This window comes from Trinickia sp., assembly GCF_036503415.1.
Classification (GTDB): domain Bacteria; phylum Pseudomonadota; class Gammaproteobacteria; order Burkholderiales; family Burkholderiaceae; genus Trinickia.
Genome location: NZ_DASXWY010000031.1, coordinates 56828 through 111743, shown reverse-complemented (window position 1 = coordinate 111743; position 54916 = coordinate 56828). Strand labels below are relative to the sequence as shown.

Below are 54916 nucleotides of genomic sequence, written 5' to 3'. Positions count from 1 at the left end.
AGGTGCATTTCTCGCGCGCCTTGCGTCAGGCTGCCGCATTCCACAACAGTCAGGAATAGCCGCATATCGGTCAGGTCGAAGCGCACGATACGGGTCCTTTATCTGCTTTCGCTTTTTCCGAAGTCTAGCACTGGAAATGCCAGATTGCGGATAGAGGGTCGAGTGCCTAGCATTACGGCCATGGAATCAATTTTTCTGATTTTTCTTGCTGGATTGGTGGCTGGTGCAATGAATGCACTAGCCGGGGGCGGCTCGTTTGTCAGCCTGCCTGCGTTGATCGCGGCGGGTGTGCCACCGGTTTATGCGAATACCTCCAGTACGGTTGCGCTGTTTCCTGGTGGCCTCGCCAGCGCGTGGGCCTATCGCGACGGCCTGGGTCCGGTCGGGTCGGTGCCGTTGCGCGCGTTGCTGGTTGCGACGCTGTGCGGTGGCCTGGTGGGAGCGATCCTGCTGCTGCACACCTCGTCCGCAGCATTCGCTTTCGTGTTGCCATGGCTGCTGCTGATCGCGTGCGTTGCGCTTTCGTTCGGACGGCGGATCGGCGCCGCGCTGCGTGCTCGCTGGCGCATTCGCGCAGGCGCGGTACTGGCCATCCAGTTCGCGCTCGGCGGATATGGAGGCTACTTTGGGGGCGCGGTGGGGATCATGATGGTCGCCATATGGGGGCTGCTCGACAATCGCGATATCAAGCACCTCAATGCTGCACGTACGCTGCTGGTCAGCGCGGCGAATCTTGTTGCAGTGCTGGCGTTCATCGGCGCGCAAGCGGTGCGCTGGCCGGAGACGCTGGCCATGCTGGCCGGCGCAATCCTGGGGGGATACGGTGGTGCGCACCTTGGCCGGCGCGCCTCGCCGGCAGTCATTCGTGCCGGCACGCTGCTGGCAACTTCCTGCATCACGCTGGCGTTCTTCGTGAAGACCTATGCGCCGATGCTGCTGCATCGTTGAGCATGTTGTACGCCCTGCTGGAAACTATTGGATCGCTCCTAACGGCCGGTATGCTTCATAGGCACTGATTGATGGCAGGTGGGAATCGCACGCGCTGTCTCGATGGCAGCAAATCATATTTCCGCGGTCACAAGGGCTCTGAGCGAGCCCGCGGAGGGAACACAGATGACATGCGTTGCGCAGTGGGCCGCGGAAGACGGCGTGGGCGTCGAGCACCTGGTGTTGAACGAATGGCCGGATCGCGTGATCGGCGAGGCGGTGGTCGTCGATACCCGCTTTGGCTCGCCGTATGGCGCGCACTACCGGGTTGAGATTGCCCCCGACTGGACGGTGCGACGCGTGCTGGTCGCGCTGACCGATGGGCGCACACTGGTGGTATCGGCGGACGGCAGTGGCCATTGGTACGACATCGACGGCATGCCGCTGTCGGCACTCGATGGCTGCATCGACATCGACATTTCGGGCACGCCATTCACGAATACGCTGCCAATCCGCCGCCTCGGGCTGATGCAGGGCGAGCGGCGCGAAATCCGCGTAGCCTATCTGGCGCTGCCGGCGTTGACCATCGAGCCTGCCGATCAGGCGTACACGTGCATCGAACCGCGGCGGCGCTATCTGTACGAGGGCCCATTGCGACAATTCGAGGCAGAGTTGACGATCGATACCAATTGGCTGGTCGAAGACTATCCGACGCTGTTCAAACGGATCGCGTAGTTCGTGCAGAAGGAAGACCACGCGGCGCGGATCGGCGAAACGCTGCGCGCATGGATTGACGCGAATCTTCTCACCACCGAACGGTCCGACCTTGGTAGTCGAGATACTCCAACCCGGGACGCCCCAACTTGTTTAGCAGCACGTTCACGACCCCGGGCACGCTCTCGTCGATGGACAACCGTCCCTCGGGCCCTCCGAGGTCGGTCCGCACCCAGCCCGGCGCCATCAGCACCATGGGCCGCGGCGTACCCGCCTGGCGCGCGGCAAAGCTGCGCATGAACTGATTCAGCGCCGCCTTGCTGCCCCGATAGACCTCCCGCTGGCCTGTTTCGTTGTCGGCGATGCTGCCTTGTCCCGACGACATGATTCCAATCAGGCCGTCCGGTGCAACGAGATCGGAAAGGCGTTCGACCACGCGCATCGGGCTGAGCGCGTTGGTGATCATCAGGTTCACGAAATCCTCGGTCGATACTTCGCCAATCGTTTGAGTGGGATCGGGATTGGTTGTGCCCGCATTGACGAAGAGCATCTCGAACGTACGTCCGGCCAGGCGTTCTCGCAAGGCGGCGATTTGTTCGGGCCGCGTGATGTCGAGCGTCTCGATGTCAACCTGACCGGGACATGCATCGGCCAAGTCGTGCAGCAGCGTTCGGCGGCCGGCGCGGACAGTGCCCACCACATGCCATCGCTGCTTCACGAACTCGACCGCCATGGCGTGGCCAAGGCCGCGCGAGGCGCCGATCAGCGCAATGGTGCGGACAGGAGCGGAAGTGGAAATGTCTGGCATGGCGCGATCCTTTGTGCGGGTAACGTCATCGATTCTCCGGATAGCGGCCGGCTTGCGCCAGACGCCTGGGATGCAATCGACGGTTGCGCGTAACGCCATACCTCAGTCGTTTTCGACTATGCTGCGGGCATGTCACGCGTCGACCTCAATCTCTTGACCGCGCTCGATGCATTGCTGAGCGAACGCAGCGTTACGCGAGCCGCGCTACGCCTGAATGTGAGCGTTTCGGCAATGAGCCGCACGCTGGCGCGTCTGCGCGTAGCTACTGGCGACCGGTTGCTATTGCAAGCCGGCCGCGCGCTGGTTCTCACGCCTTACGCCGAGCAGTTGAGTCAGCGCCTTCCCGCGCTGCTCCGCCAAGCTCAGGCTGCGCTGAGTCGTGCCGACACTCGGTTGGAGATCGCGGCGCTCGAGCAGCGCTTCACTGTGCGAGCGGGGGAGGGCTTCATCGATCTGCTGGGCGCAGCATTGATCGATCGGGTGCATCGAGCGGCCCCTGGTGTTCAGCTTCGCTTCACGCCGAAGCCCGATTGGAATGCGCAACCGCTGAGGGAAGGGGGCGTCGATCTGGAGATCGGCATCGTCAAAACCGCCGCGCCGGAGGTCCGCGCGCGTGTGCTCTTGCGCGACCGCTACGTCGGCGTGTGCCGCGTCGGTCATTCGCTGTTGAGCGATGGCGATGTCAGCCTCGAGCGATGGACCGCGTACCCGCACGTGGATATATCTCGCACTGGCCAAGCCGATAGTCCGGTGGACACGGCCCTCGCGTCGCGCGATCTGCGGCGGAGCGTGCCGATCGTCGTGCCGTCATACACGAGCGCTATGCAGCTTGTTCGTCAATCGGATTTGCTGGCCGTCGTCCCACATTCGTGCTTGGGCAACGCCTTTGTGCCTGACTATGCAACGGCCAACGGCGTGCAGCGCTTCGAGCTGCCGCTGGCGGTGCCGGCATTCAACGTCTCGGCGATTTGGCATCCGCGCCTCGATCACGATCCGGCGCATCGCTGGTTTCGCGCGGAAGTGCTGGCGCTGTGCTTGGCCGCTTACCCGCGCACTGCAACTCGGGCTGGACATTCATCGACCTGAGCCTCGGGGCGGGACGCTTCGAACGCGTGCATACGATCTGTTAATGCTGCACGTTAGGCAGGCGCCATCTTCAATGTGACGATGCCCGCCACCACGAGCGCGACGCCGCCGAGTCGGATCAGCCCCGCGGGCTCTTCGAAGAGCGCAATGCCGAGCAGCACCGTTCCCGCCGCGCCAATTCCGGTCCACACCGCGTACGCCGTGCCCACGGGCAGCACTTGCAGTACGCGGCCCAACAGGAAGACGAACGCGGCGAGCAACAGCAACGAAACCACGCTCCAACCCAGCCGTGTGTAGCCCTGGGCGTATTTCATCGATACCGCCCAGGCGACATCGCAAAGCCCCGATACGATCAGCCAGCCCCATGCGGCCCCTTGGCTCATTGCGGTTATCCCGTTCATTGCATCGACGCTCCCGAGCGTTTGAGCAGATAAGCATCATGCCGAGTCAGAAACGCCCGCAGGCGCTCCTCATAGCCGGGCAAGACCGCATCCGAAACGCTGGGTCTTTCGAACAACGCACGCCGCCAGGCGTCGACCTTCGGCGTGCGCGCAAAGACGCCGGTGGGCACGAGCGCATCGAACACATCGAAATATCTGAAGATCGGCGCGAACGCCGCGTCGACGAGGCACATTCGCGAACCGCAAAACAACGGACCGTCGCCGAGTTCCGCTTCGACGCGAACGAACTTCCGTTCCAAAGCCTCGCGCTTCGTCTCGTAGGTGGTCGCGTCGGTCGCGGTCTCGAAATGCCAGATGTCCGCGAGGATGGCCGAAGCGAATTCGATCCAACTGCGATGCCGCGCCCGCTCGAGCGGATCCGACGGGTGCAGCGAGGGGCCCGCGCCGACATCTTCGAGGAATTCGCAAATGACCGCGCTCTCGAAGACGGCGGCAGGCGGCTCGGGGCCGTTCCCGCCGACGAGCAACAACGGAACTTTGCCGAGCGGCGATATCGCGCGAAACCATGCGGGTTTGTCCGCCAGATCGATGTAGCGCCGCTCGAAAGCCACGCCTTTTTCAGCGAGTGCGATCGCGGCGCGCTGCACATAGGGACACAGCGCATGGCTCACGAGCGTGTAGGCCGGCGTTATCGACGACGCAGTCATGCCGGCACCTTCAATCCTTCGGCCTTCATCGCTTCGCGTACGGCCGGCCGCCGGCCCACCCGTTCGAGATAGGCACGCAGACTCGGGAAGCCGGATAGGTCGACGTCGACGAACCGCGACCAACTGACGATGGTGAACAGATAAGCGTCGGCCACCGTGAAGGCTTCGCCCGCGAGAAAGGGGCCCCCCGCAGCCAAATGCGTTTCGACGTGTCGCAGCCGCTCGGCAATCTTGCTACGCGCGACTGCTTGCGCTTGCGCGCCGTATTCGTCGTGGAACAGCCAGGGGCTGTACATCTTGTGCAATTCGGTGGCGATGAAGTTCAGCCAAGCTTGCAGGCGGACGCGCGCCATCGTTCCCGCCGGCGGCGCCAAGCCGCTTTCCGGCTTCATGTCGGCCAGGTATTGCACGATCGCGGGGCCTTCGGTCAGGAGCGTGCCGTCGTCGAGTTCGAGCACCGGGACATAGCCGTTTGGATTGACAGTCGAGAAGTCGGTCCCGGAACCGGTGGTGTGCGGTGTTTTCGTGATGCTCACGCGTTCCAGTTCGAGCGCGATGCCGGCTTCGACGGCGACGATATGCGGCGACAGCGAGCAGGCGCCGGCGGAGTAATAGAGCTTCATAGGGGCCTCTTGAGCGATGGCGGTAGATGAACGACCGGACCAGCATACGGGCTGCGAGCATGCAACGTCTATTGCACAAATGCCATTTTGGATTGCATTCGCGCAAGCGATCGTCAGCGTTTCGCCACGCTGGACTTGCCGAAATCGACCGCAAGGTCGCCGGGCCCTGCGCCGCCTAAATCGTCATGCGCGCATCAGCCCGCGGACCGATCGGACTCGTCCTGGGCGTAGATGATCTGCGTGCCGTTGTCGGCGAGCCACTGGGCGAAATCCGCACCCAACCCCTCGTCGGTGACGAGATAGTCGATCCGGTCCATCGCGCCGAATGCCGCGAACTCACGCTTTCCGAACTTTTTCGAATCGGCGAGCAGGTAGACCGTTTTCGCGGCATCGATCATCGCCCGTTTGACGTGCAAATCGATGAAGTCGGGGTACGAGATCCCCGATTCTTTCGAGACACCGCCGGCCGCCAGGAACAGTTTGTCGACGAACATCCCCTGGAAAAACGTCGACGCCTTCTCCCCCGAAACCGCGATCGTCTCCGGCTTGAATTCGCCGCCTGTCAGCATGATCCGGTTGGTCGGCTCCGCGCCCAGGATGATGGCGATGTTCAGCGCATTCGTCACGATCCGCAGGTGCTGTCGATCGAGCAGGTTCTTCGCGAGTTCGGTCGTCGTCGCCCCGCAATCGAGAATGATGGAGTCGCCGTTTCCGATGAGCGTCGCAGCCATCCGGCCGATCAGCTCCTTCTCGGGACTCGTCGGAAGAATGTTGGTTCGATCGGCGACAGGTCGGGCCTGACCGGCCAGCGACGTCACGAGGCGGACGTTGCCGTGGACGCGTTCGACGCGGCCATGTTTCTGAAGCTCGTCGATGTCCTTTCGAATGGTTGGCATCGAAACGCCAAACTCGCTCGAAAGCTCGGAAAGCTTGATCAGCTTGGCGGCCTGCACCCTCTCGAAAATCTTTTCTGTTCTCGTCCGTTGGTCCATTGTTCTCTTCCCGCGAAGCGACCGAGCGGCTTCGCCACATCCGCCAATATTGTGCCCTAAACGACCACGATGTGGTCCGATCCGGGGTTTACCCTCTTTCCTTTTATTTCTCTTTGACTTTCGAAAGAAAGTAAAAGAAACTTAAATCAAGCAAACGGGAAGTGCGGGAGTCGGAATGCAAAACCCTTACAAGCAGTCTGGAGACGCGCTCCATCGGCGCGCGCAAGAAATCCGTAAAAAGATCTGCGTGATGAACTCCGCTGCCAAGAGCGGCCATACGGGCGGTGACATGTCGGAGGCCGACGTGCTCGCAGCGCTTTACTTCCACGTGCTCCGCTATGAGGTGCAAGCTGACCGGACGGTGAAATGGCACGATGAATTCATCCTCAGCAAGGGACACGGCGTAGGAGGGCTCTATTCCTGCTTTGCCGAACTCGGCTGGCTCACCGACGACGAACTGCTGACCTACCTGAGAGACGATTCGCGCCTGCCGGGTCATCCGGTGCGCGAGAAGCTGCCGTCACTGGTGACCGTCAACACGGGCGCTTTAGGGCACGGCTTGCCCATCGCGGCAGGGCTGGCGATGGCAAAGCAGCGTCATGCAAGCCATGTGGACGGCTCGCCCGGCCGAGTTTTCGTGCTGACGGGCGACGGCGAGCTCGAAGAGGGCTCGAACTGGGAAGCCGCGATGGCGGCGGCACATTTCGAACTGGCGAACCTGGTCGTAATTGTGGATCGCAACCGCCTGCAACTGGCGGACTTCACCCACAACATCATGGACATGGATCCGCTCGACGAGAAATTCCGGGCTTTCGGCTTCGAGGTGCATGACGTCAACGGAAACCAGGCGGATTCGATTTGGAAACTAATAGAAAGCCTGGATTTCGAGAACGGAAAGCCCAAAGTCGTCATCGCTCACACCATCAAGGGTCGCGGCGTGTCGTTCATGGAGAACGTACCCGCGTGGCACCACAAGTTTCCGGACGAAAAGCAACTTCGACAGGCACTGGAGGAACTGGACCATGCGTGAGTACGCCGATTTGCGAGACGGTGTGATCAGCGCACTCGGACGGTTGACGGCCGCGGGCCGGGACATTCTCGTGATGGTCGCGGATTCGACCTCCACGTCCAAGATCGGCCCTTTCCTCGAGACCTATCCCGAACGCGTCATCAACGTGGGAATCGCCGAACAGAACATGGTCGGCATGGCGGCGGGGCTGGCCCTGGGCGGCCATGTCGTCTTCACCGCCAATGCCGCGCCGTTCCTAGTCGCCCGCGCGAACGAGCAGGTCAAAAACGATGTCTGCTACAGCGCGACGAACGTCAAAATGCTCGGACTGAATGCCGGAGTGGCTTATGGTCCGCTAGCGTCGACCCACCACGCGATCGACGACATCTCGATCATGAGCGGATTCGGAAACGTCCAGATTCTCGCGCCTTGCGACGAGGTCGAAGTGATTCAGATGGTCGAATACGCAGCCGCCGTCGAAGGGCCCGTCTACATCCGGCTCGACAATGCGAAGTTTCCCATCGTGCACGAGGCGGACTACCGGTTCCAGCCAGGCCGTCCGGACGTGGTGATGCGGGGCAGCCGCGTCGTTGTGATCGCGTTGGGCTCCGTGGTCGGCGAAGCGCTCGATGCTTGCGAACGGGTGAAGGCACAGCACAACATCGCCCCGACGCTCGTGAATCTGTCATCGATCCGGCCGCTCGATCAAGACGCCCTCGCGAAGATAATTGCGGCTCATGACTGCGTCGTCACAGTGGAAGAACATTCGCTTCACGGCGGAATCGGCGCGATCACCGCGGTCCTGATGGCGCGACGCCAGCTTGCGAAGCCGCTCACGATGCTCGGGATCACCGAAGGCGAGTTCGCCAAGTACGGCACGCGCAAAGGAATCCGGCGTCACTACCGCATTGATGCGGCAGGCATTGCCGAAGCGATCTGCGCGCAGTGTGCGCACTGAACGTACAGCTAGATTTCAAGGAGACACTGGCATGGCCATTCAGTACGACATGTCGCTGCGTCATGGCGTCGACTTCGACTTCCGGCTCGACGGCAAGATCGCCGTCGTGACGGGCGGTCTGGGCGGTATCGCGATGGCAACGAATGCGGCACTTATCGCAAAGGGCGCGCGGGTCGCCATTTTCTATCCCAGCTTCGAAGAGCCGCGAGTGAAGGATGCAATCGAGGCGCTCGGGGCGGCAAACGCCGCCGCATTTGCCTGTGACGTTGCGAACGAGGCCGATGTCGCGAAGGCGATGAAGGCGGCGCTGGACCGCTTCGGCGATTTGCATCTTCTCGTCAATGCCGCCGGCTGCATCACGCTTACGCCTGCGGAAGACATCAGCCTCGATGAGTGGCAAAAGCAGATCGGTGTGAATCTCACGGGCCCGTTTCTGTGCTCGAAGCATTTCGCTCGACACGTTCTGGCGAGCGGCCACGGCGGCAAGATCGTCAACATCGCCTCTCAAGCCGCGACTGTGGCGATCGACAAGCATTGTGCCTATACGTCGGCGAAGGCCGGGCTGATCGGCATGACCAAGGTGCTTGCCAAAGAATGGGCCCTGCGTGGGATCACGGTCAACACCATTTCGCCCACCGTCGTGCTCACCCCGATGGGTGCGGCTGCGTGGCAGGGCGAAAAAGGCGAAGCGATGAAAAAGCAGATCCCTGTCGGACGGTTCGCTTACACGGATGAAATCGCCGCCGCAATCCTGTTTCTGCTTTCGAACGGTGCGGACATGATCACGGGCGCCGACATCATGATCGATGGGGGATACACGATCTGTTGATGGCACTTTGAGCGCAGCCGGACGAGGCTGCAACGTTGATAAAGACATTAACCTGGAGACAAAAATGCTGAGGAAATTCGCACTCGCGGCCGCCGTCGCTGCCTCGCTCGCAGCGGTCCATTCCATCGATGCGCTCGCCGCTTCGAAAGGGACCATCGCAATTCTCGTCAACGCCCTCGACAACCCCTATTACGCCGCGGAAGCGAAGGGCGCCGATGCCGAGGCCAAGAAGCTTGGTTACGATACGATCGTGTTGTCGCACGGCGAGGATGTGAACAAGCAAAACGAACTGATCAATCTGGTGATCGGCAAGGGCGTGAAGGGTATCGTTCTCGACAATGCGGATTCCAACAGCAGCGTCGCGACCGTTCGCACTGCCCAGGAAAAGAAGGTGCCTGTCGTGCTGATCAACCGCGAGATTCCGAAGGACGGCATCGCAATTGCGCAACTGAGCCACAACAATCTACAGGCTGGTACTGAAGTCGCGCAAAAGTTCGTCGAGGCGATCGGCGAGAAGGGCGAGTACGTCGAACTCACCTGCAACTTGGCCGACAAGAATTGCGTGACTCGATCGCAGGCATTCCACCAGGTGCTCGATCAGTATCCCGATCTGAAGATGGTGGCCCGCCAGGATGCCAAGGGTGCGCTGCTGCCGGGCAAGCAGGCGATGGATTCGATCCTGCAGGAACACCCGAACATCAAGGGCGTCATTTGCGGTAACGGTCCCGTTGCGCTCGGTGCGATCGCATCGCTCGAATCGGCCGGAAAGAAGAGCGTTGTCGTGATGGGTATCGACGGCAGCAACGATGAGCGCGATTCGATTCTCCAGAGCAAGCTCAAGGCCAGCGTCATGTTGCAGGCGCAAGGCATTGCGAAACACGGCGTCGACCTGCTCGACAAGTACATCGCGACTGGCAAGACAGGCGAACCGGAACGTCAGCTCACGCGGGGCATCCTGATCACGAAGGACAACGCTTCTCACGTCAAAGACTTCTATTACAACAAGTAGGCGCATGGGGCGTTGGAGCGGGTGCGGCGAGGGCGGCACCTGCGCAAATGTCGTCAAGAGAGGTAGTCATGGTTTCTTCCCCATCTGCAGCCGGGCTGGCGCTGGTAGTGCTCGGCGCCGTTTCGGTTGCCGGGTGTCACGTCGTGACGGATACCGAACTCGCCCAGATTCGCTCTCAGGGACAGCATCAGGGCCCGGATCCCGAAAAAATCCTGAGCGAACAACTGATCCCGTATGCGGACAAAACGGCCAAGCCGGCTGCTCAGGTGATCGGCGCAGTCGGCCAGAATTTCGATAGCGCCTGCAAGGAGTACGGTTTCCGTCAAAGCACGGCTTTTCCATGCAACTTCTGGATTCGTGTGCGCGGCAAGGTCACGAAGGTCGACACTTCATCGCGCGTTGGAAAGGCGTACGTGGATGTCACGCCTTCGTCCGGCGGCGATCCAGTGCATATCGCACTCGAGACAGGGCCGGTCGTCATTGGCACTGGCGTTCGTGACGGCTTTCCCGGTATCAAGTACAGCGACTTCGACGACCAGACGCGCTTCGCGGTATTTGGACAGGAGCTGAACAAACTCGTCGTCGCGCGAGCGCAAAAATCGCTGAAGCTCAAGGTGGGCGACACGGTGGATGTGGCAGCGGTCTACAGCAGCTGGAGCGAGCCCGCCGGTGAAATCCGCGCGATTCCGGTGGCCTGGAAATGAGCGAATCCCGAACCATGAATCCGGTCAACGTCATCGAGACGCGCGGGTTGTCCAAGGTCTATCCCGGGACCGCGGCACTATTGGACGTCGACTACAAGGTGCGACGCGGCAAGGTCAATGTGCTGATCGGCGAAAACGGCGCGGGTAAATCGACGTTGATGAAATTGCTCGCCGGCGCGGAAGTCCCGACGTCCGGGGAAATCCTGGTAGACGAGAAGATCGCGCAGATCTCGGACGTGCGCAGCGCGGAGAGGCATGGCATCGGCATCATCTTTCAGGAATTGAACCTGTTTCCCGAAATGACGGTTGCCGAGAATATCTTCGCCGGAAACGAACTGACCAGTTCCGGGGTGATCCGCCGCAAGGACGAGGACCATCAAGCAAGGATACTGCTCGATCGTCTGCAGATTCCGATCGACCCGCGCACACGACTGGGCGATCTCTACGTCGGACAACAGCAACTGGTGGAAATCGCCAAGGCGCTCTCCAAGCACATCAAGGTGCTGATCATGGACGAGCCGACTTCCGCTCTCTCGAAGACGGAAGTCGAGATTCTCTTCAAGATCATTGCGCAACTGAAGGAAGAGGGCGTCACGGTCATTTACATCTCCCACCGTCTGGAAGAGGTCATGGCGATCGGCGACTGCATTACGGTGCTGCGTAATGGACGCCTCGTGGCGGAAGACGATATTGCGAATATCGACATTCCGTGGATCATCGAAGCGATGGTGGGATCGTCGAAAAAGCGATTCGCCTTCGAGCAGCATGCAATCGGCCCGGAGGTTCTCAAGGTCAAGGACCTTGCGCTAAAGCGCCCCAATGGTATCTACGCGGTTGACCATGTTTCATTTTCCGTCAGGGCCGGTGAGGTTATCGGTATCTACGGTCTGATGGGCGCGGGTCGTACGGAACTGCTCGAGTCGTTGCTGGGCGCGCAGCCGCTGGCGCTCGGCGAAATCGAGTTGGCCGGCAAGGCGATCGAAGATCTGCCGATCCACAAGCGGATCGAGGCGGGCATCGCGCTGGTACCGGAGGACAGGCAGAAGCAGGGGATGGTGCAGTTGATGTCGATCCTCGAAAACATGACGCTCTCGAGTCTGTCGAAGTTCACCCGGCGTTTCTCTTTCGGTGCACTGCGACGTGACAAACAGCTCGAGGCATCGACCGATATCGTCAAGCGCCTCGCGATCAAGGCCGCTTCCGTCGACGCGCCCATTACGTCGCTCTCGGGGGGCAACATGCAGAAGGTCGTGATCGGCAAGGCGCTCTTGACATCGCCGAAGGTACTGCTGATGGACGAGCCGACTCGAGGGATCGACGTCGGTGCCAAGGAGGACGTCTACAAGACCATTAGTCTCCTCGCGCACTCGGGTATCGCAGTCGTGTACGCGACCTCGGAGCTAGATGAAGCAATGGCTGTTTCCAATCGGGTCTTCGTGATGGCCAGCGGAAAATTGACGGCAATCATGGAGCGTTCGCAGTTCGACAGCGAACGCATCGTGCGCGCGTCCACGCCCGCAACAGCCGTAGTGTGAAGCATTTTGAGGCACAAACCATGAGCACTCCGAACAGCAGCAATCCTTCGATCCAGCCGGTTCACGGCAAACACAACCGGCAGTCTGCTTACGTGGCTGCCCGCATCGCGGTGAGCGTGCTCAAGCTGCGGATCTTCATTGCACTCTTTGCGATCATCATCGTGTTCTCGCTTGCGGCGGAAAACTTCCTCTCGGCAGGCAACATGTTGATCATGGCGAAACACGTCACCATCGTCGCCATTCTCTCGATCGGAATGACGCTCGTTATTCTGACCGGGGGCATCGACCTTTCGGTCGGCTCCATCGTCGGCATCAGCGGTATGGCGGCAGGGTATCTTTTGCTCGAAGGCGTCAAGCTTGGCCACTACGTGGTGTTTTTCAACCCGTGGGGAGTGACGCTGATCGCTTGCGCGCTGGGTGCGGTCATCGGCGCGGTGAACGGCTACCTGATCACGGCGCTCAACGTGGCGCCGTTCATTGCAACGCTCGGCATGTTGTACGTCGTGCGCGGCGCAGCGCTGCTCGTCAACAATGGCGGCACCTTTGCCGATCTCGGGGGCAACGCGGCTCTGGGCAACACGGGCTTCGAGTTTCTCGGAAACGGCACGATTCTCGGGCTTTCGATGCCCGTGTGGATCATGGTGATTCTCGCCGCGATCACAATTTTCATTGCAAAGCGCACGCCGCTTGGTCGCCGCATCTATGCAATCGGAGGCAATGAGCAGGCCGCTCGCTTTTCCGGAATTCGTACCAATCGGGTGAAGCTGTTCGTCTACATGTTCTCGGGGTTTTGCGCGGCGATCGTCGGGCTCGTGATCACAGCTCAATTGCAGACCGCGCACCCATTGACGGGCCAGACGTTCGAATTGAATGCGATTGCCGCGGTCGTGTTGGGCGGTACCGCATTGATGGGTGGCCGCGGCACGGTCTTCGGTTCGGTCGTCGGTGCCTGTGTGATTAGTATTCTCGGCGATGGCATGGTGATGTGCGGCATCAGCGATTTCTGGCAGATGGTCATCAAGGGCCTCGTCATCATCTTCGCGGTAGTCATCGACCAGTTGCAACAGCGCTTGCAAACCCGCATGGTTTCGCTCACCGCGTGAGCGTCTGGACTCGAACTGCCTTCATGAAAGCGGACATGCAATACATTCTGGCGATCGATCAAGGCACGAGCGGTACGAAGGCGCTCGTTTTCGACTTCGAAGGGCAGGTGCACGCCCGTGGCTTCGTCGCTGTGCCTTGTGCGCATCCGCGTACGGGATTCGTCGAGCAGGATCCGGATCTCATCTACGAGTCGGTGCTGCAAGCTGTATCCAGTTGCCTCGGCGCGTTCGAAGGCGAGAGCAAGGACATCGCTGGTGTCGGGATATCGAACCAGCGCGAGACGGTCGTGCTGTGGGACGCGGAAGGTCGCCCCATCGTGCCGGCGGTATCGTGGCAATGTCAACGTTCGCTCGCCATATGCGACCGGTTCAAGAAGGAAGGTAGGGGACCCGCCATTGCCGAGAAGACGGGGCTGTTGATCGACCCGTACTTCTCGGGTACGAAGCTCGTCTGGTTGAATGAAAACGATGAGCAGGTGCGATCGCACATCAAAGCGGGCACAGCGCACTTCGGTACGGTGGATAGCTGGTTACTGCATCGTTTGACCGGGGGTACGGCGTACCGCACCGACTATACGAACGCGTCCCGGACGATGCTGTTCGACCTTCGCAACCTGGAATGGGATCGTGAACTGCTCGCTGATTTCGGTTTGCAGGGGTTGCAACTGCCCGAACCGCATCCGTCGTCATTCGATTTCGGTGCAAGCGATTTCGATGGCATCTTCGATCGGCCTGTGCCGATCGTATCGATGATCGGTGACTCTCATGCAGCGGCCGTCGGCGAGGGATGCCTGAGCCCCGGTATGGCCAAGGCCACGATAGGTACAGGCTCGTCGATCATGATGAACGTGGGCAACAAGCCTTTGCCTGCCACTCACGGCCTGGTGTCGACCGTTTGCCTTGCCACTGACCAACGTATCGATTACGCACTCGAAGGCATCGTGATAAGTGCGGGTTCGACGCCTTCGTTCCTGAAAGAGAAACTGCGACTTTTCGACGACTTCATAGAGGCAGAGCGCGCGTTCACGGAATACGACAACGGCGGCGTCTTTTTCATTCCCGCGTTTTCAGGAATCGGATGCCCGCATTGGAAATATCCGGGTGGCGCACAGATCGTGGGTCTGAACTTTTCGACATCGTGGCAAAACGTGGCGCGGGCGGCTTATGAGTCGATCGTCTACCAGATCAAGGACGTGATCTCCGTCATGGAGGGCGAGGCCCATGTCCCGCTGCGCGAACTTTTCGTCGACGGTGGGTTGGTGCAGAGGCCGTTCCTTCTTCAATATCTCGCCGACACGTTGAACCGGCCCGTGAGTACGCTCGCGCTGAGCGAAATATCGGCCGCAGGCGCGGCAGTGCTTGCGGCGTTGAAGCTTGGGGCGATCAGCTCCCTCGACGCATATCGCAAGACCCGGGTGGTGGCAAGACGTGTAGAGCCGGGGGCGGGCGTCGAAGCTGCCTCGAGAAATCACGCTCAGTGGTTGCAATGGATCGGGCGGCTTTGAGCTCCGTCGATTAATGGAGATCGAGAAATGGCATTCCAGCAGCGTTTCGAGAACAAGGTTGTGGTGGTAACGGGCGGCAGCCGCGGCATCGGATTGGGTATTGCGAGGCGTTTCGCCGAGGAGGGCGCAAAAGTATGCATCTCGGCGAACGAAAACGGGGTGCATGACGCGGTAGTCCAACTGCGTGAATCGGGCTTCGAGGCCATTTCCATCGAAGCGGACGTTACCAGCAAGGACCAGGTCGTCGCGCTCTACGAAGAAGTTGCAGCCAAGTTGGGCGAGGTTGATGTTTCTGTCCAGAACGCGGGCGTCATTACCATCGCGAAGCTCGAGGATCTGACAGAAAACGAATGGGACAAGGTACTCGCGGTCAATACCAAAGGCGTTTTCCTTTGCTGCCAGGAAGCGGCGAAGCGAATGCTGCGCGCGGGAAAAGCGGGTCGCCTCATCAACACCGCATCGGGACAGGCCCGACAAGGTTTTGTCTACACGCCACATTATGCAGCGAGCAAGTTCGGCGTTCTGGGAATCACGCAGAGTCTGGCGAAAGAACTGGCACCGACCGGCATCACGGTGAATGCGTTTTGCCCGGGGATCATCGCGACCGATATGTGGTCGTACAACGACGAAGCCTGGGGCAAGCTGCTGGGCGACTACAAGCCCGGGCAACTCATGGCCGAATGGGTCGAAAGCATTCCCATGAAGCGCGCCGGCAGCGACAAGGATGTCGCGGGTCTTGTCGCATTCCTTGCGTCGGATGACGCGGCCTACATCACGGGGCAGGCCATCAACGTGGATGGTGGCATGTTCATGTCCTGAGCCCGTGTGCGTAGTCGCGAGCAATGTTGCCCGCGACCTTGCACCGCAGGCGGTGTCCGAGTTCAGGCAGGCTGTAGCAGAGAAACCTTGCGTACCGTATCTGCGCATGCCCGTGCGACTTCCGCTCCCTTCACGACAAAATGATCGGTGAAGAACTTGATGTGTTCTTCGCCGTGATGGAAGTGGTGCGGCGTCAGAACAGCGGAAAACACGGGAGTACCTGTTTCGAGCTGAACCTGCATCAAGCCTGAGATAACCGCCTGAGCGACGAATTCATGGCGATAGATGCCGCCATCGACGACTAGTCCCGCCGCGACGATGCCTGCGTAACGACCGCTCTGGGCGAGCCTTTTGGCATGCAGGGGGATTTCGAACGCGCCTGGGACTTCGTAGAGGTCGATGTCCTCAGCGCCGTAACCGAACTCTTTGATGACGTTCAGAAAAGAGTGCTTGCACTGGTCAACGATATCGCGGTGCCAGCATGCCTGGATAAAGGCGATCCGGGTGCCATTGCCGCCGTAAACGAATGGTGCTTGTGCTTCGATCGAGAGAGATTTGTTCATGGATTTCAGCCTGTTTTGAGTAAACAGGGCGAAGAACAGCCGTCTCCCGCGTGCGCGGGAATGCTGGCTGTCCTGTTCTCTTTCATCCGGACTATACCGTCGGCCCCGGAATCCAACCGGGTCTGCTGACCTCTGTTATCGCAGCAATGTCGAAACAGAGCGCTCGCGGGCTACGTCCGTTAAGACGATTACCGCCGGTGGGGAATTGCACCCCGCCCCGAGAACGTGTTCTTGACGAACGGAGCGTACGTTACCACGGATCCCACGACCCTGTTGCACGCTCGGCCTGATGGTGGCATATAGCGAACGATGGCGATGTCGATAATGCGACACGGATTTGCTGGCGCCTTCTCACCACATCTCCGGCGGCCGGCGCCATAAGGGACGATCATGAAAAGGAATCGCCGCATGAGGCGCGGGCCGTCGCCGAATGCCGGAGCGGGGCATTCGCGCTCTCATCGCACATTTCGCTGCACGGCGGCGAGCGTAGCGAACGGTCTGGCGATGCCTTCGCGCATCGCCCCCGCATTTCGCCGGACAATGCGGCACTTCGAACCCGCCGGGGTCAGCATGACGTTTCCTTTATCGGTAACGGCATCACGAGCGCGGAAATGGGCTTCGACATCACTCGCACGAACGGGGCGCACCCGATCGCATCCGCTACGGGCGGGAGCCAGGCATCGTCATCGAATGCCGCCGGGTCGTCCGCTTCTCGTGGTCGGCGAGCGCTCGCCGATGGCTACCTGCAAGGGCTGCCCGGGCGGGCTGCGAGCAGCGCACGACCGGCCGCGGTGGCCAAGTCGAGCGGGTGGACTGCTGTCGCCGCGCATATCCGAAATCCGGCCGACGACCCGCGCGTATCGAATCTCGTCGCGAAACTCGAGGTACTCCACGAGCAATCGCCGACGTTTCGCGCACGCATGAAAAAGGTGGTCGGCGAAGGGGGAGTCACGATCACCGTTGCCCGCGGCGACCATTTGCCCAAAGCCTTTACGCACCCCGGACTGCGTCGCATCCATCTTTCGGAGGAAGTGGCTAGCGATGCCCCGGGCGGTGCTCACCGGTCGCTGCCAGCGCTTGCGGTGGAAATCTCGAACCTGTATCGGGGCGAAGAGTTCGAGACGCTCAACCGGCATGTCAAGCATGGACGCCTCGGCATCGAGCATGCTGCTCGATTGAAGGAAACCGCCGAGTACGGGTCGGTGACCGATATGGTTCGATACTTTTCCGAGGCGCGCCGGAGTCTGGAGCAAATGGGTTTTGGGAATCCTTCCGACTGGTACGCCCGTATTGGTCCGTTCGGCGACGTTCGTGCCGCCTACCCGACGGCGAACGATTACGTGAGCGCCGCCGTGAAGTCAGGCCATACCGCTGCATACGAACGGCAGTTCGCGAACATTGCGGCGCAAATGAAGCGCACCGCCGAGCCCTTCGCCAACCACGATTCGAGTGCCGCGGCCCTGAACCCGAAATCTCCGGCGCCGCTGGGCGCGCGCTAGACCGGATAGCGGTCTTTTCGTTCGCCGGGGCGGCCGCGGTCGTCCCAACGTCATGGAGTCCCGCGGGCGCGCCTGGGTGTCACGATCCGCTACGCCGGACGCCGACCGGTAACGCGCTCACGCGCTGCACTTCCGGCGTGGCCAGCCAGTCGCTCTCCAGACATTGCAGGAACATCGCCGTCGCGTCTTCTCCCCAGAACAGATCGCCGTTACGCACGAACGTGGGCACACCGAACACGCCGAGTGCGATCGCCGCGTCGGTGTGATGGCGCAAGGCGTCTTTCACCGCAGGCTGCTCGACGGCGGCGACGCCCTCCGGAAATCCGACCGCTTCGCACAGTGCGGCAAAGCCCTCGGGTGAGGCCACTTCCTGTCCGTCGCGCCAGATGTGCCGGAACACCGCACGGACCGCATCGAGCGAGCCGCCCATCGCAATCGTCAAACGTAGCGCCTTGATCGGGTTGAACGGATGCGCGGGCGGCATGCGGTATGCAATGCCGAGTTGCTGAGCGCGAAACAGCGCATGCCGGTAGGTGAACGTACGCTTCGCGTCGATCTCGGCGGGGGCCTTTTGGCCCCAGTGGTTCAGGATCGCGCCGAGCACCACCGGGCGCGGACGGATGGCCAGGCCTGCCGGCAGCTTGTCGAACTGTTCGATCTGCAGGTAGGCGAACGGGGAGACTACGTCGAAGAACCAGTCGATGGTGTCGGGCATGGACGCTCCTCGGCCGGTACGCGCATGCGATCGCGCGGACGGCACAAACGGCACAAACGGCGCCCCGGACAGGGCGCGAATGTCCGCCAGTGTCGCACGCGAGACGATCTCGTGCAGCGCGAGGCCGGTCCCGGTCGCATCGTCCCCTTCGGCCCCTCGCTCGGGCTGACGCGACCGATGCATAGACGCAAAACCCATGGTACGAACGCGGTCCGGGCTTGCAACCGCGCAAGAAGCCGATTAGCGTCGCGTTCATGAACGACTGGAACGAACTTCGCCTTGTCCTCGCCGTATGTAGAACAGGCAGCCTGACGGCGGCGGCCGAGCGGCTGCGCGTCGATCATTCGACGGCCTTTCGACGTCTGAAGGCGCTCGAAAGCCGGCTTGGCGTGCGTCTTTTCGAACGCTCGGCGGGCGGGGCCTACGAGGCCACGGAAGCCGGGGCCCGCATGGCTGCCGCGGCCGAACGGATGGAGGACGAGGTGCTGGCCATGGATCGCGACATCACGGGCCGGGACCATCGGCTGTCCGGCCGATTGCGCGTCACTTCGTCGGAAACACTCGCTTTCAGTCGGCTGACCCGCCACCTGGCGGCATTCAGAGAGGCGCATCCCGGCATCGTGGTCGAACTGACCGTCGACAACCGCGTGCTCAATCTCTCGCGCCGGGAGGCCGATATCGCGCTGCGTCCGGTGCGCCCGAAGGAAGGCGAGCTCTGGGGCCGCAGGCTGGCCAATGTCGCATGGGCGCTTTACGCCTCGCCCGAATATCTGGAGGCGCACGGCGGCGCATTGGCGCACGTCGCCGAACTCGAAGGCCACGCGTTGATTGGCTGGGAATACGCTGCATCGGGTATCCAGGCGGCCGAATGGCTGGCTCGCACTGCCGCTGCCGACGCTTTCGTTTACCGGACCAACAGTCTCATCAACCAGTTTGTCGCGGCGCGTGCCGGTATCGGGTTCGCGCTATTGCCGTGCTATCTCGGCGACAGCCAGCCCGGCGTCGTCCGTGCGCTGCGCGCACCGGTGCCGGAACTCGAGGGCGAGCTTTGGATCGTCGCGCACTCCGATCTGAAAGGCACGGCACGCGTCAGAGCGTTCTTCGATGTCGTGGGCGAAGGGCTGGCTCGTGAGCGCGAGTTGTTCGAAGGGCGGTTCGACGCGAACGACGCTGTTCGTCCGGCCTCGTCTGCCGTACCATCCCGGTTCATAAAAAAACGCCGAACATGACTTGAATCAGGACGGGACCTTGGGTTACACGCTGCTTTCCATTTTCATTGGCGCCGGTTTGGGCGCGTTGCTGCGCTGGGGATTTTCGATCGGACTCAATGCGGTGTTTCCGATGGTGCCGCTCGGCACCCTTGCGTCCAACCTCATCGGCGCCTATCTGATCGGCGTCGCCTTGGTCTTTTTCACCGCGAAGGCCGGTTTGCCGCCCGAATGGCGGCTCTTCGTCATCACCGGCTTCATGGGCGGGCTCACGACGTTCTCGACGTTTTCGGCGGAAGTGGTCACACTGATCGCGCAAGGGCAATTTGCGTGGGCGCTGATCGAAGCGGCGCTGCATGTGTTCGGCTCGTTCGCGCTGACCGGTCTCGGCATCTGGACAGCCCGGGCCTGGCTCTACGCAGCGTAAGGAGGCCGGCCGGCGCCCGCTCCTGCTCCCCCGTTCCTGGAGACGCGCCATGGACGAGTATGTGCTGTTACGGTTTTATGTCCACGAAAACCATCGGCTGCATTGGAAGCCGTTGTGGGAGTGGTTGCTGACCGAAGCGAGCCGAATGGGCGTGACGGGCGGCTCCGCCTTTCGCGCGATGGCCGGTTTCGGCGCGCATCGTGTTCTGCACGAGGAGCGCTTCTTCGAGCTTCAGGGCTCGTTGACGGTCGAAGTCGAATTCGTCGTGACCGAGGCCGAAGCGAAGCGTCTCATCGAACGCGTCTCGCAGGAAAAGCTGCGCGCCCTCTATGCGATCATCCCAGCCCGCTTCGGTGCCATCGACAATACGTAGACCGTGAACGCAACCGAGGCCGGCTCTCGCGATTGCGGGAGGGTACGCGCCGAATGAGGGTTTGCCCCTATCAAGTGCCGCACTCGTCAGCCGTTACACAAGAGGCATGGAGTCATGACGAGAGGGCGGTGATGAACGGCCAAACGTTTGCGCGAACGCTGTGGCTATCCCTTCTCCCGAGCCTGGTGGGCCTGACCGTCATTCCGCGACTCGATGTATGGTTGTTGCGCCAAGTTCATCGAACGGCTCGGAGACATCCGGCCGTACGGAGCGGTGGGTTTCCGACGGGGCAGGAGGATACGCATGGTGAGGGGAGAAATCGAGCGACTGGAAAAGACGGTGCACACTTTAGCCCGCCTTCCCTGGCTGATCCGTCGTGAATACTGGGTCTCGCAGATCGAGCACCTGTTGGAAGCGACAACCATATCGATCGTCGATCGCCGACGATTGACGGCGTTGCTGGAGCAGCTTTCGGCGATGCCGACGGAGCTGCGGTTGACGCAATACGAGCGCACGTTGGCCATGCCGGCGCATAGCGGATGAGCGGTGTGATCTTTTGAAGACGAAGGTGCGCCGGTCCTGGTGCCGGTGAAGTAGGGAATGTCTTCGACAACGGACAATCACGCGCGCTTGCCGCCCCATGGGCGTTGGGTCAGTCAACGACGGTCACGATATTGACGGTCCCTTGTCGGGCCATCTTTGCATACGGGCACAAGCGCTCGGCAGTTCGAACCATCTCTTCCGCCACGCATCGATCGACGCCCGGCATCCGGACCCGCAGGTCGATGACCAACGCATAGCCTCCGTCCATCGGATCGCGACCGAACGAAACCTGCACTTCGACAGCAGTATCGGCGATGTCCATCGCGGCGCGTTTGCCGAGCAGGTTCAGCGCGCCGTGGAAGCACGCCGCAAAGCCCGCGGCGAACAACTGCTCGGGATTGGTCCCGTTCCCGGGGCCGCCGAACTCGGTGGGCAGCCGCAGCTCCACAACCAGATTTCCGTCGTCCGAGCGGGCCACTCCAGATGCGCGCCCGTGTCCCGTCTCGCCCCCGGAAACGGTGACACTCGTTGTATAGAGGGGATGAAAATCGCGGCCCCGATACCTGTCGAGAAGGGAAAGCGGAGGCGCTTGCAGCTTTTTATCGTCCATGATGCATTCTCGAGTTCAGTGACGTGCGATCCGACCCCAGCCAGCGATTGGTCGGAGTCTCTCTTGCAGACTACGGGACAATGCCGCCCCCATCGTAAACGGACGCCGATAGCAACGGTAGGGCCGTCATGGGCGACATGATGTTTCTCGTTTGGCGACAATCCAAATGAAATGATCGGACATTAGGCGCTCATCCAAGAGACTGCTTTCGAAACAGGCGAGTGTTACACTTCCATCCAGACCCACATCTCCAGGTTGACGGCGCCGCATGCGACGGGGACCTTGCCCGATAGTTTTCCATGCAGCCGTTTCCGGTCCCCCCGGAGTTGCGCCAATGACCGCCACTTCATAGTTGCAACTTGGCAGTCGTTGCCGGTGCCAGCGCAGGCTGGCACCCGGACGGCCGATCCGACCACGTCTCAGTATTGGGGCTATCAATGGACCAATCGGATACATCGCAGCGAGGCTTCCGCGTTGGCTTGCCAAATAACGCTGACGCTTTGTCTACCTGTTTCGCGACGAGCTACGCTGGGATCATCGCCTTCATGGCGGTCGCAACCGAGGGAAGCTTCGCCAAAGCCGGGGAGCGATTGGGGGTAGGGCGTTCGGCTGTCTGCCGAAATGTTCAGAAGCTCGAAACGCAGCTCAGTACGCGCCTGTTTCTCCGAACGACAAGAACGACAACCCTGACGCAAGAGGGCGAAAGGTTCTTCGAGAACTGCAACCAGGGCGTGGCTCATATCGTTGGGGCCGTGAACGATATGCTGGACCTCCGCCAGGGTCCACCGCGTGGCTTCCTTCGCGTCCTCTCGACTGTCGGGTTCGGACGCAAAGTGGTTGCTCCGCTGCTTTTCCGGTTCTCCGAGGTCTATCCTGATATCGCAGTCGACCTGCTGCTGGACGACAGGCCAGTCGATTTCGCAGCGGAACAGATCGACGTCGCGTTTCGCGATGGGTGCATCGAGGATTCCAGCATCATTGCGAAACAGTTGATTCCAATGCAGTTGGTACTCTGCGCGTCGCGCGCCTACGCCGAGGAGCGGGGTCTTCCATCCACGCTGGAAGACCTGGCCCAGCACGACTGTATCAACCTGAGGTTCAACGGTCGCGTCTTTGATTGGGATTTCAAGGTCGACGGCCATCTGCGAAAGTATCTGCCGACCGCCAGACTGACTTTCAACGACGCAGACCTGGTATTGCAAGCGGTCCTGGAGGGCCGCGGAATCGCCCAGATGCCGGGCTATCAAGTGTGCGATTACATTGCGCGCAACGAGCTCGTCGCGGCGCTAAGGCGATATGTTCCGGATGACCGGGGTCACTACATTTGCTATCTCTGCCGGCAGCATCTGCCGTCACGCATTCGTGTGTTCGTCGATTTCATGACGGACGAGATCCGGGCGCGCAATTCCCTTTGCCTGGGCGAATTCAATACCGACGACTCGGAAAGCCTGCATCAGGTGTGAACACCACAAGTAGTGCCGTCGCATGTTGTATTGGTGTCCACAGGGCAACAGTGAGTGTTCCGATGCGTATCTACCGAGGTGGCGACTCGACGCCTACTATTCCGACATGACACCGCGATCAGCTCGATTGAGTTGGCGGGGCGTCGAGGTCGTTAGTGGAGAGCGCCATGTTTCGTCTCGGATCCCTATCGATGTTTGCAGGCTGGATCATGCTTTCTGCGGTGAGTGTCGGGCTTGCAATTGCCGTCTCGTTCAGCGGCATTATCTGAAGCCCGATATCCGCCTCTCAAATCGCAATCTTCCATAGCCAATCAGGCCTGACAACGGAAAGATGCGGCTCGCAAGGCGGGCATCCAATTGGATCTCCGAGCGGAATCTCGGAGGGACTCGCGTCTTATTGCACCCATAACATGGGCGGTTCGCCATGGAAATTTCATATCTTGATTGCCGCACAACTTCACCGGAGCTGGGCATCGCCGAATGCGCTATCGAAGTTGGCGCGCATATTGTCGCCGAGCGGGAAGGCTATACGCACCATGGAATTTATGCGGGAAATGGACGGGTAATTCACTACGGTGGATTTCATCATTGCGCGCAACGTCGGCCCATTGAATATATCCCGTTACACCGCTTTGCGGCGGGAAGAGGGATAAAGGTTCGATCTGTACCGGACGCCATTTATACCGGGATAGATGCCGTGGAGCGAGCCAGATCCCGCTTGGGCGAAGACCGATATCGGCTGCTGAGCAATAACTGCGAACACTTCTGCACATGGTGTGTGTCAGGTGTCGGACATAGTGAACAGGTACGCCGATGCATGAGGAATCCATGGCAAGGCATCAAGACCCTGTTCGCGCTTGCGAGAGAGGAATGCATGATGGGCCGGAAGATGAGCATTCAGTCAAACATCAGGCAGTGCGTATCGCGTGCGCTGAAACCGGGTGTGGTGATGTTCGCGGCGGCGCTGTCGGCGTGCGTGAACTATGCCGATATCCACGGCGACGCGAAAATGGCCGCGCCGCAGCAGTATGCCACTCGGCAAAGCCTTCCCGCGCAACAAGGCCATTGGCCCGCCGCCAATTGGGCCGACCAGTTCGGCGACGCGCAACTCAAGGCGCTGATCGAGGAAGCGCTGAAAAGCAGTCCGACGCTAGAGCAGGCGCGTGCACGCGTTGGGGCTGCATCGGCCTACAGCGAAACGGCGAAGGCGAGCACGATGCCGCGAGTCGACGCGAACTATGCGCTCACGCGTCAACGGTTCTCGAGTACGACGTTCGTGCCGCCTCCTTTTGGCGGCTCGTGGCAGACCGAGAACAAGGGCCTCTTGAGCGCGTCCTACGATCTCGATCTGTGGGGCAAGAACCGCGAAGCGCTGAAAGCGGCGATCTCGCTGCATCAGGCGAGCCGAGCCGACGCGGAAGTCGTCAAGCTGACGCTGACGACGTCGATTGCTCGCACGTACAACCAGCTTGCGCGCCTGTATGTGCTGCGCGACATCGCTCAAGACGAAATCACGCATCGCGAGCAGATCGAGCGGATCACGGCGGGGCGCATCGCGACGGGGCTGGACACGGAAGTCGAGCGCAAGACCGCGCAGGCCAATCTCGCGACGAGCCGCGCCGCGCTGAAATCGCTCGACGGACGCATCCTCGCGGTTCGCTATGAGATCGCTGCGCTGCTTGGCGCAGGTCCCGACCGCGGCTTGCAGATCGCGCGCCCGACGCTGGGCATGGGTGACGATGTGCGCCTGCCCGACAATCTGCCGGCGGATCTCCTGAGTCGCCGCCCGGAGATCGTGGCTGCGCGATGGCGTGTCGATGCGATGACACACGATGTGAACGAGGCGAAGGCCGAGTTCTATCCCGACATCAACCTGAGTGCTGCAATCGGGCTCGACGCATTCGGCTTTGGCCGCTTTCTGACGGCGGCGAGCCGCACTGCATCGGTCGGTCCGGCCATCCATCTGCCCATCTTCGACGCGGGCGAACTGCGCGCACAACTGAAGGGCCGCTACGCCGACTTCGACTACGCAGTCGCGACCTACAACCAGTCGCTCGTGAGCGCGCTCAACGAAGTCGCCAAGCAACTCGCGGATGTCCGTTCGACGGATGCGCAGCTTGCGGATGCGCAGATCGCGCAGGACGCCGCACACCAGGCCGACAAGCTCGCGCTCATTCAGTACAAGGCTGGTCTCACGAATCAGTTGACGGTTTTGAATGCCGACGTCGCCGCGCTTTCCGCCGATCAGGCTGTCGCGGATTTGCGCATGAACCGCCGAGATCAGCAGATTGCACTGGCTTCGGCGCTTGGAGGCGGTTTCGTCGATACGTCGAACCAAGACTCTGCGGCAGCGTCGCGCACGCAAGCGTCCGCACTCAAAACGCCTGTTGTCGCCGCACGCTAAGGCGCCACCACCGAATTTGCCTGGAGAACTGAAATGAGCGAAATCAATGCTGTGGAGGGCCAGGAGACCCGGACGAGCGGCGCGAAACATGACGCAGTAGCTGACCCGAAAGCCGCAGTCGCGACCGGACCCGACACGGGCAAGCGCAAGCTGCTGCTCGCGCTGCTCGGCGCGGCTGTCGTTGTCTCGGCGGGGGCTTACGGTGCGTACTACATGACGTATGCGCGTTACCACGAATCTACCGACGATGCGTACGTCAGCGGCAATCTCGTGCAGTTGACGCCGCAGGTGACGGGCACTGTCGTTGCCGTGAATGCCGACGATACACAGATGGTGAAGGCAGGAGACCCCGTGGTTACGCTCGATAACGCGGATGCGAGAGTTGCGCTCGGCAACGCGGAAGCCCTGCTCGGGCAGGCCGTGCGGCAGGTCAGCCGTTTATATGTGGACAACGATTTCTATGCCGCGAACGTCGCGCAGAAGCGCTCCGATCTGGTCCGTGCGCAGGATGATCTACGCCGCCGCCAGGCCATCGCCGATACGGGCGCCGTGTCGGCCGAAGACATCGCGCACGCGCGTGACGCCGTGACGGCCGCGCAGGCGGCGCTCGATGCCGCACGTCGACAGGCGCAAGCCAATCGCGCCTTGACCGGGCGCACGACGATCGGCCAGCACCCGAACGTGCAGGCCGCCGCGTCGAAAGTTCGCGATGCATATCTCGCGTATGCGCGCGACACGTTGCCAGCGCCCGTCACCGGCTATGTCGCGAGGCGTTCGGTGCAGGTCGGGCAGCGCGTGTCGCCGGGCACGTCTCTGATGGCGATCGTGCCGCTCGAGGGTGTGTGGATCGAAGCGAATTACAAGGAAAGCCAGTTACGCAACATGCGCGTCGGCCAACCGGTGACGATGACGGCCGATGTGTATGGCGGGAAGGTCCGCTACCACGGCCGCGTTCTCGGGTTCTCAGCGGGCACGGGCAGCGCGTTCTCCACCTTGCCCGCGCAGAACGCGACGGGCAATTGGATCAAGATCGTTCAGCGTCTGCCCGTGCGCATCCAGCTCGATCGCAGGGAGCTCGAAGCGCATCCGCTGCGCATCGGCCTGTCGATGGATGTCGACGTGGATACGCGCAACGAGACCGGCCCGCAGCTCGGCGCCGCCAGGAACACGTCGTATCGCACAAATGTGTTTGCCGAATACGGCGCGCAGGCAGATGCCGAGATCGAAAAGATCATCGCGCAGAACAGCGTTTCGTCGCATGCGGGGTCCATGGGCGACGTCATATCGTCGATGCCTTCCGCAAAGGGCGACCCAAGCGATAAGAGTGACGCCAAACAGCACGCAGGCTGAATTGCCTGCCGGAGCGCGACCCGCGCTCGTGTTCCCGTTCATTCACTACTCTGACGGGCCGGATCGATACGCCGGACCTGTCTAAAATTTCAGACTGGAAGCGAGATGAATTCCTCGATGCAACTTGCACCACCTCCGCTGACAGGCGGCAAACTGGTCCTCGCGACAATCGCGGTCGCGCTCGCGACGTTCATGAACGTTCTCGACTCTTCCATCGCCAACGTTGCGATTCCAACCATCTCGGGCAATCTCGGCGTATCCGTCGACGAAGGCACATGGGTGATCACGCTTTTCGCGGCGGCCAATGCCGTCGCGATTCCGTTGACGGGTTGGCTGACACAGCGCGTCGGTCAGATCAGGCTATTCGTGGCCGCGATCGTGCTGTTCGTGTTCTCGTCGTGGCTGTGCGGCGTCGCACCGAACCTGATCGTGCTACTCGCTGCTCGCGTGTTGCAGGGAGCCGTCGCAGGTCCGCTGATTCCGCTGTCGCAGGCCATTTTGCTCGGCTCGTATCCGAAGGAAAGAAGTTCGACGGCGCTGTCGCTGTGGGCGATGACGGCGACAGTCGGGCCGATTGCAGGTCCTGCGCTGGGCGGCTGGATCACTGACAGCTATAGCTGGTCGTGGATCTTCTATATCAACATACCCGTGGGGCTGTTTGCCGCCGTCGTCACCTGGGTGATCTACCGTGACCGCGATTCCCCGGCGCGAAAGCTTTCCATCGACAAGGTGGGGCTGCTGTCGCTGATCGCGTGGGTTGCGTCGCTGCAGATCATGCTCGACAAGGGCAAGGATCTCGATTGGTTCAACTCGCCCGTGATTTGCACGCTCGCCGTCGTTGCCGCCATCAGCTTCCTGTTCTTCCTGATCTGGGAGCTCACGGAGAAGAACCCGATCGTCGATCTTCGCCTCTTTGCGCAACGCAACTTCCGCGGCGGCACAATTGCGATCTCGATCTCGTACGCGGTGTTCTTCTCGAACCTCGTGATCCTGCCGCAGTGGATTCAGGGTTATCTAGGCTATCGTTCGGTGGATGCCGGTCTCGTGACGGCGCCGCTCGGAATCTTCGCCGTGCTGCTCGCGCCCGTGATGGCGAAGATCTTGCCGAAGTCCGATGCGCGGATCCTCGCGACGCTGGCCTTTCTCGGCTTTGCAGCGGTGTTCTTCATGCGTTCGCATTACACGACAGACGTCGACGCATATACCTTGGTGCTGCCGACGCTGTTGCAAGGCATTCCCATGGCACTCTTTTTTACGCCGCTTACCGCGATCATTTTGTCGGGGCTGTCGGTGGACAAGATTCCGGCGGCCGCCGGCTTGTCCAACTTCATGCGCGTGCTCGCGGGAGGTGTCGGCACATCGTTGATCTCGACGGGCTGGAACGACCGCACGATATTGCATCATGCGCAGCTCGTCGAACAATCGAGCGTGAACAACCCCGACTATGTGAGCTCCATCGCGAACCTTCGCGCGATGCTCGGCGGTGGTATGGATCAGGCCGCGGCATTCTTCGAACACTCGCTGAATGCGCAGGCCGCGATGCTCGGACTGAACGACATCTTCTGGCTCTCGTCGATGATCTTCATTGCGATCATTCCGCTGGTATGGCTCACTCGGCCCGCGAAGGCCGGCGGCGCGGCGACGGCAGTGGCGCACTGAAGCAGGCACTTCCAGTGCCTTCTTACCGTCATTCGACTGTCGATAAGGTCGGCATCGTCGGCAGACACTGCAGATCGAGTGCTCTGGTGTGCTCGATCATGTAGTCGATGAACACCCGGATTCGGGCCGGAAGATGCTTGCGGCTGAGATAGCAGATATAGTGGCCGCCATCGTCGGGTGCATGCTGCGCGAGACAGCTGAGCAGTTGTCCATCCTCGAGCAGGTCGCAGACTTGGTAGGCGGGCAACTGAGCGATGCCCACTCCGTGGCGCACCGCCTGCAGCACCAGATCCGCGTCGTTGAACGTTTGCTGCGCGAAAGGCTGGCGCCGCTGCGCGACCCCGTCGATCTTGAACTCCCATTCCCTGATGCGGCCCGAAGCCGTCCGGAAGTTGATGCAGCGATGATTCGGGAGCTCGTCGACGTGGCGCGGCAAACCGTGAATCCGCGCATAACCGCGTGACGCGCAGGCAATCATCTGCATGGGGATCAACTGCCGAGCCACGATTCCGCTGTCTTCCATGCGACCCTCGCGAAAGGACACGTCGATTCGATCGGCGGTGAAGTCGGCGGGCTGATCGTTCAGCAGCAATTCGAGCTCGATCTCGGGATATTGCATGTGAAAGTTCTGCAATAGCGGCGCGACGACCTTGCGGCCGAAGCCGGGCGTCGAACCGATGCGCAGATGGCCGCGCGGCGGCCCGGTACGCAGCTCTCGCATGTCTTCGAGCGCCTGGGCGATGCGCTCCATACCCGGCTGACAGTTCTCATAGAAGAGCTCGCCCTCGCGCGTCAGCGACGTACTGCGAGTCGTGCGCAAAAAGAGACGCGTGTCGAGTTGGGCCTCGAGTTTCTGTACGTTCCGGCTGACCGAAGAGCGACCGATGCCGAGGCGGTCGCCCGCGCGGGAAAAGTTGCCTTCGCTGGCGACGGCCAAAAAAGAAACGACGCAAGCAAAACTGGTCGCCATTTTGCTTGCGAACTGATCGTCCGCGCCCGAAAGGGGGAAGCGTGAGGGGTACGTTGACATGGGAGCGCAAGTCTTGGAGTCCATAAGCGAACTAGACGTATCTGCGCTGCCGTTTGTGACACGGTTCGCGGCTTCATCTATTGCAGGGCGTCGCGACTCGCTGCGCGGTTGAGCGACTTCGATTGCTGCTATTAGGACAACACAGTGAGCCTGTTTGCGTGTCTACCGCGATACGCGCCTCCCCTTTACGATGAGTTCCTCCGGCGCCTTGCCGCTAACCAGATGGAGGGTGAATCATGAGGATCGTCGTCATTGGCGGTACGGGCCTGATCGGCTCGAAGACCGTCGCTATTCTGCGTCAAGGTGGCCATGTCGTCGTCGCGGCCTCGCCCAATAATGGCATCAACAGCATCACCGGCGAGGGGCTCCATGCGGCCATTGCCGGCGCGCAGGTGGTAGTCGATCTCGCCAATTCGCCCTCGTTCGAAGACAAGGCAGTGCGGGAATTCTTCGAGACTTCCGGCCGCAACGTTCATGCGGCGGAGGCCGCCGCCGGCGTCGGTCACCATGTCGCGCTGTCGATCGTCGGTGCGGACCGGACGCCCGAGAACGGCTATTTCCGCGCCAAGGTTGCTCAAGAGAAACTGATCGAGGCTTCGGGTGTGCCTTACACCATCATCCGTTCGACTCAGTTCATGGAATTCCTGCGCGGCATTGCCGATGCCGGTACCGTTGGAAACGTCGTGCGGCTCTCGCCCGGTCTGTTCCAGCCCATCGCGGCCGACGACGTCGCGGCCTTCGTTGCCCAGGTGGCGCTCGCGGCGCCGCGAAACGGGATCGTCGAGATCGCTGGCCCGGAGCGCGCGCCGTTCGACGAAATCATCGCTCGCTATCTGAAGGCAGTCGGTGATGTGCGCGAAGTCGTACGCGACCCGGAGGCCCGTTATTTCGGCGGCGTGGTCGAAGAGCGTTCGCTCGTGCCGTTGGGCGAGGCGCGTCTAGGCCGCATTGGTTTCGACGAATGGTGCCGCAGCGCTCAGGTGCGCGCTTGATGCCGTGCCGGGATGCGGCAACGGAATGAAGTGCGCACTCGCCGATGCCTCGTGCCGTATCCCGGCCGCGCCCGCTTTGCGACCCGCTCGCCGCCGCTTCAAATGCCGAACAGCGTCAGCGAAACGGCCACGCGCGTCACGATCATCAACAGCACCTGAACGATGACGAAGAGCAGGATCGGCGACAAATCGATGCCGCCGAAGCGCGGCAGCACGCGCCGCAGCGGATTGAGAAACGGCGCGGTCAGCTGATACAGGATCGGCATGGCGGGCGAGCTCGGATTGAGCCATGAGAGCAACGCCATCAGGATCGTCAGCCAGACGAGCAGGTTCAACGCCCATTTGATGACGGTCAGCAACGCCACGATCGCGATGACGGGCGCGAGCCCGAGCGGATCGACACCGGCGACCGACACCATCAGCACCACATAGACGATCGCCGCGATCAGCGCGGCGACCAGGCTCGCCCAGTCGATTCCGCGCGCCGTCTTGAAGACATGGCGCAAGGGCAGCACGAGCCAGTTCGTTGCGTGGTTGACCGCGTTCGAGACCGGGTTGTAAGGCGGCATGCGTACCGCGACGATCCACGCCCGCAGGAGGAGCGCAGCCCCGAAAAGCGTGAATACGGTGTTGAGCAGAAAGCGGGCGATATCGCCGAACATCGTTGGTCCTTTCGTTCTTGGGTTCTTAGGAAAGTGCGGCGCGCCGCGCCGGTCGTCACCATATCACGGCTTACTTGCGGCTTGCACTTGCAGCGTACGGGCGAGCGAATCCTCCACGATGCGATCGATTGCATCGAGTGTCGCCGGTGGATTCGCACGCTGCCGCGCCAGCGCCACGGCACGGCGGGTGAGCAGCCCATAAAGCGCGGCGTGATCGCTGCCGAGCGCCTCGAAGCAAGCCAATTGCTTTTGCAGCAGCGCCGCATCGCCGCGCGAAACCGGGCCCGCGAGGGCATTGGCCAAGCCTTTCTCCCGGGCTGTGTCGATGGTGCCGCTCAGCATCGGCAGCAACGCCCGCAACGCGTCTTCCTCGTTCAACCCGAGCGTGCGCCAGAGTTCCACGGCTTCGGACAGTGCGCAAAGCGCGAAGCTTGCGGCATAGTGGGCTGCTCCGTGATAGAGCATCCGTTGCCCGGCCGGAATCTCGAGCGGATGGCACGACATACTGCGCGCCAGCGTTTTCAATGCTTGGGCAAGCTCGTCGTTCGCTTCGATCGTGATCGAGCAGCCCGCGATACGGTCCATGTCCCCTGGGGCGCCGCTGAAGAGAAAGAGCGGATGGAAGCCGCCGGTCAGCACGCCTTGCGCCGCGGCGCCGGCCAGTATGTCGACGCCGGTTGCCCCAGAACAGTGCACGAGCGCCTTGCGGGCGCCGCGCGCGATGGCGCCATCGAACTGTAATGTGTTCGCGATCGTACCGATGCTGTCATCGGGAGTCGCTAAAAAGACGATATCGGCGGCTTCGACGACCTGTTGCGGATCTTCCACGGCCTGGCAGGCGCCGAGCACGGTGGCAAGCTCACGCGCGGTATCGCCGCGGCGGCTCGCGACGGCAGTCACGGGATAGCCGGCGCGCGCGAAGCCGAGCGCCAGACAGCGGGCAAGCCGGCCGGCGCCGATGAAGCCGAGCCGCGGAGCGAGGGAAAACGGCATGTCGGGAAAGATGGGCAAATGCAATTCGCCGCAGTATCGCGCATCTCGATTGTCAGCGGCGAGCGGCGTCGCCGTTAGCCCACACTCCCCGTGTTGCGCAACCGGGATTCGTGCTGATTTTCGGGGATCGTTTTCGGGTGTGGTATGAGAGCCAGAGCAGAAAGTGGCAGCATAACGAACAAGTGCGATGTGACCGCAAGGCGTCGGTCGCAGGCCGCCAGGCGGGCACGGACGCCACCCGCGTCGCGCCGGTGCATGGACGAAGGTTGGAATGAGTTCGCGTTGTATTTTCGTTCCGGTGTTGCAGCCATGTATGGGAGGTCACGATGAACGTCTTTTCCTATCGCAAACACTTGCGCTTTTTGAGTCCCTCGCAACGGCGCATCTGGTGGGACCAGAAAAAGCGCCTGACGCCGCGCGTCAAGATCGGTGGCGCCTACGTGCCCCCCGCCATTACGCGCGAATTCACCTATGTGAAGGTCGGCTGACGCGGCAACCCGTCTGCGGGTTCGTCGCGCCGCCCCGGCGTCCAGGTGCCGGGGTGTGGGTCCGACACATCGTTTTGTAATCAAAGATTACCGATGAATGTGGGCGCGGCAGCCGTGGGTCGGTAAAGAGGACCGGCGGCGGTCGCTGCTTCCGCTCGGACGATGGCGCGGCCCGGCGCTGGGCGCGCAGCGCAATTGCAATTTGCAACAAATGCACACGGTGTGTGCGACGCTTTTTCTATACATTTGACATGTCAGTGCATGGGTCAGTCGTGCGCCGTTGTGGGCGCCGCACCTGCACCGCAAAGGAATAGAAATGAAAAAGCTCGTTGCGTTGATAGCAGTGGCTGCGGCTGGCGTGGGGTTCGCCGCCACGGCGCAGGCACACGTGTCGGTCGGCGTCGGGATTGGTTTCCCGATTGCGCCGGCCTATCCGGTCTATTCGCCGCCGCCGCCGGTTTACTATGCGCCGCCGCCGGTTTACTACGCGCCGCCGCCCGTCGTCTATGGGCCGCCGGCTTATGTCGGCGGTTATTACGGCCGCCCATGGCACCACCACCATCGAGGCTATCGGGGCCGCCCCTGGGGCTATTGATCGCGTTCCATGCGCCGGTGCGTTCGCGCTGACGCAGGTGCCGTAAAAGCGGCGCAACACAGGCTTTGCCGCGGTGTTGCGCCGTTTTTTATCGACCGCCGCGCGAATGCGTCAAGCCGTTCGCGCGATATGCACGATGAGGTCCCTGTATCCGTCCACGATGACGCTATAGGACAAATAAGCGAACAGCAGCGCGGAAACGATGTGGCAGGCGCGTAAGAGGCCCGAGCCGGCGCGCTTGCGTCCGTGGCTGGCCAGTACGCACAGAAAAAGCGTCCACGCGAGTCCGCCGAGAAAGAATCCGCCGAGAAACACGGAAGCCGCGCGCGCATCGGTCGCGCCGGCCCGCGCGATCAGCGCACCGCCCACCGCGGCGAACCAGACGATGGCCGAAGGCGAGGAGAGGGCGAGCATGGCACCGCGCACGAACCCACGCGCCGGAGCGGACGACGCGTCTGCATGCGCCGCCGTCGAGTCCGCTACGACCGCGCAACTCGCGAGCGCTTCGCGCGCCATCTTCCCGGTCAGGTAGAGCAGCATGGCGGCGCCGCCGAGCCAGACGATCCAGCGGACGGCTTCGAAGCGCAACAGCGCGGTCATCCCTGCGAGAGCGAGCGTCGCATAGGCCAGATCGCCGAAGCAGGACCCCAGCCCGAGCCAGAACCCCGATTTGAAGCCGTGCCGCAACGTCAGCGAAAGCATCGCGACGTTGACGAGCCCGATGTCGAGGCACAGCGATAAAGACAGAAAAAAGCCGTTTGACAGCATCGATGCGGAATGGGAGTACATAGCAGTTTTGCCGTGCGTTCGTTTGCCGGCAATATCAACGGCCGAAGCCAAGCTGGTCCCACAGCGTATCGACGCGTGCTTTCACGGCCGGATCCATCGAGATGGGACGTCCCCATTCGCGATCGGTTTCGCCCGGCCATTTATTGGTTGCGTCGATACCCATCTTCGAGCCGAGACCGGCCACGGGCGACGCGAAATCGAGATAGTCGATGGGGGTACGTTCGACGAGCAGCGTATCGCGCGCGGGGTCGACCCGTGTCGTAACGGCCCATATCACTTCTTTCCAATCGCGCACGTCGACATCGTCATCGACGACCACGATGAACTTCGTGTACATGAACTGCCGCAGAAAACTCCAGACGCCGAACATGACGCGCTTCGCGTGCCCGGCGTAGCTCTTCTTCATCTGCACGATGGCCATCCGATAGCTGCATCCTTCGGGCGGCAGGTAGAAGTCCGTGATCTCGGGAAACTGCTTTTGCAGCAACGGGACGAACACTTCGTTCAGCGCGACGCCGAGCATGGCGGGCTCGTCGGGCGGTTTTCCGGTGTAGGTCGAATGGTAAATCGCGTCGCGGCGCATCGTGATGCGCTCGACGGTGAAGACAGGGAACCACTCCTGCTCGTTGTAGTAGCCGGTATGGTCGCCGTAGGGCCCCTCCAGCGCATGTTCATAGGCCGCGGCGGGGCCGCGCGACGGGCGCGCGGGGGCGCCGGGCGGGACGGCCGTGGCGTCGTCTGCCTGCGGATGAATGAACCCTTCGAGCACGATCTCCGCGCGTGCGGGTACCTGCAATGTGTCCACGCCGGGCGTGAGGCACTTGGCGAGTTCGGTGCGCCCGCCGCGCAGCAGTCCGGCGAACTGGTACTCGGAGAGCGTGTCGGGCACAGGCGTGACCGCTCCGAGGATCGTCGCCGGATCGGCGCCCAGCACGACGGCGACCGGGTAGGGCTGGCCCGGGTGCTTGAGCGCGAACTCACGGAAGTCCAGCGCGCCCCCGCGATGCGCGAGCCAGCGCATGATGAGCTTGTTGCGGCCGATCAGCTGTTGTCGGTAGATGCCGAGGTTTTGCCGGGCCTTGTTGGGTCCTCGCGTGACCGTCAGGCCCCACGTGACGAGCGGCGCCGCATCGCCGGGCCAGCAGGTCTGGATCGGCAGCTTCGCGAGATCTACGTCGTTGCCCTCCCAGACGATCTCCTGGCACGGCGGCGAGCTCACCGTCTTCGGTGCCATGTCCCAGACCGCCTTGGCGAGCGAGATCAGCTTGCCGGCGTCTTTCAGCCCCTTGGGCGGCTCGGGCTCCTTCAATGCGGACAGGAGCCGGCCGATATCGCGCAGCGACTCCAGCGCGGCACCGTCGCTGGCCGCGCCGGCGCTATCGATACCCATGCCGAGCGCGATGCGCCGCGTCGTGCCGAAGAGGTTCGCGAGTACGGGAAACCGGTAGCCGGTCGGCGCGTCGAAAAGCAGTGCCGGGCCGCCCGCGCGCAACACGCGATCGGCGAGCTCGGTCATTTCGAGGACAGGCGACACCGGATGATTGATGCGGCGCAGTTCGCCCGTTGCTTCCAGGCGCTCGACAAAATCACGCAAGTCTTTGTATTTCATGGATTACGGTCAGGCGGCGGCCGATGCGCGGCGCTTTGAATGAGGGCCGTTCCCCGCTACCGCGAGGGGGCCGGATGGCCTGCGATTGTACTCGTCGAGGGCGGAATCGCGTCGTCGAAAGCGTTTTCACAACCGGCCCGAAACGCACGTGAGGCATAGTTTTCGGCCGTTTGGAGCCCTTCTTTAATTACATTTAGTTATGAATTTGAGAATTTGTAGCATTGACGATCTATAAAAGCCTGCTAGAATCCGTCGGCATTGGCTGCTGGGCCAATGCGATTCGAGTTCTATATCCCGGTCATTGACGCACCGCGTCACCGCTCGCCGCCTTGCACGGTGCCCGGTCCGATGGTTGTTCTTGCCAGCGCTTCGTGCCGCTGGCGTTTGCGTGTGAGAGCCACCGCGTGCATGCCTTCGGGGCATGCCGACGGTCCTTTTGCTCCGATGTGGCTCTCCACACGGTCCGGTACCGTATTCGACGGTACCGTGCCGTATCCCGGCGTCGCCGCGGTCCCAACCAAGGCCGTGCACGCCTTGGCTTTCGCGATATGCGCTCCATGCGCCGCAGTACCCCTCGCGAGGCCATGCCCAATGGGAGAACTGAATGAATACTTGGTTATCGTGGCGTCCCGAGGTTCGCTTCGCCCCGCTCGTGCGGGCAGCGTTGCGCCGTGGAACGCGTGTCAGCCACCATCTGTTCAGCATCGTCGGCGCGTGCGCCGTGGCGGTGGCGCTCGCGTTGTGGCTGTTGCCGACGGTGCGTGGGACGCTCGCAGCCAAGCTGATGCCGGTGCTGACGGCCGCCGTCGAGGCCGGCCCCGCGCGTCTGTTGAGCGGCCATCCCCTGCCGCCGTTCGCGCCGGCCCATGCCGCGTCCCGCGACGAGACGCTCAGTGCCAACCCGATCAACGCCGACAACGCGCGCTATGACGGCGCTTTCGATGGCAGCGGCGCGAGCGGGCTCAGTGTCGCAAGCAGCGCAACCTCGCTCGATGCACGCACCCCGACGAGCGTCGATCTGCTCGCGAAGACGATTTCCTCGCAGCGCGTGGCCGCGGAGGCGCGCGACGACCGTGTTCTCGTCTCGGTGCGCGAGCAGGCGCTCGTCGCCTCGTATCTGGCACGCCGTTATCACGTCGCACAGGAACCGGTCTCCGAGCTCGTGAAAGCGGCGTTCGAAACGGGCCGCCAGGTCGGCCTCGATCCGCTCTTGCTGCTCGCGGTCATGGCGATCGAATCGGGCTTCAATCCCTACGCGGAAAGCGGAGTAGGCGCACAAGGCCTCATGCAGGTGATGGCGAAGGTCCACTCCGACAAGTTCGAGTATTTCGGGGGGACGACGGCGGCACTCGAGCCGCTCGCCAATATCACGGTGGGCGCACTCGTGCTGAAGGACTGCATCGCGCGCGGCGGCTCGCTTGCCGAGGGCTTGCGCTTCTATGTCGGTTCCACGTCGCCTGACGATGGCGGCTACGGTGCAAAAGTGATGGCGGAGCGGGCGCGATTGCGCGACGTCGCGCGCGGGCGCTCGGTACCCATCAACGCGCCGCAGGCGCCGCAGCCTCAACCGCAGCGTGCCGTGGTCGCCTCGAACAAGCGCGTGCAGGTCGCGCTGAACAGCAATCATCCCGCGGCTGCCACGGTCAAGAGCACGGCGCCCGTCCGCAGCGACAGCGATACGGGCAGCGATGGCAACGCCGACACGCAGCATGGGAGCGGCGGCTCGGAGCTTGGCGCGTAAGCCACGCCGTACGCGAGCCCGATACAAAAAAAGCACCCGGCCGGGTGCTTATTTTTGTGGGCGATCGCCGCGGGCTGCGGCGGGGGGCTGTTCAGTCTTACTAGACTGACCGGCCGAACAGCCGGCCCAGCCGGGCGACGGCTTCCTCGATGAGCGGATAGGCCGTCGCATACGACAGACGAATATAGTTGCGCGGTGCGTGAACGCCGAAATCGAGCCCGGGGACGAGCGCGACGCCCGCATCGTGCAGCATGGCCTTCGCGAGCTCGGCGCTGTCGCCGGCCGCGGGGTGCGGCACGCCGCGGCAGTCCGCATAGACATAAAACGCGCCGTCGGGAACGACGGGCACCGAAAAGCCGAGCGAGCTCAGCGCCGGTACGACAAAATCGCGGCGCCGCTTGAATTCGAGCCGGCGGCCTTCGTAGATCGCGATCGTTTCGGGTTCGAAACAGGCCAGCGCCGCGTGCTGCGCGAGCGCCGACGCGCAGATGAAGAGGTTCTGCGCGAGCTTTTCGAAAGCATCGATCATCGAGGGCGGCACGACCAGCCAACCGAGCCGCCAGCCGGTCATGTTGAAGTACTTCGAAAAGCTGTTGACCGTGACCACATCGTCGCCAAACGAGAGCGCCGACACGGGACGCGCGTCGTACCACAGCCCCTGATAAATCTCATCGACGATCGTAAAGCCGCCACGCGCGCGTACGGCATGGACGATGCGCTCGAGTTCGGCCGGAGCGATCGACGTGCCGGTGGGATTCGATGGCGAAGCGAGCAGCACGCCGCGCGTACGTCGGCCCCAGTGCGTTTCGATATCGCTTGCGCTCAACTGGAAGCGCGCCTCGGGGCCGCTCGGCACGAGAACCGGTTTGCCTTCCGTCGCTGCCACGAAATGCCGGTTGCACGGATACGATGGGTCGGGCATCAGGACTTCGTCGTCGCGATCGACGAGCGCCGCGCAGGCGAGCAGCAAAGCCGCCGATGCACCGGCCGTCAGGATGATGCGACCCGGATCGATCGAGACGCCATAAACGCGCGCGTAGTAATCGGAAATCGCTTCGCGCAGCGGGGTGATGCCCAGCGCGCCGGTGTACTTCGTCACGCCGCGCCGCAGTGCCTGCGCGGCGGCCTCGATGACAGGCTCGGGCGCCGTGAAGTCGGGCTCGCCGATGCCCATATGAATAATGTCGCGCCCCGCGCGCTCGAGCTGCGCGGCTTGCTTGGCGAGCTCCATGACGTAGAACGGGGCGATCGCGTCGACTCGCGAAGCGAGCTTGACGAGCGGTTCGGTGGCGACGGTCATGCTGATGCGCGTTCGATTTCAGTAGGAGAGGGGGCGGCCCGCGCCGCGATGCACGGGCACGGGCGCGGCCGTTGGCTGCGTCGGCGCGGGCGCGCCCGATCAGTGGCTGCCGCGGCTTGCCTGCGCTTCGCCGGGGCGCAGCGTGAGCGCGAGCTTGTCGAGCACGCCGTTCACATACTTGTAGCCATCCACGCCGCCGAACGTCTTGGCGAGCTCGACTGCTTCGTTGATGACGACACGGTAGGGGATGTCGGGGTGGCACTTGAACTCGTAAGCGGCGACGAGCAGCACGGCGCGCTCCACGGGGGAGAGCTGTTCGATCGGTCGATCGAGACACGGCGCGAGGTCGGCCGACAGATCGGCGGCGTCCCGGATCACGCCATGCAGCAGCGCGTCGAGATGCTCCTTGTCTGCCTTGTCGAACCCTTGCGCGCCGCGCAACTGGGCATCGATCTCACCGGCGGCGGCACCCGACAGCAGCCACTGATACAACCCCTGCGTGGCCAGTTCACGGGAGCGGCGTCGTGCACTCTTCATGCCTCGTCCTCTTCTTCCTCGTCTTCGTCTTCATCGTCGCCGCTCAGTTGCTCGAGCGCGACCGACAAATTCGCCATTTCGATTGCGACGCGCGCCGCGTCCCGGCCCTTCTCGGTCATGCGCGCAACGGCCTGGTCGTCGCTATCGGTGGTGAGCACCGCGTTGGCGACGGGAATGCCGAAGTCGAGCGCAATGCGCGTGATGCCGGCGCCGCTTTCATTCGAAACGAGTTCGAAGTGATAGGTTTCGCCGCGAATGACGGCGCCGAGCGCGATGAGCGCGTCGAACTGGCCGCTCTCGGCAAGCTTTTGCAGCGCGAGCGGGATTTCGAGCGCGCCCGGCACCGTGACGAGCAGCACGTCTTCGCCCGTCACGCCGAGCCGTTCGAGCTCTTCGATGCAGGCGTCGACGAGCCCGTTGCAGACCGGTTCGTTGAAACGCGACTGGACGATGCCGATTCGCAGGCCGTCGCCGTCGAGATTCGGTTGGTATTGTCCGATTTCCATGGGGTTGTCCGTGAGAAGAGAAAGGGGGCGAGTCGCAACCGATGCGGCGACGGCCGATTATGCGCTTTTCGTCGCGGCGGCGCCGGGCATCGGCACGAAACCGGTGACTTCGAGGCCGTAGCCGGACATGCTGCCGAGGCGCCGCGGATTCGACAGCACCTGCATCTTGCCTACGCCGAGCTCGCGCAGGATCTGTGCGCCGATGCCATAGGTCTTGAAATCGACGGGGCGGCGCTTCAACTGCTCGGCCTTCTCCTTTTCGTCGAAGGCCTTGAAGACGTCGACCAGATGGTCCTTGGAGTCGCCGCAATTGAGCATGACGATGACGCCGAGATCGCGCGAGGCGATTTCTTTCATGGCTGCGTCGAGCGTCCACGAGTGCGTCGAGCTGCCTACTTCGAGCAGATCGAGCACCGACAGCGGCTCGTGCACGCGAACGAGCGTGTCGCGTTCGGGCGACGGTGTCCCACGCACGAGCGCGAGATGCGGCGAGCCGCTCGGGTGGTCCTGATAAAGGACGGCACGAAACGCACCGTGCGCCGTTTGCATCGTGCGCTCGGCAACGCGCGTGACGATCGATTCGGTGCGGCTGCGGTAGTGGATCAGATCGGCGATCGTGCCCGTCTTCAGGCCGTGCTGCGCGCCGAATTCGAGCAGATCGGGCAGGCGTGCCATCGTGCCGTCGTCCTTGATGACCTCGCAGATCACGGCGGCCGGTGTCAGCCCGGCGAGCGCCGCGAGGTCGCAGCCGGCCTCGGTATGCCCGGCGCGCACGAGCACGCCGCCCGGCTGCGCCATGATCGGGAACACATGGCCGGGCTGGACGATGTGCTCGGGACGGGCATCGCGTGCGACGGCCGCCGCGACCGTGCGTGCACGGTCGGCTGCGGAAATGCCCGTTGTGACGCCCTCGGCCGCTTCGATGCTGACCGTGAATGCCGTGCCGTACTGCGTACCGTTGCGGTAGGTCATGAGCGGCAGGTGCAGCTGCTTGCAGCGCTCCTGCGTCAGGGTCAGGCAGACGAGGCCGCGACCGTAGCGGGCCATGAAGTTGATCGCTTCCGGTGTGACGAAATCGGCGGCAAGGACGAGGTCGCCCTCGTTTTCGCGATCCTCTTCGTCGACGAGGATCACCATGCGGCCGGCCTTCAGTTCGGCGATGATCTCGGGTGTGGAGGCGAGGGTCATGTCGGTGGGCTTGTTCGGGAAAGCGCGTATTTTACGCCAGCCTGACGGTCGTGGCCGCAATCCCGCGTCCGCGTGCGTGCATTCGCTCTATTCGTTCGGTAAGCGGCTCGGGCCGTCAGCGAGCGGCTCGCCTGCCGTCAGCGCGCCGGCTCTTGCGCAAGCGCTTTGCGAAGCGTCCCGGGCGCGCTTCCATGAATACGTTTGAAGACCCGCGTCAAATGGGCCTGATCGGCGAAGCCCATTTGGGCGGCGATATCGGCGAGCGGTGCACCGCGCATCATCAAGGCCTTCGCGCGGGCGATGCGCCAGTTGCGCAGCCAGGCATCGGGCGGCAGTCCGTAGCGCCGGGTAAAGTGCTTGACGAGGGTCGTGCGGTGCACGCCCCAGCGGCGCGCCGTGGCCGTCACGTCGGCCTTCACGGGCGTGTCCGCCGTGAGCTGGCGGCGCAGCTCCTCGCTCGCCCGGTCGGTCGCGTCGGTGGTGCGCAACCGGCTCATGGCGGGGTTGTCGGCGGCTTGCCCGCACACGTTCGCGCGCGCGCGTGGCATCGCCCGCATGCGCCGCCGGTACGCCATGCCGGGTGAGCAGCGCCAATAGCGCCGTACTGAGCGCGAGTGCGCGTTCCTGCGACGAGAGTTCGGAGGCGGTCAGCGCCGCGACCCATTGCTCGCACAGCGCCTCGTCGCGAATGACGATCTGTTCGAAACCGACGCCGTCGCGATGCACGAGCGCGGCGTGCTGGTCGAACCAGGCCGGATCGATGTAGGTCATGCCGTATTTCAGCCCTGCTTTCGCGGTTCCGCCAGTATGAACGACGCGCGGCGCAATCACGACGACGTCGCCGCGCCGGGCGACCCATTGCGCGCCTAAGCACGAAAACGCGCACGCGCCGTCGGCGATCGCGCCGATCGACCAGGCATCGTGAAAATGCGGCTCGAACCGGTAATCCTCGAGGGCGGCAGCCATGATTTCGCCCGGCAGTTCGGTGCCGCAATACCAGGTAAAGCGCGAGACGGTCATGACACGCTCCTCGATCGCCGATCAGCCGATATGGTAGCGGCTGATCGGCGGCGAGGGCACGCGCCCGGTCATCGACCGATATGCGGGATTCATCGCTGGTCAGCGAGGTAATTCTCGGCGACGACGAGATCGTCGATGGTCAGTGAGACGATCATCCGAAAACCGTTGCCGACGCTCAGTGGGCGAAACGCATCGAGCTCGAGCGACGGATGCGCGCTCAGCTCGAGCTCGGCCCGCCCGCTCTGCAATCGATCGATCGAGACGTTGCGCGCACGCAGTTGCGTGAGCTCGTGTACGGCGGGCGCGTCATGGTAGCCGGCGGTGAGGCGCGGAAAGTGGCGCACGTTGAAGGTCGACGCAAAGCCGGGCTCCGGCAGGCGCTCGGTGGGGCCGTCCAGCGTGACGCGTGCATCGAACACGCGGCGATCTCGATAGGCGAGCGAGGCGGCGAACCGGCCGCCTGCCGACGGACTCGGCGATGCCGGGGAATGCACGCCATAGCTGCGTGTGATGGCCGTGTGTCCGAACTGTTTCGGCCAGCCTTGAACGAGACCGCGCATGAGGGCCAGATCCTGGTCGACCCAGATGTACGGACAGTAGGAGGCGGGCGAGCCTTTGCGCTCGCAGGCGACGAGCAGGATCGTCTCCTTGTATTGACTTGCGACCGGGTCGAGATACTCGTGGCCTGCATCGGTGGCGAATTGCCATTCGCAGAAAAACACGGTGCAGCGGCCGGCGCGCTCGCCTGTCGCTGGAGTCAACCCCCGCGGCAGATAGGCGGCGAGGGCGTCGCTGTCGGCCGCGAATTCGACGGCAAGACACTCGCCGGCGTAGTGCCACGGCGGGTGCGGTGCAAGCGATGACGTTCCGTTTGGTGTGAGCGGAATCGAATAGCCTTGCAGCATGTTTGCCCCCTTCGTTTTCGGTGAGAAGCCAGTATGGCGGGCACTTCGGGAGGCGTCTTGAACGCCAGTGAACGAAACTTTCTCTGTGAGAGGGCGCAAAAACGCGTAACATAGGGTAGCTCGCTCGATTCGAGCGCCCGCTTCCCGCGCACGTCGCGATTCCTCCGCCAGGGCACCCCGTGCCCCTGAACGCCAGGCATAAGGCAAGCTTGCTTCTGCGGTACAGTCCTTGGCTGGCCGTTTTTCTGTCGATATCTTGCCGCACCCGTGCGGCGCTGGGGTTACCCCATGAGCACCGGTTTTCATTCATACCGAGGGTTGGAGCTTTACCCTCTGGTCTTTCCGCATCAGGCAGCCAAGCCTGGATTCGCTCACAACTACGACGAAGGCTTCGATGCCGCCGTTCGTATTCAGGAGATGGAGGACGCTGGCGCGGCTGCGCGCAGCCGCGTCTTCCGGCTGACGGTCAAAAGGCCGTTCGAAAATGCCGGCGACGCGCGGCGGGCTTCCATCGCGTATGCGGAGCAGTTGATCGATGCGTGCGATCCCGACAAAACCGTCTGGGACAGCGAATAGCGCGGTCCGTGTATAGTGCACCTCCTGTCGGGAAATCATCATGTTGGCGACACAGCTTCGCTCTTATAAGGGATACGATCTCTATCCCCTCGTGTTCTCGCGCAAATTCGAACGGTTCGACGGTCACTCGCGATATGCGGAGGGCTACGACATCGCCATTCGCGTCTGCCGGGCCGGGGATCGAAGTGGCGCCGGAAGGGTCTTTAAAATGGACCAGCAGCAGGCATTCGTCTCTTTCGGCACGGCACGCCGTGCCGCGTATCGACACGGCGAAGACATCATCGACGGAAGGGTGGAAGGCGCATCCGTCGGTGACCTTTAAACGATCCACGCGCGCTCAGCGGTCGGCGGATGCATTCGAATATGCGTTGCGCTCGCTGCCCGGATCGCAAACCAGGAGCAATATTGACTACCGTCATTCCCAAACCGAACGAACCCATGGAAGTGGCGCTGCGGCGTTTTCGCCGGAGCATTGAAAACACGGGCCTGATCAAAGAGCTTCGTGCACGGATGGCCTACGAAAAACCGACCACCGAACGCAAACGCAAGCGTGCCGCGGCGGTGTCCCGGCTGCGCAAGCAGATTCGCCGCTCCATGCCGCCGAAAAAGATGTATTGAACTGCCGCGCCGCCCAATGGGCGCGCGAGGGGATTCAACTCCGCGGGTGACGCTTCGTCCGTTCACGAGCCATGTGCATCGGCAACGGGCGATCAGCGCAGCATGAAAGACATCGCCGAAAGGCAGTTCAGCATCCGCACGATCGATTGCATATTGGCCGCGCGAAAACGCAGCGCAGTGCCATCGATGCGCTGCATCTCGGGCCACTGACAGAACAGGTCGGCAAGGCCCGCTGTCTGCGCGACGAGCTCGCATTCGAGCGGTGCCGCGATCGTGAACGGCGAGAGATCGCGCGCGGCAGACACGGCTGCCCGCGCGGCTTCGTAGACCCTATTGCATGCATGCGCGGGCGCCAGGCTCGTGCAAGACGCGTTGCCCGCCGCACGTTTGGTTTGCACGCCGATTGCGCCTGGAAAGGTCGATGTCGTTTCCGCAAGGAAGACATCGTCGCCCGACAGCAGCGCCACGGGCACGCCGAATTCGCCGGCGAGCGCCCCGTACAAGCCAGCCTCGCCCAGTTCGATGCCGTTCACGCGCACGCATCGGAACGCAAAACTGTTGATCGTGTGCGCGAGCACGCCCGTGCTTTGGGCGCGCGCGTGATAGCCGATCATATAGACGGCGTCGCACTCCTGTTCGACACCGGCCATCATCCCGAGATAGCGCGGCTTGCCCGTGATCGTCTGCGCGCGTGCGTCCAGCCGATCGAGCAGCAGATTGCGAAAGCCGCCATGCGAATCGTTGACGAGGACTTGCGTCGCACCACCATCGAAGGCCCCGCGGATCGCGGCGTTGGCTTCGTCGGTCATCCAGATGCGCGCGCGTTCGTATTCGGCGTTGCCCGGGCGTGTTTGCTCGCTATGGACTACGCCCGCGATGCCTTCGATATCGGTGGAAATCAGAATCTTCAACGGTCATTCCTCGCTTCGTTGCGGGTCCAAGACACTGCGCCAATCGGGCAGCGCTTCCAGGATCGAGCGTCGGCTGTGGCCATCCCGGCCCGTAACGGAAGCCGCGCGCCACATCGCGTGGACGATGGCTTGCTCCACGGCTTCGGCGCATGCTTCGAAGAGCGCGTCGATATGCGACTCGTGCAGCATGCGCACGGACGGCATGGGCTCGTCCGGCAAGTGGGGGATCTGGTAGGCCGTGCTGAAGGCCAGCGCGATGTCGCCGCTGCCATGTCCATAAACGGATCCCATGCGCGCGAGCCCGGCTCCGGCGCGCTTCGCTACGCGCCCCAGTTGCCGCGTATCGAGCGGGGCATCCGTGGCGACGATCATGATGATCGAGCCTTTTTCCGGTTCGCTGAATTCGTCGCCGCCGCCGGCACGGTTCGCGGCAAGCGTTCGGCCTAGCGGCTGTCCTACAACGCTCAGATGGCAAAGGCGACCGAAATTGGCTAGCACGAGCGCGCCCAGCGTGTACCGTTCGCCGTTGGCAAGCATGGCCACGCGCGAGGCGGAACCGATGCCCCCTTTGAATCCGAAGCACGACATGCCGCGTCCCGCGCCCACCGATCCCTGCGCGAACATCGGCGCGGCCGCCGCGCATGCGTGGGTGTAATGCCCGGCCGACACGGCCATTGCCTGTATATCGTTCAAATAACCGTCGTTGCATTCGAACACGAGCGGATTGAGCGTGGGCCACTCGCGACCGATTTGCCGATGGCGGCGAAGAGCCGTTTCGATCTGCGCGGTGGCGATCGCACCGACCGAAAAGGTATTCGTCAATGCCAGCGGCGTTTCCACTACGCCGAGCTCTTCCAGTTGCACGAGCCCGACGCTTTTGCCAAAGCCGTTGATGACGGTCGCGGCCGCCGGCACCTTGTAGAGGAATTCGTCGCGCTCATGCGGTATCACCACCGTCACGCCGGTCTGGCGCTCGCCTTCGGCGATGGTGGCGTGCCCGACTTTTACTCCGGCCACATCGCTGATGAGGTCGAGTGGCCCGGAGGGCAGGGTACCCACCCGAGGGGCGTCACCGGCAACAACGTCCGGCGCTTGCTGAAAAGGCATGGAAGTCTCTTTATCGCTGTCTCGCCGTCGTAGTCGGCTCAACGGTCGAGTTTCGGGTCGAGCGCGTCGCGCAGGCCGTCGCCCAGCAGATTGAAGGCGAGGACGGTCAGGAAGATCGCGAGCGCCGGAAAAATGGCCACATGCGGCGCCAGCAGCATATCCGCGCGCGCGTCGTTCAACATCGCGCCCCACTCGGGCGTCGGCGGTTGGGCGCCCATGCCGAGAAACGACAAGCTCGCGGCCGTGATGATCGAGGTGCCGATGCGCATGGTGCCGTAGACGACGATCGGCGAGATCGTGCCGGGAAGAATGTGACGGAACACGATCACCCAATCCGAGGCGCCGATGCTGCGCATCGCTTCGATGTAGGTCATGTGCTTGATCGACAGCGTGCTGGCGCGCACGAGCCGCGCGAATGCCGGCACGCTGAACACGGCCACGGCGATGATCACGTTGGCCATGCTCGAACCGAGAATGGCGACGACGCCGATTGCCAGCAAAATACCGGGGAACGCGAGCAGGACATCGGAAATGCGCATTGCGATGCGATCCCACCAGCCCTCGTAATAGCCGGCCATGAGACCCATGAGCGTGCCGCCGAGCGCGCCGAGTGCCACGGATATCAATCCCGCGGCCAGCGAGATGCGCGAGCCCATGACGATGCGGCTGAATTCGTCGCGCCCGAGCGCGTCGACGCCCATCCAGTGAGCCCATGACGGGCCCGCGTTCAGCGCGTTGTAATCGAAATAATTTTCCGGATCGAAAGGCACGATCCACGGCGCGAAGACGGCGACCAGCACGAGCAGCACGACGAAAGCGCCCGCGCCTTTTGCCAGCCTTTGCTTGCGGAACTTGCGCCAGAACTCGCGCGCCGGCGTGCGCACGCGGCCAGGCGGCGCGACGCCGGGTTGCAGCGCGGTAGCCTCGATTTCGCTCATCACGGCCTCCCTCATGCGTAGTGGATGGTCGGGTTGATGAGCCCGTACAGCACATCCACCACGATGTTGATCACGATGAATTCGGTGGAAAACAGCAAGATGAGCCCCTGGATGACGGGGTAATCGCGCATGTTGACCGAATCGACGAGCAGGCTGCCCATGCCGGGCCAGGCGAACACCGCCTCGACGACGATGGAGCCGCCGAGCAGGAAGCCGAATTGCAGCCCCATCATCGTCACGACGGGAATCAGCGCATTGCGAAACGTGTGCTTGACGATGACGATCCACTCGGAGAGGCCTTTTGCGCGCGCCGTGCGCACGTAGTCCTCCTGCATCACTTCGACGAAGGCGGCACGCGTGAAGCGCGCCATGACGGCGGCTACGCCGGCGCCGAGCGTGATCGAGGGCAGGATGTAGTGCCGCCACGAGCCGCCGCCGATCGATGGCAGCCATCCGAGCTGCACCGAGAAGATCTGCATCAGCACCATGCCGAGCGCAAATGCGGGAAACGAAATGCCCGAGACCGCGAGGGTCATGCCGATCGCGTCGGGCGCACGATTGCGCCAGACCGCCGAGGTCACGCCCACCACGAGGCCGAACATCACCGACCATGCCATGCTCGTCAGCGTCAGGACGAACGTCGGCATGAAACGATCGGCGATCTCCCGCGATACCGGGCGCCGTGTGCGCAGCGACTCGCCGAGATCGCCATGCAGCATGCGTTCCGTATAGCGCACGAATTGCGCGGGCAACGGCAGATCGAGGCCGAGCTGGTGGCGCACGAGCGCGACAGTGGCCTCGTCGGCGTCGGCGCCCGCGGCAAGGCGCGCCGGGTCGCCGGGCAGCACGTGAACGAACATGAAGACGGCGATCGTCACGAGCACCAGCGTCGGAAGGGTGCCCAGCAGTCGTTTGGCGATATAGACGAGCATGATGAACCCGCATGGTCAGCGCGGATCGGACAAGCCGTCCGCGCTTCGGTGGGAGATACGAAACGACTTACTGCGCGAGGTCGACGTCGCTGAAGTTGAACGAGCCGTCCGGCATCACATAAAAGCCGCTCAGCTTCTTGCTCTCGGCTGCCAGGGTGCGGTCCGTGGTCAGGAAGATCCACGGCGCATCCTTCCAGATGCGCTGCTGCGCATCCGCATAGAGCTGCTGCCGTTTCCCAGCGTCCGTGGTCAGCAAGGCATTCGAGACGTCCTTGTCCACATCGGCGTTCGAGTAATACGCCGTGTTGTAAAACACCGGCGGCCATGCATCGGTGGTCAGCAGCGGACGCAGTGCCCAGTCCGCTTCGCCGGTCGATGCGGACCAGCCGCCGTAGTACATGCGCACCGCCGCGGTCTTCGCATCCTTGACCTGTTGCACGCGCTGTACGCGCTGGCCGGATTCGAGCAACTCGATCGACGTCTTGATGCCGACCTGCGCGAGCTGCTGTTGCAGGAACTGCACGACCTTGGCCGAGGTGCCGTCGTTATAGCCGGACCAGAGCGCGGTCGAAAAACCGTCCGGATAACCCGCTTCTTTCAGCAGCGCGCGCGCCTTGGCCGGATCGTAGGGCCAGGGCGACATCTTGTCGGCGAATGCCACCCCCTGGGGCACGACGCCCTGCGACGGAAACGCGTAACCGGCGAACGCGACCTTGGCCAGCGCGTCCTTGTTGATCGCGTAATTGACCGCTTCGCGCACCCTCACGTCGCTGAACGGCTTTTGCAGCACGTTCATCGATACGTACCGCGCCATGATCGATGGCGTGGAAACGACGTCGAGCTTCGGGTTGGCTTTGAGCAGCGCAGCCTGCTCATACGGCACCGGATACGCGAGCTGCGCTTCGCCGGTCTGGATCACCGTGGCACGCGTATTGTTGTCGGTCACGGTCCGAAAGGTCAGCGTATCGATCTTCGGGAAGCCCTGGCGCCAGTAGCCGGCGAACTTCCGGACCTTCAGGTACTCGGCCGGTTTCCATTCCACGAACTCGAACGGACCGGTGCCGACCGGATGGAACGCAATATCCTTGCCCCACTTTTTGAGCGCGGCCGGGGAGATCATCATGGCCGAGGGATGGGCGAGTGCGTTGATGAATGCGGAGAACGGCTGATTCAGCGTGATCTTCACAGTGGAGGGGTTGACTGCCTCCACCGATTTGATCCGGTTGAACTGGTTGTACCGGGCGAGGCCGTTGCTCTTGTCCAGTACGCGATCGAGGTTGACCTTGACCGCTTCCGCATTGAACTCCGTACCATCATGAAACTTCACGCCCTGACGCAGGGTGAGGGTATAGACCAGACCATCCGGGCTCACCGTATAGCTCTGCGCGAGCAGCGGTTGCGCCTTCAGATCTTTGTCGAAGCCGAAGAGTCCCTCGTAATAGGCCTTGCCGACAGCCTGTGCGAGCGTCGAATTCGTGTTGTAGGGATCCAGCGAATCCAGGGCGATCTGCACTGCGACCGTCACGTCCTTTGCGGCCATCGCCATCGGTGCCGTGAATACACCGAAAGCGAGCGCAATGGCGCCGACCCATTGTTTTGCGCGAAACGTACGCATCGTTCAACTCCTCGTAGCAGGGTGGTGGTGCATCAAAACTGCGCGGCAATGGCATGCTGCGCGACAAAATGGTCCCGAGCGACCTGCATGAGCGGTGCAACGACGGGCTCGTCGCCGACATCGCGGATCGGGCTCGGAATCTCGTCGGAGGAGAGCTTGCGGTCGAGGTGGCGCCGACGCGGGTCCGCGATCGGTACCGCGCTCATCAACTTCTTCGTGTAGGGGTGCTGAGGATTCTCGAAGATGTCGCGACGCGAGCCGATTTCGACGATCTGACCGAGATACATGACGGCCACGCGATGACTGATCCGTTCCACCACGGCCATGTCGTGCGAGATGAACAGCATGGCCATGCCGAGTTCGTGCTGCAGATCGATCAGCAGGTTGACGATCTGAGCCTGGATCGATACGTCGAGGGCGGACACCGATTCGTCGGCGACGATGACCTTGGGATGGGTAGCGAGTGCCCGGGCAATGCAGATGCGTTGCCGCTGGCCGCCCGAGAATTCGTGCGGATAGCGCTGCGCCGCATCGGCCGGCAACCCGACACGCTCGAGCAGATGGCGCATGCGTTTTTCGGCTTCGCGCTCGTCATACAGCTTGTGGATGCGCATCGGCTCCATGACCGAGTAGCCGACGCTCAGGCGCGGATCGAGCGAGGCCAATGGGTCCTGAAAAACGAACTGGATATGGCAGCGCAAATCGCGCAGTGCCGCACCCTGCAGACTATCGATCGGCTGGCCGTCGAATACGATCCGGCCGCCCTGGCTTTTGACGAGCTGCAGCAGCGAGCGGCCCGTCGTCGATTTGCCGCAGCCCGATTCGCCGACCAACGACAGCGTTTCGCCGGGATGCAGATCGAAGCTGACCTGCTCGACCGCATGAACGCGGCGTTTCACGCGGCTGAAGAGGCCGGTACGGATGTCGAAACGCGTCGTGAGCTCGCGCACACTGAGAATCGGCTCGCGTCTCGTGTCGGCGGCTGCCGCGGCGGTTGCGGGGGCCTCCGCTATTGGCGTCTTGCCTGCCACGTCGGCGCCGTCGAGCAGAGGAAAACGCGCGGGGCGATCGGTGCCGCGCATCGAGCCGAGCCGCGGTACCGCGGCAAGCAGGGCTCGCGTGTACGGATGGGACGGCGCATCGAAAATCTGCTGCGAGGGGCCATCCTCCACGGCTTCGCCGCGCAGCATCACGAGCACGCGATCGGCCACTTCCGCCACGACCCCCATGTCGTGCGTGATGAAGATCACGCCCATTTGCATGTCCCGCTGTAACTCGCGGATCAACTGCAGAATCTGCGCTTGTACGGTGACATCGAGCGCGGTGGTCGGCTCGTCGGCAATCAGCAAGGCGGGCCGGCACGCCAGCGCCATGGCGATCATGACGCGTTGGCGCATGCCGCCCGAGAGTTGATGCGGAAAGCGCCCCAGTACGTTCCTGGCATCGGGCAGGCGCACTTGATCGAGCATACGCAGCGCTTCGGCGCGCGCGGCGCTTGCGCCGAAGCCTTGATGAAGGCGAATCGATTCGGCAATCTGCTCGCCGACGGGGAACACCGGATTCAGCGATGTCATCGGCTCCTGGAAGATCATCGCGAGATCGGCACCGCGCATCGCGCGCATCTGCTGCGCACTGCTGCGCGCGAGGTCCACGACGGGACCGGCCCGGCGGCGGAATTGCATGCGTCCGCTCGTAATGCGGCCGCCGCCATACTCGACGAGGCGCATCAGCGCGAGCGAGGTAACCGACTTGCCCGAACCCGATTCGCCGACGATGGCGAGCGTTTCGCCGCGATCCACATGAAACGAAAGGTGCTTGACCGCCGGGATCGTGCGCTCGGGCCCCTTGAATTCGACGCTCAGATCGTCGACGCGGACGACTTGGCTGGGTGCCATGTCTTCGAATGGTGCAGCTTTCGGGTTCATGGTTTGGCTCGCATCGATAGAGGCCGGGGGCGACAGGGCTCGTTCGCGTGTCACCGATAGATGGCGACGACAGGGGCTTGTCCGGTGCGAATGAAGCCCCGGTACATTCCTTCGGTGTTGAATGGCATGCTGACGTTGCCGTGGGCATCGACGGCGACGAGGCCGCCGCTGCCGTCGATGAGCGGCAGCTGTTCGTGGATCACGCTATGCGAGGCTCGTTCGAGCGAAGCGCCCGCGTACTTCATCCGGGCAGCGACGTCGTGCGCGGCCACCAGGCGGATGAACATCTCACCCGTTCCGGTCGTCGAAATCGCGCAGGTGTCGTTGCTGGCATAGCAACCCGCGCCGATGATCGGCGTGTCGCCGACGCGCCCGGGCTGCTTGTTGGTCATGCCGCCCGTCGATGTCGCGGCGGCAAGGTTGCCGTGCGCATCGAGCGCGACGGCCCCCACCGTGCCAAGCTTGCGACCCTCGTCGAGCGGCGCAGAGCTCAGGGCGCTGTCTTGCGAGCCGCCCGGAAACGATAGCGGTACTGCCGATTGCGCGGTCGGGGTGCCGTCGTGATCGAGCGCTGTCCCATCCGCGCTCGTTCGCTGCACACGTTCGAGCTGCGCACGGCGCTCGGGCGTCGAGAAGAACGCGGGCTCCACGCACTCGAGCCCGTGTGCGCGCGCGAATGCTTCGGCGCCGTCCGCAACGAACAGGACGTGCTGACTGCGCTCCATCACGGCACGTGCGGCGAGCACCGGATTGCGCACGGTGCGCAGATTGGCCACCGCGCCGCTTTTGAGCGTGCGGCCGTCCATGATCGCCGCATCGAGTTCATGGGTACCCGCGCTCGTGAAGACGGAACCGCGTCCCGCATTGAAAAGCGGACATTCCTCGAGCAGGCGCACGGCTTCGGTCACGGCATCGAGCGCGGTGCCGCCTTCGTCGAGAATCCGTCCGGCGTTGCGCAGAATCTCGCGCATGGCGTTCTGGTAGGCCTCGCGCACGTCCGCCGAAGCTTCTTCGCGCGCCATTGCGCCCGCGCCGCCATGAATGGCGAGTACAGCGTCAGTCATGCTTTTCTTCCTTGTGGTTCAGCCAGGGCATCACCGATTCGGTGACCTTTGCCACCGCGTCGAGCGAATTGGCGGAGCGATGGGCGACAGCCGCGCACAGTGCTTCGATCAAGCCGAGTGCCGACGTCTCCGAGTTCGACAGGTATTGGCGCTCGCTATGTGCGAACAGGCAGATGTCGGCGCAGGCGGCAATCGGCGAGGTGGGTTTGTCGGTGAGCGCGAGAACGCTGGCGCCCGTGTCGCGTGCGGCCTTGACCAGGGTGACCGTGTCGGCCAGATAGCGCGGAAAACAAATGGCGATGACGAGGTCGCCCGTGCGGAGCCGGGAAGTCTGGCGCGCGGCTTCCGATACGCCGCCGATGGTCGCGAGGTTTTCCACCATGTCGCAATAGACCGCCAGGTTGCGCTGCAGGAGCCCCGCGAGATAGCCGCTCGCCCCGAAGCCGAGGACGGAGATGCGCCGGGCGTCCAGCACGGCTTGCACCGCTTTCTCGCACTGGTCGGCGCTCAGCGAGGCGCGCGTGAGCTCGAAATTGCGCTGATCCTCATAGAGCGATGCTGCGAAGACATCGGCCGCCGACGCGGCGCGCGTGCGCTCGAAACGCAAGCGCTCGACAGGCGCCAGCGCGTCCTCGAACCCCTGCGCGAGCAGCGCGCGGAACTGCGGGTAGCCCGGCAGACCGAGCTTGCGTACGAAGCGATTGGCTGTCGCATTCGACACCTCGCAGGCGTTCGCGAATTCGTCGATGCTCATCAACGCAACCTTGAACGGCTTCGCGAGCACGTAATCGGCAAGGCGCCGATGCGCGTCGCTCAGGGCCGGCAGCGTTTCGGCTATGCGTTCGACGACGGACGAGGAGGGCGGATTCATCGCGGTGCCAGGGGCAGTGGTGTTCGTCATGTAAGTAAATTTTCACCAGAGTATCGAGGACAAAAAAATATTTTCATAGGGGTTTACGCCGATATGGAGCATAGAGGATGGCGGGGGCGCTCGGGCCACGACAAGTGGGCGCACGCGCAGTGCGGGGGGTGACATCTGGCCTTCACTCGCCGCCGCTAGCATGGCGCGACATGCAAGCGCGTCGGCCGGCGCACGGCCGTGGACACATGAGGGGCTGACAGGACATGACGAAGAAAAACACCATCGATGCGTCTTTGGATCATGCGAGCGGTAGCGTCTCGCGCCGCGGCTTTCTCAAGCTCGCAGGCGCCTCGGGATTCGCGGGCGCGGCCGGCGCGCTGACCGTGGCGGCGAAAGCGGCTTCGGCAGGCGAGGCCGCCGACGGCACGCCCGAACAAATCCATCTGACGTGGGGCGACGATCCGACGAGCGAGGTCGTCGTGTCGTGGGCGTCGCAGGCGGCGGCCACCGGGGCGCGAGTCACCGTGAGTGCGGACCATGGCCACAGCGAAACCGTGCGCGCGGTACAGCGCGTGTACACGGACGGGCTCTCCGGTGTCGCAGTGTTCGCCTATCATGCGCGCGTGCGTGGCTTGCGGCCCGATACCACGTACCGCTATGAAGTCACCGCGGACAACAGCAGCCGCGTCGGCACTCCGTTCAGCGCGAGCTTCGCGACCGCTCCGCGCGGTCGCAAGCCGTTCCGCTTCACGAGCTACGGCGATTTGGCAACGCCTAACACCAACTGGGTCCTGTCGTCGCCGCAAAGCCGCTTCGCGGTGGAGGCCGTCGAGCGGTTTCAGCCGCTGTTTCACCTGCTGAACGGCGACCTGTGTTACGCGAACCTCAACCCGGCGCATCAGACCGATGTGTGGCGCGATTTCGGGAACAACAACCAGACATCGGCGGCCAATCGTCCCTGGATGCCGTGCCCGGGCAACCATGAACTCGAGTTTCACAACGGCCCGCAGGGTCTCGACTCCTATCTGACGCGCTATACGCTGCCCGATAACGGCACACGTTTCCCAGGGCGCTGGTACGCGTTTCAGGTGAGCTCGGTGCTGTTCATCTCGCTCGATGCCGATGACGTCGTGTATCAGGATGCCGCCGCGTTCGTCGCGGGCCCCGCGCCGCTCGTGCCCGCACCGGGCACGGGCAATCCGCCGATCGCGCCGGGAACCTCGCTATACGTGCGCGGCTACAGCAACGGCGAGCAGACGCGCTGGCTCGAGAAAACGCTGCGCCGCGCCGCGGACGACCGCGATGTCGACTGGATCGTCGTGCAGATGCATCAGGACGCGCTGAGTTCGTCGAAGACAGGCAACGGTTCGGACAAGGCATTGCGCGAGGCGTGGCTGCCGCTCTTCGAGCGCTTTGGCGTCGACCTCGTACTCTGCGGGCACGATCACGACTACGAGCGCAGCTATCCGG

At 62.8% G+C, this 54916-nt stretch carries 57 protein-coding genes, 2 pseudogenes and 1 riboswitch (2 of these 60 cut by a window edge); of the genes and pseudogenes, 30 read left to right on the top strand and 29 right to left on the bottom strand.

Annotated elements, in window-relative coordinates; all coding sequences use genetic code 11:
* A protein-coding gene (locus VGL01_RS05110) for a LysR substrate-binding domain-containing protein (RefSeq protein WP_331567702.1) crosses the window boundary here: on the bottom strand, window positions 1-86 show its 5' portion. It extends 796 nt beyond the left edge of the window; only the first 86 of its 882 coding nucleotides appear in the window; its start codon is at window positions 84-86; its stop codon lies beyond the left edge, outside the window.
* 94 nt (window positions 87-180) lie between these two features.
* On the opposite strand from VGL01_RS05110, the gene VGL01_RS05105 reads away from it, so the two are divergent.
* On the top strand, window positions 181-948 hold the full coding sequence (locus VGL01_RS05105; protein WP_331567700.1) for a sulfite exporter TauE/SafE family protein: 768 nt from the start codon (window positions 181-183) through the stop codon (window positions 946-948).
* 165 nt (window positions 949-1113) lie between these two features.
* Window positions 1114-1662 carry a putative glycolipid-binding domain-containing protein gene (locus VGL01_RS05100; RefSeq protein ID WP_331567698.1) on the top strand — a complete coding sequence of 183 codons (549 nt, stop codon included), beginning with the start codon at window positions 1114-1116 and terminating at the stop codon, window positions 1660-1662.
* 70 nt (window positions 1663-1732) lie between these two features.
* Here VGL01_RS05100 and VGL01_RS05095 read toward each other — a convergent pair whose 3' ends face one another.
* Window positions 1733-2449 (bottom strand): SDR family NAD(P)-dependent oxidoreductase, encoded by a 717-nt coding sequence (locus tag VGL01_RS05095; RefSeq protein WP_331567696.1) that lies wholly within the window; start codon window positions 2447-2449, stop codon window positions 1733-1735.
* A 129-nt stretch (window positions 2450-2578) separates the two neighbouring features.
* Here VGL01_RS05095 and VGL01_RS05090 point away from each other — a divergent pair, with 129 nt between their 5' ends.
* Window positions 2579-3535, top strand: coding sequence for a LysR family transcriptional regulator (locus VGL01_RS05090; RefSeq protein ID WP_331567694.1), 957 nt, complete (start codon window positions 2579-2581; stop codon window positions 3533-3535).
* Window positions 3536-3588: 53 nt separating this feature from the next.
* Here VGL01_RS05090 and VGL01_RS05085 read toward each other — a convergent pair whose 3' ends face one another.
* The 4 genes from VGL01_RS05085 to VGL01_RS05070 all read right to left on the bottom strand — a co-directional run bounded on the left by VGL01_RS05085 (window position 3589) and on the right by VGL01_RS05070 (window position 6258).
* Window positions 3589-3918 carry a multidrug efflux SMR transporter gene (locus tag VGL01_RS05085; RefSeq protein WP_331567692.1) on the bottom strand — a complete coding sequence of 110 codons (330 nt, stop codon included), beginning with the start codon at window positions 3916-3918 and terminating at the stop codon, window positions 3589-3591.
* Between the two features lie 14 nt (window positions 3919-3932).
* Window positions 3933-4643 carry a glutathione S-transferase family protein gene (locus VGL01_RS05080; RefSeq protein ID WP_331567690.1) on the bottom strand — a complete coding sequence of 237 codons (711 nt, stop codon included), beginning with the start codon at window positions 4641-4643 and terminating at the stop codon, window positions 3933-3935.
* Window positions 4640-5266 (bottom strand): glutathione transferase GstA, encoded by a 627-nt coding sequence (gene gstA / locus VGL01_RS05075; RefSeq protein WP_331567688.1) that lies wholly within the window; start codon window positions 5264-5266, stop codon window positions 4640-4642. Before gstA ends, VGL01_RS05080 begins: the two co-directional genes overlap by 4 nt.
* 194 nt (window positions 5267-5460) lie before the next feature.
* Complete coding sequence (locus VGL01_RS05070; protein ID WP_331567686.1) at window positions 5461-6258, bottom strand: DeoR/GlpR family DNA-binding transcription regulator; 798 nt, start codon at window positions 6256-6258, stop codon at window positions 5461-5463.
* 175 nt (window positions 6259-6433) lie between these two features.
* On the opposite strand from VGL01_RS05070, the gene VGL01_RS05065 reads away from it, so the two are divergent.
* The 9 genes from VGL01_RS05065 to VGL01_RS05025 all read left to right on the top strand — a co-directional run bounded on the left by VGL01_RS05065 (window position 6434) and on the right by VGL01_RS05025 (window position 15729).
* The gene (locus VGL01_RS05065; RefSeq protein ID WP_331567684.1) at window positions 6434-7288 is read left to right on the top strand and encodes a transketolase; all 855 of its coding nucleotides are present in this window, start codon (window positions 6434-6436) and stop codon (window positions 7286-7288) included.
* Window positions 7281-8225 (top strand): transketolase family protein, encoded by a 945-nt coding sequence (locus VGL01_RS05060; RefSeq protein ID WP_331567682.1) that lies wholly within the window; start codon window positions 7281-7283, stop codon window positions 8223-8225. Before VGL01_RS05065 ends, VGL01_RS05060 begins: the two co-directional genes overlap by 8 nt.
* Window positions 8226-8256: 31 nt before the next feature.
* Complete coding sequence (locus VGL01_RS05055) at window positions 8257-9054, top strand: GolD/DthD family dehydrogenase (RefSeq protein ID WP_331567680.1); 798 nt, start codon at window positions 8257-8259, stop codon at window positions 9052-9054.
* A 64-nt stretch (window positions 9055-9118) separates the two neighbouring features.
* Window positions 9119-10063 carry a D-ribose ABC transporter substrate-binding protein gene (locus tag VGL01_RS05050; protein WP_331567678.1) on the top strand — a complete coding sequence of 315 codons (945 nt, stop codon included), beginning with the start codon at window positions 9119-9121 and terminating at the stop codon, window positions 10061-10063.
* 68 nt (window positions 10064-10131) lie between these two features.
* A complete protein-coding gene (locus VGL01_RS05045) occupies window positions 10132-10767 on the top strand; it encodes a DUF2291 family protein (protein ID WP_331567676.1) in 636 nt (211 codons plus the stop codon).
* Window positions 10764-12302, top strand: a complete 1539-nt coding sequence (locus VGL01_RS05040) for a sugar ABC transporter ATP-binding protein (RefSeq protein ID WP_331567674.1) — start codon at window positions 10764-10766, stop codon at window positions 12300-12302. The genes VGL01_RS05045 and VGL01_RS05040 overlap by 4 nt, the downstream gene beginning before the upstream one ends.
* A gap of 20 nt (window positions 12303-12322) precedes the next feature.
* Window positions 12323-13405: an ABC transporter permease gene (locus VGL01_RS05035; RefSeq protein WP_331567672.1), complete on the top strand. Its 1083-nt coding sequence runs from the start codon at window positions 12323-12325 to the stop codon at window positions 13403-13405.
* Window positions 13406-13440: 35 nt separating this feature from the next.
* Complete coding sequence (locus tag VGL01_RS05030) at window positions 13441-14910, top strand: FGGY-family carbohydrate kinase (protein WP_331567670.1); 1470 nt, start codon at window positions 13441-13443, stop codon at window positions 14908-14910.
* A 27-nt stretch (window positions 14911-14937) separates the two neighbouring features.
* On the top strand, window positions 14938-15729 hold the full coding sequence (locus VGL01_RS05025) for a glucose 1-dehydrogenase (protein WP_331567667.1): 792 nt from the start codon (window positions 14938-14940) through the stop codon (window positions 15727-15729).
* A gap of 62 nt (window positions 15730-15791) precedes the next feature.
* On the opposite strand, the gene VGL01_RS05020 is transcribed toward VGL01_RS05025, so the two are convergent.
* A complete protein-coding gene (locus VGL01_RS05020; protein WP_331567665.1) occupies window positions 15792-16292 on the bottom strand; it encodes a 6,7-dimethyl-8-ribityllumazine synthase in 501 nt (166 codons plus the stop codon).
* A 70-nt stretch (window positions 16293-16362) separates the two neighbouring features.
* A riboswitch (FMN riboswitch) is annotated at window positions 16363-16521 on the bottom strand.
* A 382-nt stretch (window positions 16522-16903) separates the two neighbouring features.
* Here VGL01_RS05020 and VGL01_RS05015 point away from each other — a divergent pair.
* Window positions 16904-17791, top strand: coding sequence for a hypothetical protein (locus VGL01_RS05015; RefSeq protein WP_331567663.1), 888 nt, complete (start codon window positions 16904-16906; stop codon window positions 17789-17791).
* Between the two features lie 79 nt (window positions 17792-17870).
* Here the strand turns inward: VGL01_RS05015 and VGL01_RS05010 are convergent, their stop codons facing one another.
* Window positions 17871-18506 carry a 2-hydroxychromene-2-carboxylate isomerase gene (locus VGL01_RS05010; RefSeq protein WP_331567661.1) on the bottom strand — a complete coding sequence of 212 codons (636 nt, stop codon included), beginning with the start codon at window positions 18504-18506 and terminating at the stop codon, window positions 17871-17873.
* 254 nt (window positions 18507-18760) lie between these two features.
* Between VGL01_RS05010 and VGL01_RS05005 the strand changes: the two genes are divergently transcribed.
* From VGL01_RS05005 to VGL01_RS04990, 4 genes are all read left to right on the top strand, one after another.
* Window positions 18761-19735: a LysR family transcriptional regulator gene (locus VGL01_RS05005; RefSeq protein WP_331567659.1), complete on the top strand. Its 975-nt coding sequence runs from the start codon at window positions 18761-18763 to the stop codon at window positions 19733-19735.
* A 19-nt stretch (window positions 19736-19754) separates the two neighbouring features.
* Complete coding sequence (gene crcB / locus VGL01_RS05000; RefSeq protein ID WP_331567657.1) at window positions 19755-20141, top strand: fluoride efflux transporter CrcB; 387 nt, start codon at window positions 19755-19757, stop codon at window positions 20139-20141.
* 49 nt (window positions 20142-20190) lie between these two features.
* Window positions 20191-20514, top strand: a complete 324-nt coding sequence (locus VGL01_RS04995) for a DUF190 domain-containing protein (RefSeq protein WP_331567655.1) — start codon at window positions 20191-20193, stop codon at window positions 20512-20514.
* Window positions 20515-20817: 303 nt separating this feature from the next.
* Window positions 20818-21057 (top strand): hypothetical protein, encoded by a 240-nt coding sequence (locus tag VGL01_RS04990; protein ID WP_331567654.1) that lies wholly within the window; start codon window positions 20818-20820, stop codon window positions 21055-21057.
* A 109-nt stretch (window positions 21058-21166) separates the two neighbouring features.
* Here VGL01_RS04990 and VGL01_RS04985 read toward each other — a convergent pair whose 3' ends face one another.
* A complete protein-coding gene (locus tag VGL01_RS04985) occupies window positions 21167-21667 on the bottom strand; it encodes an Ohr family peroxiredoxin (RefSeq protein WP_331567653.1) in 501 nt (166 codons plus the stop codon).
* 437 nt (window positions 21668-22104) lie between these two features.
* Between VGL01_RS04985 and VGL01_RS04980 the strand changes: the two genes are divergently transcribed.
* The 5 genes and pseudogenes from VGL01_RS04980 (at window position 22105) to VGL01_RS04960 (ending at window position 28543) form a co-directional block, all read left to right on the top strand.
* A complete protein-coding gene (locus VGL01_RS04980) occupies window positions 22105-23130 on the top strand; it encodes a LysR family transcriptional regulator (protein WP_331567651.1) in 1026 nt (341 codons plus the stop codon).
* A gap of 424 nt (window positions 23131-23554) precedes the next feature.
* Window positions 23555-23908, top strand: a pseudogene (locus VGL01_RS26115) (lecithin retinol acyltransferase family protein); the annotation flags it as partial.
* A 111-nt stretch (window positions 23909-24019) separates the two neighbouring features.
* Window positions 24020-25534, top strand: coding sequence for an efflux transporter outer membrane subunit (locus VGL01_RS04970; protein WP_331567728.1), 1515 nt, complete (start codon window positions 24020-24022; stop codon window positions 25532-25534).
* A 33-nt stretch (window positions 25535-25567) separates the two neighbouring features.
* Window positions 25568-26884, top strand: a complete 1317-nt coding sequence (locus VGL01_RS04965) for an HlyD family efflux transporter periplasmic adaptor subunit (protein ID WP_331567649.1) — start codon at window positions 25568-25570, stop codon at window positions 26882-26884.
* 105 nt (window positions 26885-26989) lie between these two features.
* Window positions 26990-28543, top strand: coding sequence for a DHA2 family efflux MFS transporter permease subunit (locus VGL01_RS04960; RefSeq protein WP_331567647.1), 1554 nt, complete (start codon window positions 26990-26992; stop codon window positions 28541-28543).
* 28 nt (window positions 28544-28571) lie between these two features.
* On the opposite strand, the gene VGL01_RS04955 is transcribed toward VGL01_RS04960, so the two are convergent.
* Window positions 28572-29573 carry a LysR family transcriptional regulator gene (locus VGL01_RS04955; RefSeq protein ID WP_331567645.1) on the bottom strand — a complete coding sequence of 334 codons (1002 nt, stop codon included), beginning with the start codon at window positions 29571-29573 and terminating at the stop codon, window positions 28572-28574.
* A 236-nt stretch (window positions 29574-29809) separates the two neighbouring features.
* Between VGL01_RS04955 and VGL01_RS04950 the strand changes: the two genes are divergently transcribed.
* On the top strand, window positions 29810-30565 hold the full coding sequence (locus tag VGL01_RS04950; protein ID WP_331567643.1) for an SDR family oxidoreductase: 756 nt from the start codon (window positions 29810-29812) through the stop codon (window positions 30563-30565).
* 98 nt (window positions 30566-30663) lie between these two features.
* On the opposite strand, the gene VGL01_RS04945 is transcribed toward VGL01_RS04950, so the two are convergent.
* Together VGL01_RS04945 and VGL01_RS04940 are read right to left on the bottom strand one after the other, a co-directional pair.
* Window positions 30664-31227: a YggT family protein gene (locus VGL01_RS04945; RefSeq protein WP_331567641.1), complete on the bottom strand. Its 564-nt coding sequence runs from the start codon at window positions 31225-31227 to the stop codon at window positions 30664-30666.
* 63 nt (window positions 31228-31290) lie between these two features.
* Window positions 31291-32220 (bottom strand): Rossmann-like and DUF2520 domain-containing protein, encoded by a 930-nt coding sequence (locus VGL01_RS04940; RefSeq protein ID WP_331567726.1) that lies wholly within the window; start codon window positions 32218-32220, stop codon window positions 31291-31293.
* Between the two features lie 326 nt (window positions 32221-32546).
* Between VGL01_RS04940 and VGL01_RS04935 the strand changes: the two genes are divergently transcribed.
* Together VGL01_RS04935 and VGL01_RS04930 are read left to right on the top strand one after the other, a co-directional pair.
* On the top strand, window positions 32547-32708 hold the full coding sequence (locus VGL01_RS04935; protein ID WP_173259740.1) for a hypothetical protein: 162 nt from the start codon (window positions 32547-32549) through the stop codon (window positions 32706-32708).
* A gap of 316 nt (window positions 32709-33024) precedes the next feature.
* On the top strand, window positions 33025-33303 hold the full coding sequence (locus VGL01_RS04930; protein ID WP_331567639.1) for a hypothetical protein: 279 nt from the start codon (window positions 33025-33027) through the stop codon (window positions 33301-33303).
* Between the two features lie 111 nt (window positions 33304-33414).
* Here the strand turns inward: VGL01_RS04930 and VGL01_RS04925 are convergent, their stop codons facing one another.
* On the bottom strand, window positions 33415-34092 hold the full coding sequence (locus VGL01_RS04925; protein WP_331567637.1) for a LysE family translocator: 678 nt from the start codon (window positions 34090-34092) through the stop codon (window positions 33415-33417).
* Between the two features lie 34 nt (window positions 34093-34126).
* Window positions 34127-35701: a UbiD family decarboxylase gene (locus VGL01_RS04920; protein ID WP_331567635.1), complete on the bottom strand. Its 1575-nt coding sequence runs from the start codon at window positions 35699-35701 to the stop codon at window positions 34127-34129.
* Window positions 35702-36305: 604 nt separating this feature from the next.
* Here VGL01_RS04920 and VGL01_RS04915 point away from each other — a divergent pair.
* Window positions 36306-37442, top strand: a complete 1137-nt coding sequence (locus VGL01_RS04915; protein ID WP_331567633.1) for a transglycosylase SLT domain-containing protein — start codon at window positions 36306-36308, stop codon at window positions 37440-37442.
* Window positions 37443-37542: 100 nt separating this feature from the next.
* On the opposite strand, the gene VGL01_RS04910 is transcribed toward VGL01_RS04915, so the two are convergent.
* The 7 genes and pseudogenes from VGL01_RS04910 to VGL01_RS04880 form a co-directional block, all read right to left on the bottom strand.
* Window positions 37543-38742 carry a pyridoxal phosphate-dependent aminotransferase gene (locus tag VGL01_RS04910; protein WP_331567631.1) on the bottom strand — a complete coding sequence of 400 codons (1200 nt, stop codon included), beginning with the start codon at window positions 38740-38742 and terminating at the stop codon, window positions 37543-37545.
* Between the two features lie 99 nt (window positions 38743-38841).
* Window positions 38842-39279, bottom strand: a complete 438-nt coding sequence (nusB, locus tag VGL01_RS04905) for a transcription antitermination factor NusB (RefSeq protein ID WP_331567629.1) — start codon at window positions 39277-39279, stop codon at window positions 38842-38844.
* Entirely contained in the window at window positions 39276-39785 is a 510-nt protein-coding gene (ribH, locus tag VGL01_RS04900) for a 6,7-dimethyl-8-ribityllumazine synthase (RefSeq protein ID WP_331567627.1), read from the bottom strand. The genes nusB and ribH overlap by 4 nt, the downstream gene beginning before the upstream one ends.
* A 57-nt stretch (window positions 39786-39842) precedes the next feature.
* The gene (gene ribBA / locus VGL01_RS04895) at window positions 39843-40973 is read right to left on the bottom strand and encodes a bifunctional 3,4-dihydroxy-2-butanone-4-phosphate synthase/GTP cyclohydrolase II (protein ID WP_331567625.1); all 1131 of its coding nucleotides are present in this window, start codon (window positions 40971-40973) and stop codon (window positions 39843-39845) included.
* A gap of 137 nt (window positions 40974-41110) precedes the next feature.
* Window positions 41111-41530 carry a helix-turn-helix transcriptional regulator gene (locus tag VGL01_RS04890; protein ID WP_331567623.1) on the bottom strand — a complete coding sequence of 140 codons (420 nt, stop codon included), beginning with the start codon at window positions 41528-41530 and terminating at the stop codon, window positions 41111-41113.
* An 85-nt stretch (window positions 41531-41615) separates the two neighbouring features.
* Window positions 41616-41939, bottom strand: a pseudogene (locus VGL01_RS04885) (AraC family ligand binding domain-containing protein); the annotation flags it as partial.
* A 143-nt stretch (window positions 41940-42082) separates the two neighbouring features.
* A complete protein-coding gene (locus VGL01_RS04880) occupies window positions 42083-42898 on the bottom strand; it encodes an acetoacetate decarboxylase family protein (protein ID WP_331567621.1) in 816 nt (271 codons plus the stop codon).
* A gap of 288 nt (window positions 42899-43186) precedes the next feature.
* On the opposite strand from VGL01_RS04880, the gene VGL01_RS04875 reads away from it, so the two are divergent.
* The 3 genes from VGL01_RS04875 (at window position 43187) to rpsU (ending at window position 44092) form a co-directional block, all read left to right on the top strand.
* Window positions 43187-43474, top strand: coding sequence for a hypothetical protein (locus VGL01_RS04875; RefSeq protein WP_173259762.1), 288 nt, complete (start codon window positions 43187-43189; stop codon window positions 43472-43474).
* A gap of 40 nt (window positions 43475-43514) precedes the next feature.
* Window positions 43515-43796 (top strand): hypothetical protein, encoded by a 282-nt coding sequence (locus tag VGL01_RS04870; protein ID WP_331567619.1) that lies wholly within the window; start codon window positions 43515-43517, stop codon window positions 43794-43796.
* Window positions 43797-43879: 83 nt separating this feature from the next.
* On the top strand, window positions 43880-44092 hold the full coding sequence (gene rpsU, locus VGL01_RS04865) for a 30S ribosomal protein S21 (RefSeq protein WP_173259766.1): 213 nt from the start codon (window positions 43880-43882) through the stop codon (window positions 44090-44092).
* Between the two features lie 92 nt (window positions 44093-44184).
* Here the strand turns inward: rpsU and VGL01_RS04860 are convergent, their stop codons facing one another.
* From VGL01_RS04860 to VGL01_RS04825, 8 genes are all read right to left on the bottom strand, one after another.
* Entirely contained in the window at window positions 44185-45003 is an 819-nt protein-coding gene (locus VGL01_RS04860; protein ID WP_331567617.1) for a M55 family metallopeptidase, read from the bottom strand.
* Window positions 45004-45006: 3 nt separating this feature from the next.
* On the bottom strand, window positions 45007-46110 hold the full coding sequence (locus VGL01_RS04855) for a P1 family peptidase (RefSeq protein WP_331567615.1): 1104 nt from the start codon (window positions 46108-46110) through the stop codon (window positions 45007-45009).
* Window positions 46111-46148: 38 nt separating this feature from the next.
* Window positions 46149-47048, bottom strand: a complete 900-nt coding sequence (gsiD, locus tag VGL01_RS04850; RefSeq protein ID WP_331567613.1) for a glutathione ABC transporter permease GsiD — start codon at window positions 47046-47048, stop codon at window positions 46149-46151.
* Window positions 47049-47059: 11 nt separating this feature from the next.
* Window positions 47060-47980: a glutathione ABC transporter permease GsiC gene (gene gsiC, locus VGL01_RS04845; protein WP_331567611.1), complete on the bottom strand. Its 921-nt coding sequence runs from the start codon at window positions 47978-47980 to the stop codon at window positions 47060-47062.
* Between the two features lie 67 nt (window positions 47981-48047).
* Window positions 48048-49595, bottom strand: coding sequence for a glutathione ABC transporter substrate-binding protein GsiB (gsiB, locus tag VGL01_RS04840; RefSeq protein WP_331567609.1), 1548 nt, complete (start codon window positions 49593-49595; stop codon window positions 48048-48050).
* A gap of 32 nt (window positions 49596-49627) precedes the next feature.
* The gene (locus tag VGL01_RS04835; RefSeq protein ID WP_331567607.1) at window positions 49628-51520 is read right to left on the bottom strand and encodes a dipeptide ABC transporter ATP-binding protein; all 1893 of its coding nucleotides are present in this window, start codon (window positions 51518-51520) and stop codon (window positions 49628-49630) included.
* A gap of 50 nt (window positions 51521-51570) precedes the next feature.
* On the bottom strand, window positions 51571-52584 hold the full coding sequence (locus VGL01_RS04830) for an isoaspartyl peptidase/L-asparaginase (protein WP_331567605.1): 1014 nt from the start codon (window positions 52582-52584) through the stop codon (window positions 51571-51573).
* On the bottom strand, window positions 52577-53455 hold the full coding sequence (locus tag VGL01_RS04825; RefSeq protein WP_331567724.1) for a MurR/RpiR family transcriptional regulator: 879 nt from the start codon (window positions 53453-53455) through the stop codon (window positions 52577-52579). The genes VGL01_RS04830 and VGL01_RS04825 overlap by 8 nt, the downstream gene beginning before the upstream one ends.
* Before the next feature lie 254 nt (window positions 53456-53709).
* Between VGL01_RS04825 and VGL01_RS04820 the strand changes: the two genes are divergently transcribed.
* Window positions 53710-54916, top strand: the 5' portion of a protein-coding gene (locus tag VGL01_RS04820) for a metallophosphoesterase family protein (RefSeq protein WP_331567603.1). Its footprint extends 482 nt past the window's final position; 1207 of the gene's 1689 nt are visible here — the first part of the coding sequence; its start codon is at window positions 53710-53712; the stop codon falls past the right edge of the window.

What these genes read in the sequence shown, in the direction of transcription:
- VGL01_RS04970 (WP_331567728.1), top strand. Translation starts at nt 24,020, where the DNA reads ATGAGCATTCAGTCAAACATCAGGCAGTGCGTATCGCGTGCGCTGAAA.
- VGL01_RS05060 (WP_331567682.1), top strand. Translation starts at nt 7,281, where the DNA reads ATGCGTGAGTACGCCGATTTGCGAGACGGTGTGATCAGCGCACTCGGA.
- VGL01_RS04830 (WP_331567605.1), bottom strand. Translation starts at nt 52,584, where the DNA reads ATGACTGACGCTGTACTCGCCATTCATGGCGGCGCGGGCGCAATGGCG.
- VGL01_RS04870 (WP_331567619.1), top strand. Translation starts at nt 43,515, where the DNA reads ATGTTGGCGACACAGCTTCGCTCTTATAAGGGATACGATCTCTATCCC.
- VGL01_RS05095 (WP_331567696.1), bottom strand. Translation starts at nt 2,449, where the DNA reads ATGCCAGACATTTCCACTTCCGCTCCTGTCCGCACCATTGCGCTGATC.
- VGL01_RS05055 (WP_331567680.1), top strand. Translation starts at nt 8,257, where the DNA reads ATGGCCATTCAGTACGACATGTCGCTGCGTCATGGCGTCGACTTCGAC.
- VGL01_RS05025 (WP_331567667.1), top strand. Translation starts at nt 14,938, where the DNA reads ATGGCATTCCAGCAGCGTTTCGAGAACAAGGTTGTGGTGGTAACGGGC.
- VGL01_RS04965 (WP_331567649.1), top strand. Translation starts at nt 25,568, where the DNA reads ATGAGCGAAATCAATGCTGTGGAGGGCCAGGAGACCCGGACGAGCGGC.
- gsiC (WP_331567611.1), bottom strand. Translation starts at nt 47,980, where the DNA reads ATGCTCGTCTATATCGCCAAACGACTGCTGGGCACCCTTCCGACGCTG.
- VGL01_RS04985 (WP_331567653.1), bottom strand. Translation starts at nt 21,667, where the DNA reads ATGGACGATAAAAAGCTGCAAGCGCCTCCGCTTTCCCTTCTCGACAGG.
- ribH (WP_331567627.1), bottom strand. Translation starts at nt 39,785, where the DNA reads ATGGAAATCGGACAATACCAACCGAATCTCGACGGCGACGGCCTGCGA.
- VGL01_RS04995 (WP_331567655.1), top strand. Translation starts at nt 20,191, where the DNA reads ATGGACGAGTATGTGCTGTTACGGTTTTATGTCCACGAAAACCATCGG.
- gsiD (WP_331567613.1), bottom strand. Translation starts at nt 47,048, where the DNA reads ATGAGCGAAATCGAGGCTACCGCGCTGCAACCCGGCGTCGCGCCGCCT.
- gsiB (WP_331567609.1), bottom strand. Translation starts at nt 49,595, where the DNA reads ATGCGTACGTTTCGCGCAAAACAATGGGTCGGCGCCATTGCGCTCGCT.
- ribBA (WP_331567625.1), bottom strand. Translation starts at nt 40,973, where the DNA reads ATGACCCTCGCCTCCACACCCGAGATCATCGCCGAACTGAAGGCCGGC.
- VGL01_RS05105 (WP_331567700.1), top strand. Translation starts at nt 181, where the DNA reads ATGGAATCAATTTTTCTGATTTTTCTTGCTGGATTGGTGGCTGGTGCA.
- VGL01_RS05010 (WP_331567661.1), bottom strand. Translation starts at nt 18,506, where the DNA reads ATGCCCGACACCATCGACTGGTTCTTCGACGTAGTCTCCCCGTTCGCC.
- VGL01_RS04855 (WP_331567615.1), bottom strand. Translation starts at nt 46,110, where the DNA reads ATGCCTTTTCAGCAAGCGCCGGACGTTGTTGCCGGTGACGCCCCTCGG.
- VGL01_RS04910 (WP_331567631.1), bottom strand. Translation starts at nt 38,742, where the DNA reads ATGACCGTCGCCACCGAACCGCTCGTCAAGCTCGCTTCGCGAGTCGAC.
- VGL01_RS04875 (WP_173259762.1), top strand. Translation starts at nt 43,187, where the DNA reads ATGAGCACCGGTTTTCATTCATACCGAGGGTTGGAGCTTTACCCTCTG.
- VGL01_RS05080 (WP_331567690.1), bottom strand. Translation starts at nt 4,643, where the DNA reads ATGACTGCGTCGTCGATAACGCCGGCCTACACGCTCGTGAGCCATGCG.
- VGL01_RS04835 (WP_331567607.1), bottom strand. Translation starts at nt 51,520, where the DNA reads ATGAACCCGAAAGCTGCACCATTCGAAGACATGGCACCCAGCCAAGTC.
- VGL01_RS04935 (WP_173259740.1), top strand. Translation starts at nt 32,547, where the DNA reads ATGAACGTCTTTTCCTATCGCAAACACTTGCGCTTTTTGAGTCCCTCG.
- VGL01_RS05070 (WP_331567686.1), bottom strand. Translation starts at nt 6,258, where the DNA reads ATGGACCAACGGACGAGAACAGAAAAGATTTTCGAGAGGGTGCAGGCC.
- VGL01_RS05020 (WP_331567665.1), bottom strand. Translation starts at nt 16,292, where the DNA reads ATGAACAAATCTCTCTCGATCGAAGCACAAGCACCATTCGTTTACGGC.
- VGL01_RS05065 (WP_331567684.1), top strand. Translation starts at nt 6,434, where the DNA reads ATGCAAAACCCTTACAAGCAGTCTGGAGACGCGCTCCATCGGCGCGCG.
- VGL01_RS04980 (WP_331567651.1), top strand. Translation starts at nt 22,105, where the DNA reads ATGGACCAATCGGATACATCGCAGCGAGGCTTCCGCGTTGGCTTGCCA.
- VGL01_RS05045 (WP_331567676.1), top strand. Translation starts at nt 10,132, where the DNA reads ATGGTTTCTTCCCCATCTGCAGCCGGGCTGGCGCTGGTAGTGCTCGGC.
- VGL01_RS05005 (WP_331567659.1), top strand. Translation starts at nt 18,761, where the DNA reads ATGAACGACTGGAACGAACTTCGCCTTGTCCTCGCCGTATGTAGAACA.
- VGL01_RS04930 (WP_331567639.1), top strand. Translation starts at nt 33,025, where the DNA reads ATGAAAAAGCTCGTTGCGTTGATAGCAGTGGCTGCGGCTGGCGTGGGG.
- VGL01_RS04925 (WP_331567637.1), bottom strand. Translation starts at nt 34,092, where the DNA reads ATGTACTCCCATTCCGCATCGATGCTGTCAAACGGCTTTTTTCTGTCT.
- VGL01_RS04955 (WP_331567645.1), bottom strand. Translation starts at nt 29,573, where the DNA reads ATGTCAACGTACCCCTCACGCTTCCCCCTTTCGGGCGCGGACGATCAG.
- gstA (WP_331567688.1), bottom strand. Translation starts at nt 5,266, where the DNA reads ATGAAGCTCTATTACTCCGCCGGCGCCTGCTCGCTGTCGCCGCATATC.
- VGL01_RS05050 (WP_331567678.1), top strand. Translation starts at nt 9,119, where the DNA reads ATGCTGAGGAAATTCGCACTCGCGGCCGCCGTCGCTGCCTCGCTCGCA.
- VGL01_RS05015 (WP_331567663.1), top strand. Translation starts at nt 16,904, where the DNA reads ATGGGCTTCGACATCACTCGCACGAACGGGGCGCACCCGATCGCATCC.
- VGL01_RS04960 (WP_331567647.1), top strand. Translation starts at nt 26,990, where the DNA reads ATGAATTCCTCGATGCAACTTGCACCACCTCCGCTGACAGGCGGCAAA.
- VGL01_RS04990 (WP_331567654.1), top strand. Translation starts at nt 20,818, where the DNA reads ATGGTGAGGGGAGAAATCGAGCGACTGGAAAAGACGGTGCACACTTTA.
- VGL01_RS05100 (WP_331567698.1), top strand. Translation starts at nt 1,114, where the DNA reads ATGACATGCGTTGCGCAGTGGGCCGCGGAAGACGGCGTGGGCGTCGAG.
- nusB (WP_331567629.1), bottom strand. Translation starts at nt 39,279, where the DNA reads ATGAAGAGTGCACGACGCCGCTCCCGTGAACTGGCCACGCAGGGGTTG.
- VGL01_RS04940 (WP_331567726.1), bottom strand. Translation starts at nt 32,220, where the DNA reads ATGCCGTTTTCCCTCGCTCCGCGGCTCGGCTTCATCGGCGCCGGCCGG.
- VGL01_RS04915 (WP_331567633.1), top strand. Translation starts at nt 36,306, where the DNA reads ATGAATACTTGGTTATCGTGGCGTCCCGAGGTTCGCTTCGCCCCGCTC.
- VGL01_RS04920 (WP_331567635.1), bottom strand. Translation starts at nt 35,701, where the DNA reads ATGAAATACAAAGACTTGCGTGATTTTGTCGAGCGCCTGGAAGCAACG.
- VGL01_RS04880 (WP_331567621.1), bottom strand. Translation starts at nt 42,898, where the DNA reads ATGCTGCAAGGCTATTCGATTCCGCTCACACCAAACGGAACGTCATCG.
- VGL01_RS05030 (WP_331567670.1), top strand. Translation starts at nt 13,441, where the DNA reads ATGCAATACATTCTGGCGATCGATCAAGGCACGAGCGGTACGAAGGCG.
- VGL01_RS05035 (WP_331567672.1), top strand. Translation starts at nt 12,323, where the DNA reads ATGAGCACTCCGAACAGCAGCAATCCTTCGATCCAGCCGGTTCACGGC.
- VGL01_RS04945 (WP_331567641.1), bottom strand. Translation starts at nt 31,227, where the DNA reads ATGTTCGGCGATATCGCCCGCTTTCTGCTCAACACCGTATTCACGCTT.
- VGL01_RS04825 (WP_331567724.1), bottom strand. Translation starts at nt 53,455, where the DNA reads ATGAATCCGCCCTCCTCGTCCGTCGTCGAACGCATAGCCGAAACGCTG.
- VGL01_RS05090 (WP_331567694.1), top strand. Translation starts at nt 2,579, where the DNA reads ATGTCACGCGTCGACCTCAATCTCTTGACCGCGCTCGATGCATTGCTG.
- VGL01_RS05040 (WP_331567674.1), top strand. Translation starts at nt 10,764, where the DNA reads ATGAGCGAATCCCGAACCATGAATCCGGTCAACGTCATCGAGACGCGC.
- VGL01_RS04950 (WP_331567643.1), top strand. Translation starts at nt 29,810, where the DNA reads ATGAGGATCGTCGTCATTGGCGGTACGGGCCTGATCGGCTCGAAGACC.
- VGL01_RS05085 (WP_331567692.1), bottom strand. Translation starts at nt 3,918, where the DNA reads ATGAGCCAAGGGGCCGCATGGGGCTGGCTGATCGTATCGGGGCTTTGC.
- VGL01_RS04890 (WP_331567623.1), bottom strand. Translation starts at nt 41,530, where the DNA reads ATGCGGGCGATGCCACGCGCGCGCGCGAACGTGTGCGGGCAAGCCGCC.